Here is a 55,521-nt window from a genome sequence, read left to right as displayed (position 1 = left end):
AGCTGGGTCAGCGGATCGTGCAGTGCCGCCTGGATCAGCTTGTCATTGGCGTGCGCCAGGGAATCAGCCAGAAGACCCGTGCGCACGCGCATCTGGCGGTCGAACAGCGAGGCAACCAGGGCGATGCCCAGCGTGGCGAGGGTGGTCACGATCACCAGCACTGCCAGCCAGCGGGGATCGATGCCGCCGCTACCGACCGCGCCGCAGACGCTGCCTGCCGGGAAACGCGCGGCGGCCATGCCGGTGTAGTGCATGCCGACGATGGCCAGGCCCATCACCAGCGACGCCAGTACCCGCAGGCGCACCGTGTTGCGTTGCTCTACACGTAGCCGGAAGGCGATCCACAGTGCTGCACCGGCGGCGCCGATGGCCACCGCGATCGACGCGGCAAACCAGCCGGGGTGGTAATCGATGCCGGGCTGCATCCGCATCGCGGCCATGCCCAGGTAGTGCATCGCCGCGATACCCAGTCCCATCAGCACCGCACCGGCGGCCAGCCGCTGCACCGGCAGGCTGGGCCGCGACACCAGCCACAGCGCATAGGCCGACGCGCCGATCGACACGGCCAGCGAATACAGGGTGATCGCCAGGTCGAATCCGACTGGAATCGGCAGCTCGAACGCCAGCATCGCGATGAAGTGCATCGACCAGATGCCCAGGCCCATCGCGGCGGCACCGCCGGCCAGCCACCAGCGGGCGACCCGGCCCTCGGCCGTGGCCAGGCGGCCGGCCATGTCAAGTGCGGTATACGACGCCAGCATGGCCACCAGCAGCGAGATGGCGACCAGGCCCTGACTGTAACTACCAGTCATGTTGAATCCAGAGGAAAAGGGAGGGGCGCCCGCAAGGCGCACGCCCGCCACCGCTATCGGCACCGGCGGGTGGGACTTGAGTGGTCGCAGCAGCTGCGACCCGGCTCGGCTATCCTGCCACGCTCGTTGCCCCTGCAGGAAATTCCCGATGGCCAAAGCCCGCACCGCGTATGTCTGCAATGAATGCGGCGCCGAATACAGCAAGTGGCAAGGCCAGTGCACCGAGTGCAATGCCTGGAACGCGCTGTCGGAAATCGTCCTTGAGAGTGCTGCGGCGGCCAAGGCGCCCGCCTCGCGCCGTGCAGGCTGGGCCGGCAAGATCGACCCGCCGAAGATCACCGCGCTGAAAGACGTGGCGCAGACCGAGCACAACCGGGTCAGCACCGGCATCGGTGAATTCGACCGCGTGCTCGGTGGCGGCCTGGTCGAGGGCGCGGTGGTGCTGGTCGGTGGCGACCCGGGCATCGGCAAGTCCACCCTGCTGCTGCAGGCCGTGGCCAAGATGGCCGCGGTGCTGCCGGTGCTCTATGTCACCGGTGAAGAATCACTGGCCCAGGTTGCCGGTCGTGCGCACCGGCTGGAGCTGCCGCTGGAGGGCGTCAACGCGCTGGCCGAGACCGGTGTCGAGTCCATCCTGCAGCACGCCACCAAGAGTGGGCCGCGGCTGATCGTGGCCGACTCGGTACAGACGCTCTGGACCGAGACGCTGACTGCCGCGCCCGGTTCGGTCAGCCAGGTGCGCGAGAGCGCTGCGCGGCTGGTGCGCTTCGCCAAGGAAACCGGAACCGCGGTGTTCCTGGTCGGTCATGTGACCAAGGAAGGCGGCATCGCCGGCCCGCGCGTGCTGGAACACATGGTCGATGCCGTGCTGTATTTCGAAGGCGAGAGCGGCAGCCGCTTCCGCCTGCTGCGCGCCTTCAAGAACCGCTTCGGTGCGGTCAACGAGCTGGGCGTGTTCGCGATGGGCGACAAAGGCCTGAAGGAGGTCTCCAATCCGTCGGCGATCTTCCTGTCCGGTGCCAGCACGCACCAGCCGGGCAGCTGCGTGATGGTCACCCGCGAGGGTACCCGGCCGCTGCTGGTGGAAGTGCAGGCGCTGGTCGACGCCTCGCCGCTGTCCAATCCGCGCCGCGTGGCGGTGGGGCTGGAGCAGAACCGTCTGGCCATGCTGCTGGCGGTGCTGCATCGGCATGGAGGCGTAATGGTGGGCGACCAGGACGTATTCGTGAACGTCGTCGGTGGCATCCGCGTGCAGGAGACCGCTGCCGACCTGCCGGTGCTGCTGGCGGTGCTGTCCTCGCTGCAGGACCGTCCGCTGGCCGAGAAGACCATCGCGTTCGGCGAAGTCGGCCTGTCCGGTGAGATCCGGCCGGTACCCAACGGCGAGGATCGCCTGCGCGAGGCCGCGACCCACGGCTTCAAGCGCGCGATCGTGCCCAAGGCCAATGCACCCAAGGGCGGCTCGGTGAAGGGGATGGAAGTGATCGCGGTCGAACGCCTGTCCGAGGCCATCGACGCGGCGTGATGCCGGTACTGTAGAGCCGAGCCCATGCTCCGCTGCTTTTCCGGCAAAGGGCAGCCGAGCGTGGGCTCGGCTCTACAAACGTCACATACGGCAACGGTCAGTCTGCTTGTGCTAGTTTTCCCAGCTCGACGAAGGCGCCCCCTGGCGCCTTTCCGTGGCAAGGAGTAATCGATTACATGCAGGACCCGATGTTCAGCACCCCCGCCGCCGAAATCCGCCGCGCCGGGGTCGATCTCAATGGACTGATGACGGTGCTGGGCAAGCACCTGTATTCCACCCCGATGGTGGCGCTGCGTGAGCTGGTGCAGAACGCGCACGATTCGATCATCCGTCGCCGTATCGAGCAGCCCGGCATCCAGAGTGTGTCGCGCATCGACGTGCAGGTCGATGTCGCCGCGGGCGTGCTGCGCATCACCGACACCGGTGCCGGCCTGACCCGGCAGGAAATCCACGATTACCTGGCCACGGTCGGTGTCGGTTACACCCGCGGCCTGCGCCAGGACGGCGAGGACAACGATGGCCTGATCGGCATGTTCGGCCTGGGCTTCCTGTCGGCCTTCGTGCTGGCGCGCCGTGTCAGCGTGCGTACCACCTCCTACCAGGCACCCGAGCTGGGCCACCTGTACGTGTCCAGCAATGCCGAGCAGTACACCGTCAGCGAAGTGCCGGCACGCGCGATCGGCACCGAGGTCGAGCTGGAGCTGCATCCGGACTTCCTGCCGCTGGCCAACGAAGCGCGCCTGCACGAGGTGCTGGGCCGCTACTGCGCGCTGCTGTCCGAGCCGATCTTCATCGGTGCGGCGACCGCCGCGATCAATCCCGAACCGCCGCCTTGGCGCGGGCAGGGTGACGTCGTGCTGCATCCGGTGCAGGCACGCCGCCAGGCGCAGCAGTTCGCTGCCCGCTTCGAACATGATTTCGAGCCCATCGTGACGATGCCGCTGCAGTCCGATGGCAGCAGTGATGCCGTCGGCATGCTCTGGGTGCAGGACGGTGCCACCTATGGCACCAGCGACAACCGCAACCTGTCGGTGTTCGTGCGCGGCATGCTGCTGGACGACGATGCGCGCGACCTGCTGCCGCCGTGGGCCGGTTTCATCGGCGGGGTGATCGAATCGTCGAAGCTGACCCCGACCGCCAGCCGCGAGGACCTGCAGCGCGATGACCACTATCGCGCCGTACAGCACGCTCTGCTGGAAGCGCTGATCGATGGCCTGGCCGACGTCGCGCGTCAGCAGCCCGAAGCCTGGCGACGCGTGCTCAGCCGCCACAACGAAGCCCTGCTGGGCGCGGCGCTGTGCGATGAGCGCCTGTTCGACCTGCTGCTGGAACACGTGCGCGTGCCGACCTCGCAGGGTGACCTGCCGGCCAGCGCGTTGCCGGCACGTGGCGCGGTGCATGTGATCCTCGACAACGGTGGCGGCTTCGAGGAAATGCTGTTCCGTGCGATGGGCGTGCCGGTCGCGCATGGCCATCGCTATGCGGTGGTGCCTTTCCTGCGCCGCTGGGCCCAGGCCAAGGGCCTGCGCCTGGTCGAACTCGGTACCGAACAGGGCAATCGCGCACTGTTCCGCACCGACGACAGCCTTGACGATACGCAGTTGGCTTGGCTTCGCGAACACCTGGGCGATGGCGAGCAGCTGCTGCCGGCGCGGTTCAGCCCCGAGGCGCTGCCGGTGGTGGTGGTGCCCGACCGCGAAGCCGAACTGAAACAGCGCCTGGAAGACGACGAGAACGACAAGCGCGTATCGATGGCCGCATTGCGACTGGCGCGCCAGTTCACCGCGCGCATCGAGGCGCGTGCACCGTCGCGGCTCTACCTCAACCTGGACAATCCAGCGGTGCAGGCCTTGCTGCAGGCCCAGCGCGATGGCCACCCGCAGGCGTCGTCGGCCGCCCGCCTGCTGCGCTCGCTGAAGATCATCGTGTCCGCGCAGGGCAGGCCGTTGCAGCGGAGTGCGGCGACGCCGGGCCCCGATCTCAATAGTGCATTTACCGATATTGCCGGTGCCCTGCAGCAGATGCTGCGCTGAGCACCGCCCCCTCTCATCCAGCCTTCGCTAGACAGGAGCATTACCCCCATGGATATCTGGAACTGGGTCGAAAAACTGCAGGAAGACCTGCGCCAGGCCGGGCAGGCACAGAACGCCCACCTGCTGACCCGCCTTGCCGATGAAGTCAGTGAACTGCAGGTCGACCGCGTCGATGCACTGCTGCCCGAAGCACGCGCGTTGGGCAAGGCGCTGGACAACCCCTGGGTCGACGTCTATGTCGGCCATTGGGCGCTGCGCAACCGCGTCGGCAACCGCGTCGAAGGTGAAAGTGCGCTGGGCGAGTCGGTGGCGCTGTTCGAGCGCGCACACCGTGCCGATACCCTGGACTGCCCGCAGTCGATCTGCGTCACCCAGGATCTTGCCGCCTGCTACGGCAACATCGATGGTCCGGGCTGGGTGCCCGAGCGCATCGAGGTCTGCGACGAGACGCTGGGCCGCATCGACCCGAGCTGGGCCTGTTTCCAGTGCCTGAGCTGCGAGAAGGCCGACGCGCTGCTGGACGACGGCCGCGGCCAGGACGCGCTGGATTACCTGCAGGCGCAGGCGGCGGCGATCCAGGCGCGCGGCAAGGAAGTGTTCGACAGCTTCCCGGAAATGCAGATCAAGATCCTGCTGGCCAGCGGCCGTGCGGCGGAGGCGCTGGCACTGATCGAGCAGCGCGAGGCCGAAGTGGCCGCTGCAGGCGAATACGAGCCGGCCAACTGCACGGTGCCGCGTCGGCTGTCCAAGGCCTGGGCGCTGGCCCAGCTGGGGCGTGATGAAGAGGCGCTGCAGCAGCTGGTGCCCTGGAGCGAGCTGACGCCGAACCACTGGCGGCTGTGGGCCAATACGGCTTCGACGCTGTGCAGTCGTGATGGCGAACGCAACACCTGGGATCTCGGCACGCGCTTCAACACCATCATCGAGCACTTCGCCACTGTTGGCGCGCATCGCCTGGTGATCGAGATCGCTGCGTTGAGCCTGGAACTGGCCCTGCAGCGCGGTGCGCGCTGGGTGGCGCAGCGCCAGCTCGGCCTGGCCCGCACCCATCTGGCGCAGCTGCGGCAGGACCGTGGCGCTGCCGCGCTGGTGGCTGGCTTGGCGGCACGGATCGAGGCGCTGCCGGAAATGGCACCGCTGCCGGTGCCTGCCGATGAACTGCTGGCGTGGCTGCAAGCGCAGGGCGAACAGAACCAGTCACGCGATCCCGAGCGTGAAGCGCAGTGGCTGCTGCAGGCGCACGCCGAGCGGCCGGACGACGGCGCGCTGGCAGAGGTGGCCGCTTCGGCGCTGCATGCCTGTGGCGCGAAGACCGAAGCGCAGGCACTGCTGTGGGACTTCGTGCGCGGCCACGCGCAGGAAGATGGTGCAGCGGCTTACACGCTGATGCGTTGGCTGGCCGAGCAGGGCGATGATGACGGCCTGCGCAGGCTGGCCGCGACCTACCGCGACAGCGTGCCGGTGTTCGCGCACTGGTGCGAGGTGCAGCGCGCACGGCGCGCGTCCGACTGGCCGGCACTGGAACAGGCCGCGCAGGCGTTGCTGGCGTTGTCGCCGGGCTCGAACGGCGCACGCGGGACGCTTGCCCGCATGTACATGGAGACCGGCCGCTTCAGCGAGGCGCAGGCCTGCTATGCGCAGCTGGTGGAACTGCTGGAAGAGTCCAACGCCGCGCACTGGGATCACATGAGTGCGGCCAGCGCGGCGCGCGACTGGGATGCGGTGCGCCGCTCGGCAGCAGCGATCGGCATGGAACTGTCCAGCCAGCAGGGCGTGGTCGAAGAGCCCTGGGGCTGGGTGATCATCCGCAGCGAAGAAGGCGGCGAGCCGATGGAGTACTACGCCCGCCGCAGCGGCCCGGTGACCGCGCGCATCGTCGAGAACGCACCGGCCAACCGTGCGCAGCAGGTGGGTGACTGGGTGGTGTTCGACGCCGGCCTGGTGCACCCCGCGCCAGAGGACGAAGCGGAGCGCGAGCACTTCATTCCGACCTATGCGCAGGTGCATGTGCTGGAGCGGGGTGGTTTCGCACGCAGCTGGCTGATCGACGGCGCGCACCCCGGTGAAGATGCATGGAACGCTTTCGTGGAAGCGGCCGAGGCACAGGGCTGGCAGGTCTGGTCGCACAGCCGTGCGGACTACACCGTGACCGATCCGGACGCGGAAGACGGCACGCTGCCGGGTCTGTTGTTCACTGTCGCCCAGCCGCAGGATCACGCGCCGCTGGCGCTGCACCGCTTCCTGCAGCAGGCGACGGCGGATTGGGCGCACCCGCACTGCTGGCTGCGCCTGGCCGAGGCCTGCGACCAGGATCGCCAGCCGCACCTGGACGTGATCGAGCGGTACGGGCTGTAATCCCTGCCGCGCTGCGGGCTCGCCGGGCAATGCCCGGCGCGACCCATGCGTGTTGCCGGTAGTGCCGGCCGCTGGCCGGCAACCCCATGGGATCCTGTGTTGCCGGCCAGCGGCCGGCACTACCAAGGAACTGGATATGCGAAAGACAGGGATGTTGGTGATCGCCGGCCTGCTGTTGGCCTCCACCGCACAAGCCGCGCCGGCCTGCCAGCAACCGGCCGAGGTGGCACGTGCCTTCTTCGAAGCGACCATCGGCAAGGGCGACCTGCTGCAGCCGCCGCAGGCACTGGTCAGCGCGGCATTTGCCAAGGCGCTGCACGCCGAGCGTGCCTGCCAGGTGCGCGAAGAGGGCATCTGCACGCTCGATTCCGATCCGTGGCTGGACGCGCAGGACGGGGACATCGACGGCGCCGTGCGCTACAGCTGGAAGCAGGCTTCCGCCACGGCGGGCCAGGTCGAGATGGGCTATGCGGTATGGAACAAGGCCTACGTGACGCGGTTGCCGATGGTACGCAAGGGCGAGGGCTGCTGGCAGGTCGATGACATCCTCACCAACAGCGGCCGCTCGGTGCGCAGGATCCTGGCCCAGCCAGTGCCTTGAGCATCCGGGGCATCCACGCATGGCGTGGATCTACTGGCTCCGATTGCCGACCGTTGGTCGGCACGCCTCTATCGCGAATGCCCGAACACCAGTTCGATCACGAACTGGCTGCCGAAGAACGCCAGCAGCAGCAACAGCATCGCCGTCAGCGTCCAGTGCACCGCCTTCGTGCCGCGCCAGCCATAGCGACGGCGGCCGATCAGCAGTACGCCGAACACGATCCACGACAGCACGCTCAGCACCGTCTTGTGCACCAGTTTCTGCGCCAGCAGGTCGTCGACGAACAACACACCGGTGACCAGGGTCAGGGTCAGCAGGGCGAAGCCGACGGTGATCACCCGGAACAGCAGCGATTCCAGGTCGGCCATCGGCGGCAGCGCACGCAGCCACGGACGGAACTCGCGGCGGCGCAGCGCACGCTCCTGCAGCCACAGCATGATCGCCAGCAGCGCTGCGATGCTCAACGTGGCGTAGGCCAGCAGGGCCAGCCAGGCGTGGCTGGCCAGGCGCCAACCCAGCAGCTTGCTCGGTTCGTGGCCGTAGCCGTGGTAAACCACCAGCAGCAGCGCGGCCAGCGGGAACACCACCACGCCCAGGGTGGACATGCGCCCGCGCGCGCCCACCAGCGAGGTCAGCCAGGCCATGCCCAGGCCCACCAGCGACAGCGCGGCGAAGAAGTGCATGTCCGGTCCGCCGGTCGTGCGCATCGCCACCAGCACGTGGTAGCCGCCATGCAGCAGCATCGCCGGCAGCGCAGGCCACAGCCAGGCCGGCGAGGTCACCCCGTCGTCGCGACCAAGGGCGCGCACCAGCAGGGCGCTGGCGGCCAGGTAGAGCAGGACGGCGATGAGAACGATTGTCATCGTTGAAGTTTCGCATACCCCCGGGGTGCTGGCGACGGGCCTGGCGTCGCAGTCCGGGGAGCGCGGTGGACCCGTTATACTGTGGGCCTTATTGTCCCCCGCTTTCAGACAGGTTGCGCCGCATGTTCGAGTCCCTGACCCAGCGCCTTTCCGGCACCATCGAGCGCCTGCGCGGCCGTGGCCGCCTGACCGAAGAGAACATCCGCGAGGCGACCCGCGAGGTCCGCATCGCGCTGCTCGAAGCCGACGTCGCGCTGCCGGTGGTGCAGGCCCTGATCGAGCGCATCAAGGTGCGTGCGGTCGGCCAGGAAGTGCTGAAGTCGCTGACCCCGGGCCAGGCCCTGATCAAGGTCGTGCGCGACGAGCTGACCGCGGTGATGGGCGCCGAAGCCAGCGACCTGAACCTCAACGTTCCCGCTCCGGCCATCATCCTGATGGCGGGCCTGCAGGGCGCCGGCAAGACCACCACGGTCGGCAAGCTGGCCAAGCACCTGAAGGAAAAGCGCAAGAAGAAGGTGATGGTGGTCTCGGCCGACGTCTACCGTCCGGCGGCGATCGAGCAGCTGAAGACGCTGGCCGAGCAGGTGGGCGTGCTGTTCTTCCCGTCCAGCGCCGAGCAGAAGCCGGAGGCCATCGTCCGCGCCGCCATCGACGATGCACGCAAGTCGTTCGTCGACGTGCTGCTGGTCGATACCGCCGGCCGCCTCGCCATCGACGAAGCGATGATGGCCGAGATCAAGGCCCTGCACGCCGCGGTCAACCCGGCGGAAACCCTGTTCGTGGTCGACGCCATGACCGGCCAGGACGCGGCCAACACCGCCAAGGCCTTCGGCGATGCATTGCCGCTGACCGGCGTGGTGCTGACCAAGACCGATGGTGACGCCCGTGGCGGCGCCGCGCTGAGCGTGCGCTACATCACCGGCAAGCCGATCAAGTTCGTCGGTGTCAGCGAAAAGCCGGAAGGCCTGGACGTGTTCCACCCGGACCGTATCGCCAGCCGCATCCTCGACATGGGCGACGTGCTGTCGCTGGTCGAGCAGGTCGAGCAGCAGGTCGACAAGGACAAGGCGCAGAAGCTGGCCGAGAAGGTCGCCAAGGGCAAGAAGTTCGATCTGAACGACATGCGCGACCAGCTTGAGCAGATGCAGAACATGGGCGGCATCGGCGGCCTGATGGACAAGCTGCCGGGCCTGGGCCAGATTCCCGAGCATCTCAAGCAGCAGGTCAGCCAGGGCAAGGAAGTGCCGCGCATGATCGCCATCATCGGCTCGATGACCAAGAAGGAACGGCGCAACCCGAACCTGCTCAATGGCTCGCGTCGCGCCCGCATCGCCAAGGGCTCGGGCGTGACCCCGGCCGACGTCAACAAGCTCATGAAGCAGTACATGCAGATGGAAAAGATGATGAGCAAGATGGCCGGTGGCGGCATGAAGGGCATGATGCGCAGCATGAAGGGCATGATGGGCGCCATGGGCGGCCGTGGCATGCCGTTCCGCTGAGCCCACGCTGCACCGAACGCTTGAACAACCCGCGGAATCAATCAAAGGAATGTGCATGAACAAGTCGATCGTGGTGATGGCGCTGGCCCTGGGCCTGGTTGCCTGCAAGGACGACACCTCCGTGTCGCAGAAGGCCGGCAGCGCCATCAGCGGCACCGCTGCCGATTTCGTCGCTGGGCTGGGCGAGGGCGTGGACAAGAAGATGAACGTGACGCTGCAGGCCGATCCGGGCCTGGCCGCGCAGGGCCTTACCGTCACCCTCGGCAAGAGTCGTGGCATGGGCTCCAAGGACGCGGCGGTCTACGTGGTGGCCGACAAGGGCTTCAAGGGCAAGCTGGTGGCGCGTGCACTGGATGCCGAGGGCACCGAGATCGGACGCGCCAGCGCCGAGGAAGAGTTCGCCGCTGATGACGCGCGCTATGTCACGTTCAAGTTCAACGAAGAAATGGACAGCCAGCTGGTCCGCACCTACGCGGTGTCTGCACGCTGAGCAACGCGGGAGCGGATCGCCCGATGCGACGCTCCCGTCCACAATGTCTGGCGTATGCTGGCAGCGACTCCTCCCACAGGTGCGTCGCGTGAGCCTTTCGCCGATTCTCGAACGCGCCGACGATTTCTGTCGGCGTTTTTCATTGCAGCTGCCGATCCTGTTGGCACCGATGGCCGGCGCCTGTCCGGTTCCGCTTTCGGCCACGCTGGCCAACGCCGGCAGCATGGGTGCGATGGGCGCCGTGTTGTCGCCCGCGGCGGATATCGGCCGCTGGATGCAGGACTTCCGGGCCGCGTCCAGCGGGCCGGCGCAGGTGAACCTGTGGTTGCCCGATCCCGCACCGGTGCGCGATGTGGCCGCCGAGGCCGCCACGCGTGCATTCCTGGGCCAGTGGGGGCCGGAGGTTGCGGCCAGCGCAGCGGATGCCACGCCTGCCGATTTCGAGGAGCAGTTCAGTGCGCTGCTGGCGGCACGGCCGGCGGTGGCCTCGACCATCATGGGCGTGCTGTCGCCGCATCATGTGCAGCAGTTGAAGGATGCGGGCATCGCCTGGATCGCCTGCGCTACGACGCTGGCCGAAGCGCGCGCTGCGCAGGATGCGGGGGCTGACGCGGTGGTCGCCCAAGGCGCCGAAGCCGGTGGCCATCGCGGCGCCTTCGATCCGATACGTGCAGAACAGCAGCTGGTCGGCCTGTTCGCACTGCTGCCGCGGCTGGCGGACAACCTGAAGATTCCGGTGATCGCTGCGGGCGGCATCGGCGATGGTCGTGGCATTGCTGCTGCCTTGATGCTCGGGGCCAGCGCGGTGCAGATCGGCACGGCCTTCCTGCGCACACCAGAAGCAGCGGTGGCACCGGCATGGGCCGATGCGTTGGCCCGCAGCGAACCCGAAGACACCTGGCCGACCCGTGCGTTCAGTGGGCGCCTGGGCCGTGGCCTGGCGGCCGCCTACGTGCGTGCAGCCGCCGCCGAGGGCGCACCCGCGCCGCGCCCATATCCGGTGCAGCGTGGCCTGACCGGACCGATGCGCAAGCAGGCCACGCAGGAAAACCGGCTTGCCGCGATGCAGGCCTGGGCCGGGCAGTCGGCGTGGATGGCACCGGCCGCACCGGCCGCCGACGTGCTGCGTGGCATGTGGCAGCAGGCGCAGGCATTGCTGCGATGACGGTGACCTGCAACGGCGCCACGGCGCGGGCCGAAGACCTGTTGCCGGCGCTGACCAACTACGGCCACTTCACCTCGCTGCAGGTGCGCGGCCAAGCGGCGCAGGGCCTCGATCTGCATCTGCAGCGGCTTGCCCAGGCAACGCAGGAGCTGTTCGGCAGCGCGCTCGATATCGCACAGGTGCAGGCGTGGATGGCGCAGGCGCTGCAGCAGGCCGGCCAGGTCGACGCATCGATGCGGGTCACCGTGTTCTCGCGCCGTTTCGATTTCCGCGATCCGTTGGCCAGCGTGCCGGTGGATGTACTGGTTGCCGTGTCCGCACCAGTCGCGCTGACCGCTCCCAAGCGCGTACGCAGCGTGACCTGGCAGCGCGAGCTGCCGCAGATCAAGCACGTCGGCACGTTCGGCCTGTTCGCCCAGCGCCGTGCCGCGCTGGCAGCGGGTTTCGACGATGCGCTGCTGGTGGCTGCCGATGGGCAGATAAGTGAGGGCACGACCTGGAATCTGGCCGTGCATGACGGCGAACAGCTGATCTGGCCGCACGCGCCTGCGCTGCGGGGAACCGCTGAGACGCTGCTTCAGGCGGGCTGGGTGGGCGAACAGCAGATCCGCCCGCTGCAACTGAATGAGCTGGCCGGCATGCAGGCCGCCTTCGCCTGCAACGCCAGCGGGCTGTGCGCGCTGGACGCCATCGACGGTCACGTGCTGCCGGGTTCGCAGGCCCTGGCCGAACAGGGCAGGGCGGTGCTGGCCCGAGTGCCCTGGCAGGCGCTTTCCTGAACGAGGTGCGTGGCGGATGCTCGCCGGGCGTGCCTCGGCGCTAGCGTGAATACCCAGGGTGGGTAGCGCCGGGCCATGCCCGGCGGATGCTTTCGCAGCACAGCACAGTTCAGGAGTTCCAATCAGATATGGGCACAGTCACCGAGCAGCATCGCGCGGTAGCGATGCACGCGATGAAGATCATGGGCGGCGACGCACGGCCCAAGGTCCAGGCCTTTCACGATGACCGTCGCCAGCGTTCGGTCGACATCCTGACGACACTCAACGCTCCGGAAGCGGGCCTGAAGTCGATTTCGTCCATCGGACTATCTGATTTCGCTCTACGCCATTCAAATGGTCGTGAACTGGAAACGCGCGTCGAGCTTTGCGCATGTGTACCTGAGGAGAGACTGCACTGGGACAACGTCGTTGCCTCCACTGCATTTGCGATCATGCGTGATCGTGCGGCGGTGCTACCGGGCAGCGTGATTCCAGACATCCTGCTGGACTACTTCCCGTCGTCGACGATGCCGCATATTTGTCTGGTGCCTGCCTTCTTCTGGCGTGAGGGAAGGTTTGCGGGGCTGCCGCTGCCACCTCTCGCGATCAACTGGCTCCAGTGCATCGCCATCCATGAATCTGAGCGGCGTCTGATCGAGCAGATTGGCGCGGACGCGTTTGATGATCTGCCGCAACGTCACGAGGTCGACGTGTTCGATATGGATCGTGTCGCCCTGCCGGCGTTGGGCGTCGCGTGACGCCTTTGGCATTGGTTGGACGCGGGATCAGTCGCTGAATCCATCACTTTGCTGAATGAAAGCCGCCGGGCATGGCCCGGCGCTACCGGGCAGGTCCGTTTTTCCGCGGGGTTGGCTCGGCCGGAATCTGCCGCTATAATCGCCCGCTTACCGCGCCATCCTGGCGACTGGGCAATAGGAAAAAACCACCATGGTCAAGATTCGACTGACCCGCGGCGGCGCCAAGAAGCGTCCGTTCTACCACATCATCGTCACCGACGTCCGCAGCGCCCGCGACGGCCGCAACATCGAGCGCGTTGGCTTCTACAACCCGGTTGCACAGGGCGGCGAGAAGCGCATCGAGCTGGACCTGGCCCGCGTTGACCATTGGGTCAAGAACGGCGCCCAGCCGACCGAGAAAGTTCGCAACCTGATCAAGGAAGCGAGCAAGTCCCAGGCCGCTGCGGCCTGATCCTGACGGGCCGCGCCCTGGTGCGGCCCATCTGATTGAACGCAGATGAAAGATAACGAGCGCCGCATCCTGCTTGGCAGGATTGTCGGCGCTTTTGGTGTGCGCGGCGAAATAAAGCTCGAGTCCTGGACCGAGCCGCGTTCCGCTATTTTCCGTTACCAACCGTGGATCCTGCGCAGCCCCAACGGGCAGGAATCGACGCTTGAAGGCGCCCGTGGCCGGGATACCGGCAAGCACCTGGTGGCCCGTTTCCCGGGCATCGAGGATCGCGACACGGTCGAGGCGATGCATGGCACCGAGGTCTTCGTGGCCCGCAGTGCGCTGCCGCCGCCGAGTGCCGACGAGTATTACTGGGTCGATCTGGAAGGCCTGGATGTGAAGACCGTCGAAGGCGTTGCCCTCGGCCAGGTCTCGCACCTGTTCAGTACCGGCGCCAACGATGTGGTGGTCGTACGCGGTGACCGCGAGCGGATGATTCCGTTCGTCGTGCCGGAGTTCGTCAAATCCGTCGACTTCGAGGCCAATCTGGTCGTGGTCGACTGGGACCCCGAGTTCTGAGTGTGAGCATGCGTTTCGACGTCATCACCCTGTTCCCCGATTTCCTCGCCCAGTCCGCTGGGCTGGGCGTGGTCGGCCGTGCGCAGGAAAAGGGATTGTTCAGCCTGCATGGCTGGAATCCCCGTGATTACGCCGAGGGCAACTACCGCCGGGTGGACGACCGTCCGTTCGGCGGTGGCCCGGGCATGGTGATGCTGATCGAACCGCTGCAGGCCTGCCTGCAGGCGATCCGTGAGGCCGATCCGACGCCTGCGCGGGTGATCCATCTCAGCCCGCAGGGCGCACCGCTGACCCAGGCCAAGGTGCGGGAACTGGCGGCATTGCCGCGCATGGTCCTGCTCTGCGGCCGCTATGAGGGCATCGACGAGCGTTTCCTGGCCGCCAATGTCGATGAGGAGATCTCCCTCGGCGACTATGTGCTGTCCGGCGGCGAGCTGGGGGCTGCGGTCATCATCGACGCGGTGGCCCGGCTGCAGGAGGGCGCCTTGAATGACGCCGAATCGGCCGCCCAGGACAGTTTCGAAGGTGACCTCGGCCTGCTCGACTGCCCACATTACAGCCAGCCGGCCCAGCATCCGCTGGGTGACGTGCCGGACGTGCTGCGTTCGGGCAACCATGCCGCCATCGCCGCCTGGCGCCGGCAGCAGTCGTTGATCCGTACCGCGCAGCGGCGCCCGGACCTGCTGGATGAACAGGCGCTGGGCAAGGCCGACCGCAAGTTGCTGGCCCTGGCCCGCCAGGCCCCCGCAGAAAAGGGCAGGCCCTAGCGCCAGCCCCGCTTTATCGGCTATGATGGTCAATTACCGCCAGCCTCGGCCGGCGCGCAGTACACAAAACAAACGTGCAGCACAGTCCGGTGACTGCATGAGCCTACGCTGTCGAATGACACGCCCACCCGAACAATGAATCGGTGTAACCCATGAGCAAGCTGAACAAGTCCATCGTCGCGGAATTCGAATCCGCCCAGATCACCCGTGAACTGCCGCAGTTCAGCCAGGGCGACACCGTTGTCGTCAACGTGAAGGTGAAGGAAGGTGCCCGCGAGCGCGTGCAGGCCTATGAAGGCGTTGTCATCGCGACCAAGAACGGCGGCCTGAACTCCTCGTTCACCGTGCGCAAGATCTCGCACGGCTACGGCGTCGAGCGCGTGTTCCAGACCCACAGCGCCATCATCGACTCGGTCGAAGTGAAGCGTCGTGGTAAGGTCCGCGCCGGCAAGCTGTACTACCTGCGTGGCCTGGAAGGCAAGGCTGCCCGCATCAAGGAAGATCTGGCTGCTGCTGCTGCCGCCAAGGCTGCCCGTTTGGCAACCAAGGGCTGATAAACAACTTCGGTTGTTGCCGCGACGGCCGCCTTCGGGCGGCCGTTTGCGTTTGCGGGATCGTCTCGTTAGTTTCAGTGGATGAATGAGACCGACCATCGATATCCGGCGGACATCCAGCTGGCATTGCGCTTCCTGGACAGTTCCGGCGTACCGCGGCGGGAAGCGGCCCCGTTGCTGCATCGCATGCTGTGGCGGTTGGGTATCGCGCTGCCGCCGCCGATACTCGCCGGTTTCCTGACCAATACGCTGCTGCAGGGCCTGCTGTTCGGCGTGTTCTGGACGGTACTGATGTGGCTGCTGCTGTGGCAGGGCAGGGCTCCGGCGCTGGAACTGCTGCTGTTTGCCGGGGTGGCAGCTGGCGTGATGTTCGGCCTGGTGATGGCCACCCTGATGCGGTTCCTGCGCGGCGCCCGCAAGCTACCCACCTGGCAGCAGTTCCGCCGCAGCCTCTGAGGCCATGGCGCAGTGCGCCATGACCGCTGCCGGGCCGCGGCGTAGGCTCGGGCCTTCGAACCCCATGGCCCCTGCGATGCCCGCCAAGCAACCTGCCAACAGTGCTTCGCCCAAGCTGCTGTCCGGCGGTAATCCGCAGATCGCCAAGGGTGAGGGCGATGCACCCGTGCAGGCCTATATCGCCGCCATGCCGGACTGGAAACGGGCCGTTGGAGCACGTCTGGACGCACTGATCGAACAGGCCGTGCCCGGCGTGCACAAGGCAGTGAAATGGAACTCGCCGATGTACGGTGTCGCTGCCGGTGAGGGCTGGTTCCTCAGTTTCCATTGCTTCACCCGCTACATCAAGGTCGCGTTCTTCCGCGGTGCGCTGTTGCAGCCCGTTCCGCCTGAACCGTCCAAGAGCGCCGACACCCGCTATCTGCACATCCTTGAGGATGGGGTACTGGACGAGGCGCGGTTCCTCGACTGGGTACGGCAGGCCAGCGCTCTGCCCGGCGAACGCATGTAGTTCCCCAGGATCTTCCCCCGTACGAGACCACGAGATGGCCACGCAGAAGACCGATCCCGCCGCCGCGCTCCCTGCTGCCGCCCTGATCGACGCCCGCATTGCCGAGCTCGGTGATTGGCGCGGCGACATCCTCGCCCGCGTGCGGGCGCTGATCCACGAGGCGCTGCCGGACGTTGAGGAAACCTGGAAGTGGCGCGGCACACCGGTGTGGGAACACAACGGCATCCTGTGCACCGGCGAAACCTACAAGCAGGCGGTGAAGCTGACCTTCGCCCACGGCGCCGCGTTGCCGGATCCGAAGGGCCTGTTCAATGCCAGCCTGGAAGGCGGCACGCGCCGCGCGATCGACATCCACGAAGGCGAAATGCCCAACGCCGCGGCGTTCAAAGCCCTGATGCGTGCGGCCGCAAAGCACAACGCCACGAAGAAAAAGCGGTAGTGCCGGGCCATGCCCGGCGGATTTCTGGCAACCGCTGCGCTCGCCGGGCGTGGCCCGGCGCTACCGGGTCACAGCATCCGGGTCGGCCACCGGCGACGGCGGGCAAGCCGGAATCTCCGATGGCGTGGCCAGTTCCTCCGCGTGCACCGGCTTGCTGATCATCCGCGCCTTGCGCCAGCCACCCCAGCGGTAATAGGCCAGTGACAGCAGCATCGATACCAGCGAGCCCGCCGGGAAGCTCCACCAGATCGCGTCGGCCCCCCAGTACGGCTGCAGGAATTCGGCGAACGGCACGCGCACGCCCCACAGCGACGCTGCCAGGATCAGCAGCGGTGGCAGCACCGCGCCGGTGGAGCGCACCACGCCGGAGATCACGAAGCTGACGCCGAAGAACAGGAACGAACCGATCACGATGTGGTTCAGGTGCCGCGCGATCTGCAGCGACTCGCTGCCCTGCGGCAGGAACAAGGCCAGCGAATACTGGTCCAGCAGTACCAGCGGCAGGATCAACGCGCCGGTCAGCAGGAAGTTGAACGCGATGCCCTGGCGTGCGGTACCGCGCACGCGGTCCCAGCGCTGCGCACCGACATTCTGCGCGGCCATCGACGAACACGCCGCACCGATCGCCATCGCCGGCATCTGCACGTAGTTCCACAGCTGCAGCGACGCACCGTAGGCCGCGCCGGTGTCGGTGCCGTACTGGTTGACCATCGTCATCAGCATGATCACCGACAGCGAGATCAGCACCATCTGCAGGCCCATCGGCACGCCCTTGACCACCAGCGCACGCAGGATGGTCATGTCCAGCTTGAACAGGTGCATGTCGGCGCGGCCCAGCCACAGCGTGTGCCGCTTGTGCCGCATGTACAGCAGCAGGCCGGCCAGCGACAGCGTCTGCGATACCAGCGTGGCCCAGGCCGAGCCGGCGATGCCCAGTTCCGGGAACGGCCCCATGCCGAAGATCAGCACCGGGTTCAGGGCGATGTCCAGCACCACCGAGACCAGCAGGAAACGGAACGGCGTGCGCGAGTCGCCGGCACCGCGCAGCGCCGCACTGAGGAAGGCGAAGGCGTACAGCGTCGGCATCGCCAGGAAGATGATGCGCAGGTAGGCCTCGGCCAAGGGCAGCGAGGCGGCAGGCGTGCCCATCGCCGCCAGCAGCGGGTGGGCCAGGAACCAGCCGGCGATGGCGATGATCACCGACAGGCCGATGAAGAACGTGGCGCTGGTGCCGACCACGCGCCGTGCTTGGGCGATGTCACGTGCACCGATGGCCTGGCCGATCAGGATGGTCGAGGCCATGCCGAAGCCGAACACCGAACCGATCAGGAAGAACATGATGTTGTTGGCGTTTGCGGTCGCGGTCAGTGCCGCTTCGCCAAGGAAGCGCCCCACCCATACCGCATTCACCGAGCCGTTCAGCGACTGCGCGATGTTGCCTGCCAGGATCGGCAGCGCGAACAGCAGCAGGTTGCGGCCGATCGGGCCGGAGGTCAGGTCAAGCGGCGCTTTGGCCATGGAGTGGTGATCGATTCCCGGGAGGCGCACACTAGCATCAAGCCGGTTTGCAGGATGTGGCAATGCATCAACGACAACAGATGACGCGGATCATCGTGGTGGCCTTGATCGCAGCGGCACTGGCCGCATGTTCGTCAGGTGACCGGCTGGGCGATACCCAGGTGCGGCCGACCGACCGCCCCGAGTGCCTGGTCGGCAGCCAGCGCCAGGATCTGGCGGCCGGAACGCCGGCATTGATCGGGGGCACGGGTTGCCGTACCGACCCCGACAATCCGCGCCCCCTGAACAAGCGAACGGAGTAGTCCCCACCGATGTCCGAGCTTTCCCCGTTGGCGCCCAGCGTCCGTCTGGACATCTGGCTGTGGGCGGCCCGCTTCTTCAAGACCCGTAGTCTGGCCAAACAGGCGATCGAGACCGGCAAGGTATCCGTGGCCGGGCAGCGCCCGAAATCCTCGCGCGCGGTGCGTGTGGGAGAGCAGCTGCTGGTCGATCGCGGTGAAGAACACTTCGAGATCCAGGTGCTGGGCCTGAGCGACCAACGCGGACCGGCGCCGGTGGCGCAGCAGCTGTATGCCGAGAGCGAGGCCTCCAAAGCGCGTCGCGCCGAACTGCGTGCACTGCGCATTGCCGCGCGTGATGGTTACCAGGCACCGGAGCACAAACCGGACAAGCGCGCACGCCGGTTGATCCGCGCTCTGGGTGATCTTGACGCGTTGTGACGCAGTGGCCGGACTGAACCGGCAAGCGCTCTGGTAGCAGCCCACCTTGGTAGGCGCTGTGCCCTGTGCCGACCCAGGTCGGCAGCTACCGTGTCATGGGCCCGGCCCGCGCTTTGGTAGCCGCTCACCTTGGTGGGCGCTGTGCCCTGTGCCGCCCAAGGTCGGCACCTACCGTGTCATGGGTCCGGCTCGCGCTCTGGTAGCCGCCCACCTTGGTGGGCGCTGTGCCGCCTGCGCTCAGCCACCGTTCGGCTTGCGCCCCGCACGTTGGATGGTCATCTTCATGGAAGCCCACCATGTTCCTGCGCCGCAGCCTGCTGTGCCTGGCCCTGTCCGCCGCCGTCCCGGTGTTCGCCGCCGACATCACCTTCTGGGATACCCCGCAGCGCGGTGGCAACAGCTTCAATGAAGCGCCGCCGGACCGCGCCTACTTCCAGGCCCTGCGTGACACCGACGCCACCTGGGTGCGACTGACCCCGGACAAGTGGCGCAGTGCCGGCGGCCGCGATTTCCTGATGGGCGATGCCGACCATTATCAAGGACTGGTCGAGGCCGACGTGGCCACGCTGCGCCGCGCGCTGGATGACGCCAATGCCGTGGGATTGAAGGTGGTGCTGGTACCGCTGTCACTGCCGCTGCTGCGCTGGAAACAGAAGAACGGCGACGTGGTCGATCAGCGCCTGTGGCAGTCCTTCGACAACCACGCACCTGCGCAGCGCTTCTGGCGTGATCTGGCCGCCGCGCTGAAGGGGCATCCGGCGCTGGCCGGCTACAACCTGATCAATGAGCCGGCACCGGAATACGGCACCACGCTGGCCGAACACGCCTCCCGCGAGGACATGCTGAAGTGGTATGCGGGCGTGCAGGGTGGACCGCGCGATCTGCGCCAGCTGTACATGGAACTGGTGGCCAGCGTGCGTGAAGTCGATGCAGAGATACCGTTGATACTTGATGCCGGCTGGTATGCCGCGGCCGATGCGTTCGACTACTGGCCTGCGCCGCTGCAGGACACGAAGCTGCTGTACAGCGTGCACATGTATGAGCCGTACGCGGCCACCAGTGCGCCGAACCAGAAGCGCAGCAAACCTTACCGCTATCCCGCCGAAGTGCCGTTCGGCGACCGCAGCGAGCGCTGGGACGCCGCACGCGTGCGCAGCTACCTGCAGCAGCCGATGGACTGGGCGAAGACCCATGGCATCGGCGCCAACCGCATGGTGATCGGTGAGTTCGGTTGCATGCGACGTTGGCCGGACTGCGGCCGCTACCTGCGCGATGTACTGGACGTGGCCGAGCAGCAGAAGGTGCACTGGGCGTTCTACGCATTCCGCGAAGACGGCTGGGACGGCATGGATTACGAGCTGGGCGACAAGCCGCTGCCGGGATCGTACTGGCAGGCGGTCGAGAAGGGTGAAGCCGTGCAGCCGCCGCGTTCGATGCAGGCGCCGTTGTTTGCCCCGATCCTGCAGCGGTTGAAGGACGGAGCGCGTTGAAACCGCCGCGGCTGCGCCGCATGCCAACCAAGGTTGGCATCTACCGGGTCATGGCCGCCGTGGGATCGCTCTGGTAGTCGCCCACCTTGGTGGGCGTTGTGCCGTGTGCCAACCAAGGTTGGCATCTACCAGGGCAGGGTGCGAACGCTTTGGTAGTCGCCCACCTTGGTGGGCGTTGTGCCGTGTGCCAACCAAGGTTGGCATCTACCAGGCCATGGTGCGAATGCTTTGGTAGTCGCCCACCTTGGTGGGCGTTGTGCCGTGTGCCAACCAAGGTTGGCGTCTACCAGGCCATGGTGCGAATGCTTTGGTAGTCGCCCACCTTGGTGGGCGTTGTGCCGTGTGCCAACCAAGGTTGGCGTCTACCAGGCCATGGTGCGAGTGCTTTGGTAGTCGCCCACCTTGGTGGGCGTTGTGCCGTGTGCCAACCAAGGTTGGCATCTACCAGGGCATGTCAGGCGTGCAGGTCGTAGCGGTCCAGTTCCATCACCCGCGTCCAGGCGGCGATGAAATCCTGCACGAACTTCTTCTCGCCATCGGCACTGGCGTACACCTCGGCCAATGCGCGCAGCACGGCGTTGGAACCGAACACGAGATCCGCACGGGTGCCCGTCCAGCGTGCAGCGCCATCGTTGCGGCCGCGGCCTTCATAGCTTTCGCGGCCGGTCGCCTTCCAGGTCGTACCCATGTCCAGCAGGTTGACGAAGAAGTCGTTGCTCAACGTGCCGGGTCGGTTGGTGAACACGCCGTGCTTGCCGCCATCGACGTTGGTGCCGAGCACGCGCAGGCCACCGACCAGCGCGGTCATTTCCGGTGCGGTGAGGGTCAGCAGCTGCGCCTTGTCGATCAGCAGCGCCTCACCCGGCACGCTGTAAGCGCCCTTGAGGTAGTTGCGGAAACCATCGGCAGCCGGTTCCAGCACCGCGAACGATTCGATGTCGGTCTGCTCCTGGCTGGCATCGGTGCGGCCCGGGGTGAACGGCACGCTCAGGTCGTGGCCGCCGGCCTTTGCCGCTTGCTCGATGCCGACGCCACCGGCCAGCACGATCAGGTCGGCCAGCGACACCTGCTTGCTGCCCGAGTCGTTGAACTCGGCCTGGACCTTTTCCAGCGCGGCCAACACCTTGGCCAGCTGCTGCGGCTGGTTCACCGCCCAGTCCTTCTGCGGTGCCAGGCGCACACGCGCGCCGTTGGCACCACCGCGCTTGTCCGAGCCGCGGAAGGTCGACGCCGAGGCCCATGCCGTGGACACCAGCTCAGCCACGCTCAGGCCGGTCGCCGCAATCTTCTGCTTCAGCGCGGCGATGTCCTTGGCGTCGATCAGCGGGTGCTTCGCTTCCGGCACCGGGTCCTGCCAGATGAATTCCTCGGCCGGAACTTCCGGGCCCAGGTAGCGCGCACGCGGGCCCATGTCGCGATGGGTCAGCTTGAACCAGGCGCGGGCGAACGCATCGGCGAAGGCTTGCGGATCCGCAAGGAATTTCCGTGAGATCTTTTCGTAGGCCGGATCCATGCGCAGCGACAGGTCGGTGGTCAGCATCGTCGGGCGGTGCTTCTTTGACGGATCGTGCGCATCGGGAATCACCGCATCCGCGTTCTTGGCGACCCACTGGTGGGCACCGGCCGGGCTCTTGCTCAGTTCCCATTCGTGGCCGAACAGGATCTCGAAGAAGTCGTGGCTCCATTGCGCGGGGGTGCGGGTCCAGGTCACTTCCAGGCCGCTGGTGATGGTGTCGCCACCCTTGCCGCTGCCGAAGCTGTTGGCCCAGCCCAGGCCCTGGCTTTCCAGGCCCGCCGCTTCCGGTTCCTTGCCGACGTTGTCGGCCGGGCCGGCACCGTGGGTCTTGCCGAAGCTGTGGCCACCGGCGATCAGGGCGACGGTTTCTTCATCGTCCATCGCCATGCGGCCGAAGGTGTCACGGATGTCATGCGCGGCCAGCACCGGATTGGGATTGCCGTCCGGGCCTTCCGGGTTCACGTAGATCAGGCCCATCTGCACTGCGGCCAGCGGGTTTTCCAGTTTGCGCGAATGCACGTCGCCATCAGCGTCGTCATCGGACACCAGCACGCCGTGGTTCTCTTCCACGCCCTCCGAGCCGTGCTTGTAACGCACGTCGCCGCCGAGCCAGGTGGTCTCGCGGCCCCAGTACACGTCCTGGTCCGGCTCCCAGGTATCGGGACGGCCGCCGGCAAAGCCGAGCGTCTTGAAGCCCATCGATTCCAGTGCGACGTTGCCGGTCAGGATCAGCAGGTCGGCCCAGGAAATGGCCTGGCCATACTTCTGCTTGATCGGCCACAGCAGGCGTCGCGCCTTGTCCAGGCTGACGTTGTCCGGCCAGCTGTTGAGCGGCGCGAAGCGCTGCTGGCCGCGACCACCGCCGCCACGGCCATCGTCGATGCGGTAGGTACCGGCGCTGTGCCACGCCATGCGGATGAACAGGCCGCCGTAGTGACCGAAGTCGGCCGGCCACCAGTCCTGCGAGTCGGTCATCAACGCCTTCAGGTCGGCCTTCAGCGCGCTGTAGTCCAGCCCGTTGAAGGCCGTGGCGTAGTCGAAGCCCGCATCGAGGGGGTTGGAGCGCGTGGAGTGCTGGTTGAGCAGGTCCACGCGCAGCTGGTTCGGCCACCAGTCGCGGTTGGTCGTCGCATCACCGACGACGGCATGGTTGAACGGGCACTTCGCTTCGCTTTTCATGGGTCTCTACCTGTGGACTGGCGAATGAGGGAATCAGATCGCTTACCCACCATAGGCATCGCCTAACGATGGGTAAATTCGATTGATTCAACCGCTGCGATAGTGGCTACCTATGGTCGGCAGCGCTTGGATCGTTGTGCGCTATCAGCGCTTGAGCAGGCCGGCGCCGAGCTTGAGCAGATCGCTGGCGCCGAACTGGCCATCACCGTCCTGGTCGAGCGCACCGCCGAGCAGGCTGCCGATGCCGCCGCCGGACTGCTGTGCTTCCTGGCCCAGGGCCTGGCTGAGCTGGCCGGCGTTGCCGCTCTGGGCAAACCGCTGGGCCAGGAACGACATGACGATGGGGGCGAGGATCGCCAGCAGCTGACTGGACTTGCCGCTGTCCAGGCCGGTCTTCTGGCCCAGCGCTTCGGCCGCCTGCGAGGTCTGCCCGCCGAATACGTGGCCGAGGATGCCGGCGCCGTTGGTGGCGTTGCCGCCGCCGCCGCCCATCACCGCGCCGAGGATGCTGCTGAGATCGAAACCGCCACCGCCGCCGCCGGCCGAGCCGAGGTGGTCGCGCTGCAGGGCATTGAGCAGGGACTGCGCACCCTGCGGCTCACTGGCATTCTGGCCCATCGCGCCGAGCAGCAGGGGCAGGGCGCTGCCGACGGCCTGGGTGGCCTGGCTGCTGTCCAGGCCGAGCTGCTGCGACACCTGCTGCAGGCCTTGGCCCTGCTGCAGCTGCTGGAAGAGGGATGCAGCGAGGGATTCGGTGTTCATGGCGGTCTCCGGTCTGTGAAGGACGAACCGCCCGAGCATAACGCCGTGTACACGACGGAAGTGCGAAGGGCAGCCAAGCGTGGGCTCGGCTCTACAACCGTAGCGCCGGGCCATGCCCGGCGGCCGGGATTACAGCAGCGCCTTCAACCGGTACAGCGCTTCCAATGCCTGCTTCGGGGTCAGCTCGTCCGGGTCGATCGCGGCCAGCGCCTCCTGCGCCTTGTTCGGCGGTGCGGAGAACAGTCCGAACTGCTGCGGTGCATCCAGCGCCTGCGGGGCGAGTTCGGCAGCATGGCTTTCGCCGCCGCGCTGCTCCAGCTCGGCCAGGCGTCGACGCGCCTGTGCCACGGTGGCACGCGGCAGGCCGGCAAGGGCAGCCACCTGCAGGCCGAAGCTGCGGTTGGCCGGGCCGTCCTTCACTGCATGCATGAACACCAGCGCTTCGCCGTGCTCGACGGCATCCAGGTGCACGTTGGCGATGCCGCTGCGGCCGCCCTCGTGCTGTTCGTCGGCCAGCGCGGTCAGTTCGAAGTAATGGGTGGCAAACAGCGTGTAGCAGCGGTTCTCGTAGGCGAGATGGCGCGCCACCGCGTCGGCCAGGGCCAGGCCGTCGTAGGTGGAGGTGCCGCGGCCGATCTCGTCCATCAGCACCAGCGAATGCGCGGTGGCGTGATGCAGGATGTAGCTGGTTTCAGCCATCTCGACCATGAAGGTCGACTGCCCGCGGGCAAGGTCGTCGCCGGCGCCGATGCGGGTCAGGATGCGGTCGATCGGGCCGATCAACGCGCGGCTGGCCGGCACGAAGCTGCCGATGTGGGCCAGCAGCACGATCAGCGCGTTCTGCCGCATGTAGGTCGATTTACCGCCCATGTTCGGGCCGGTGATGACCAGCATGCGACGGTCCGGGTGCAGGTCCAGATCGTTGGGCTCAAATGGCTGGTCGCGCACCGCTTCCACCACCGGATGGCGGCCGCGTTCGATCTTCAGGCACGGCTCGGCCTGCAGTTCCGGACGCGCCCAGTCCAGCGCCTGCGCACGCTCGGCGAAGGCGGCCAGCACATCCAGTTCGCTGAGCGCGGCGGCGCACTGCTTGAGCGGCTCCAGCTGGGTGCCCAGCGTGTCCAGCAGCTGCTCGTACAGATACTTCTCGCGCGACAGCGAACGGTCACGCGCGGACAGCACCTTGTCCTCGAATGCCTTCAGTTCTTCGGTGATGTAGCGCTCGGCGTTGGTCAGTGTCTGCCGGCGGGTGTAGTGCACCGGCGCGCGCTCGGACTGGCCCTTGCTGATTTCGATGTAATAGCCGTGCACACGGTTGTAGCCGACCTTCAGGGTGGCGATGCCGCTGCTCTCGCGCTCGCGCTGTTCCAGATCGACCAGGAACTGGTCGGCGTGGGTCGACAGGCGACGCAGTTCATCCAGCTCGGCGTCGAAGCCATCTGCCAGCACGCCACCATCGCTGAGCTTGAGCGGCGGCATTTCGGCAATGGCGCTGGCCAGCAGGTGCGCGCACTCGTCGTGCTCGCCGAGCGCCGCGTGCAGGGTCTGCAGTCGCGGTGAATCCAATGGTGCCAGCACCTCGCGGACGGCCGGCAGCAGGCCGAGGCCATCGCGCAGGGTGGAGAAGTCGCGCGGCCGCGCCGAACGCAGGGCGACGCGGGTGAGGATGCGTTCGAGGTCGCCGAGGCGGCGGAACTGTTCGCGGATATCCGCTTCCGCGCCGCGGTCGATCAGTGTTTCCACCGCGTGGTGGCGCTGCACCAGCACCTCGCGCAGGCGCAGCGGCCGATGCAGCCAGCGGCGCAGCAGGCGGCCACCCATCGGTGTCACCGTGCTGTCGAGCACGCCGAGCAGAGTATTGCGGGTATCGCCGTCGACGCGGGTGTCCAGCTCCAGATGGCGACGCGTTGCCGCGTTCATCGCGATCGCTTCGCTGGCGGTCTCCATCGAGATGGACGTCAGGTGCGGCAGGCGCTGCTTCTGGGTTTCCTCGACATAACCGAGCAGGGCGCCGGCAGCGGCCGTGGCGCGCGGCTTGTCGTCGATGCCGAAGCCGCTGAGGTCGTGCAGCTTGAAGAAGTTCAGCAGCTGGCGGCGACCGCTGTCGGCGTCGAACAGCCACGGCGCGCGGCGACGCACGCCGCTGCGCTGGCGCAGGAACTCGGGCCAGTTCTCTTCATCCGGCACCAGCAGTTCGGCCGGTTCCAGACGCGCCAGTTCGGCTTCCAGTGCATCGTCAGTGTCGACTTCGTTGACCAGGAAGCGGCCGCCGGCCAGGTCGGCCCAGGCCAGCCCATAGCCACTCTTGTTGCGCGACAGGGCCATCAGCAGGGTGTCGCGGCGCTCGTCCAGCAGTGCTTCGTCGGTAACGGTGCCCGGGGTGACGATGCGCACCACCTTGCGTTCGACCAGCCCCTTGGCCAGTGCCGGGTCGCCGATCTGTTCGCAGATCGCCACCGACTCGCCCAGCGCCACCAGCCGTGCCAGATAGCCCTCGTAGGCGTGCACCGGCACACCGGCCATCGGAATCGGTGCGCCACCGGAGCTGCCGCGCTGGGTCAGGGTGATGTCGAGCAGGCGCGCGGCCTTGCGCGCGTCGTCGTAGAACAGCTCGTAGAAGTCGCCCATGCGGAAGAACAGCAGCAGGTCCGGATAGTCGGACTTGGCTGCGAAGAACTGCTTCATGAGTGGCGTATGCTCTGACGAGACCGTTGATTTTTTGGATTGTTCTTTTTTATCAGTCATTTAGAGCGTATTTTCACAAAGCGGAAGTGGTGGTGAGTAGGTGCTAGTGGAAGGGTTTGGAGACCATTGTAGTAGCCAAGGGTAGCCAAATCCCTGCAGGGGCCGATTCATGCCAGAATTTGGCTACCCGGCACCGGGCAGCGTGCCGCGACATTCATCCAAAGGACAGTGGTCGCCATGGCATTCCGACTGAAGCTCACCCCTGAACAGCTGAGACAGCTTCGCAGCACCCTGCGCCCGAAGCTAGACAAGAGCGGTGCGGTCGTCACCAACGCCAAGGGGTATGCGGTGCTCGAACCCAACCCCGACGGCAAGCAATGGCGGTTCCTCGATGGATCCCCAGGCGCGCCCATTGGGTTTGGGGTGTTCGTGGGCAAGCTCAAATCCACTTATGAAGTTCAGCGCAAGATCGGTGGCAAGGTCATGCGAATCAGCGTGGGGGACACCAGCGAACTGGCCCTCAAGGACGCCCACGACCTGGCCGGGGTGAAGGTGGCCGGGGCCAAGAAGGAGGGGCAGCACCCCAAGGCACTGGCGGAGAAGGAACTGTCGATCCAAGCCACCAAGGCGCTGACCGTTAACCAAGCGATCCAGCTCTACCACGACATGCTGGCCCGTCGGACCCGTCCGGCGACCGCGGGCACCCTCAAGACGTTGACCAATTCCATGGCCCGCTTGGAGCGGCCGGAGGTGGGCATCGGCCACACCCCGATCATGGAACTGGACGAAGACAAGGTCAGTAAAGCCTTCGAGGCCACCCGCCTGTCGGCCGCCTTGCATTCCAACCGGTTGTCCCAGGCCATCAAGGACGTCATGGCGCGGACGGGGCGGGTGGAGCTCACCGACGAAGAGCTGGCCAAGGTGGGCGTTGACAGTGAGGCCATGCGCACCCGCATCCGGGCGGCGGGGGTGTCGGCGGCCGAACAGACCTTCTCCACCGCGTTTCGGGCGATTAACTACGCGGTGGACAAAGAGGCCCGCGCTGCCAAGAAGGCCGAGCGCAAGGCGGTGCTGTTCGGAAACGACTTTGGCGTGCTGTGGGAGGAGGGGCGGATGCGCGACGCCGCGGGCCTTCACGTCTACTACGAGAAGGCCCGCGTCCGAAACCCGCTGGGGAGCGAAGACAACACGCTGGGTCGGGCCATCGACTACCTGTGGAGCCGGCGAGAAGCCCAGCGGGGGCAGAACGAAAGCGGGGTTTACTACCTGCTCACCACCTTGTTCCTGGGCGCGCGGCGCAACGAGACGGCAAAGCTGGCGTGGTTCGACCGGCTCACCCCGGTCGAGCGGGAAACCCAGTCCTGGGTGTGGCTGGATGAGATGGACCCCAAGGCCCGGCGAGAGGGGCGCGTGTCGGTGAACCCGCTCACCAAGAAGCCTGGCCCGCAGGTTTATTTTGCAAAAACGAAGAACAAGCGCGACCACAGCATGCCGTTGGGCCCGTTCTCGCTCCAGCTCATCAAGCGTCGGTTTGATCAACGCCTGCCGGTGGACGAACCCCGGGGGCGGTGGGTGTATCCGGCGCGCAGCTCGCGGGCGGCAGAAGGGCACTACAAAGACAGCAAGGCCATCATGAAAGGCTTGGGGGAAAAGCTGTCGGTGGAATTTGGGCCCACCCCGCACGACCTGCGGCGGACCTTGGGGCGCTATGCAACGCGCGTTGGGATCTCCAACCGCATCACCAGCCGGCTGTTCAATCACCTTCCGCAAAAGAAGGACGGCGAGGACGAGGGTTCCAAGTCCTCGGTGCGCTACCAGGAACCGGAATGGTTTGAACTCCAGGATGCACTGCAGCGGGTGGAGCAGTTGATGGCGTCGAGTTCGCCCGCGTTCTACAACATGCTCAAACCGGTGGACTGGCCGCTGCTCCCTCCGCGCAACGACACGGCTACTCCGCAACAATAGCCACCGATAGAATGGGGCCATGGATGGCTCTTTCCCCTTACAACGTGATCCCGATCTCGCCTCGCCGGTCACCGACGCCAATAAATGGCGCCAGGAGATTGCCGAGGCCAAACAAGGGTTGCGAGCCAAGATCAGCACCAAAGCGGCTGCGCACTACGTCGGCGTGCACCACACAACCTTGAGGGAGTGGGTGCGCGAAGGCCAAGGGCCCCAGCCCATGCAGAACCCGGCAAAGGCCGGCACGATGGCTCGAAACCAGCACCTGGGTTTCAGCTTGGACGCGCTGGACGCGTTCTTGGCCAGCCGCAGCGGTGAACCCATCACGCGCGGCAAACGCACCGACGCGGACGACGTGGTCCGCAAAGCCGAACGCATCGAAGCCTTGATCGCGCTGAAAGAGGCTGAGGACCGGTTGGCCAAGGCCCGGGCCCGGGCGCGGCGGTTGGGCGTGGTGGCTTACGCCTCGCTGGCCGACGTGCTGGAGATCCAGCCTTGGGTCACCCTGGGTGGGCGCATCGCAGGCCACGCATGGGCGGTGGACGACACCACGTTCAACGCCGCCGATGAGGACCAGTGGGAAGGAACCTTGGAAGAAGCGTTGGCCCAGCCTTGGACAAGCACGGAGGCACGTGAGGTTTACCAGAACGCCTTCGTGGCCGTGCTCACCAGCACACAGCACCTGATCAATGCGGCACGGTCGCGGCAGCTTGCCAGTGATCTGGAAGAACGGTGGGACAGTGCCACCCACGAGGCAAAGCCAGTGCGGCCGTTCGATAAAGGAAGTGGAAGGCTATGAGCCCGCGTGATCCAGACATTCTGGGAGGGCGTCCTGGCCGGCCATCGAAGGATCCCAAGCCCCTGGCGTTGACAGCGGCTGAAGAGGACGAGTTTTCCAAAGCAAGGTCAGGCAAGCTGGAATGGGTCGGCCCTGGGGTGGCCGCCTACGTGTTGGGCATTTCAAAAGACGCGCTGAAGAAGCGCCGGCAACGAAACGAAGGGCTGATCCCGGAATACAGGCCCGTCAAAAGCAACCGCCAAGGGGCGCAATACCGGTGGTCATCGGTGGAGCGTTGCGGCGGTGCCGAACGCATGACCCGGTCCACGTTGCCGCTGGTTCAAGCCGTGGAGCCTTACGCCGGTGCCGAATGCATTCCGCCCAACGTCTTGGCGCAACGCCTCGACGACGTCGTGGCCTTGCTGAAGAAGCTCGGCGTTGAAGGCCTGAAAAAGGACCTTGCCTGGGCTTACAACGACGCCGATCGCCTGGTGGGGTTTGCTTCGCTTCATCCACAACTGCCCGCGCGTGCGCTCACGCTGCTTGAAGCGCTGGACGCCCCGTGGGTGAGCAGCGAAGCGCGTCAGCCCTTCCACGACTGGGCCATGGGCGTGCTCCACTCCGCCGCCGAGAGCGCCGCGAAAGCCGCCGACTAAACCCCATTCCCGACTTTTTGTCGGGAAACGCATGAGTAAGGCGCACCAACGCTTCTAGGCCGTTGTCGGGACAGTTGTCCCGATAAAGCGGCGTTTTCGCATGGGTGGCCTACAGGGCCAGAACTGCAATCTCGTGTCCGTTCCGATTGGGAACGACATGCGGGATCGACATGCAGTCCAACGTTCTTCAATTCAAACTGGCCACCCGACCCAAGCGCCTGTCGGTGTCTAAGCCCACCCGGCTCACCTCCGTTTGCTACAAGGCAAGCGACAAAGCCCACACGAGCGTGGATTGGTATACCCCGCCTGCCATTGTCAAGGCGCTGGGGGGCAAGCGCGGCTTTGACCTCGATCCTTGCACGCCCGAAGATCCGTCGCGGCTGCCGGCGCCCACGGCCCGCCGAATGATCCCGCCGAGTCAGGATGGCCTGCTCACGCCGTGGCCCTCGCAAGCGTTCGTGTGGATGAACCCGCCCTACGGAAAAGGGATGGAGAAGTGGCTGAGCAAGCTGGCAAACCACCCCGGCGGAGGGGCTAACTTGCTGATTGTATTGGTCGAGGCGAAAATGGCGAAGGGGATGAGTTGCGACCTTTCGGAGGCGCAACGGCTGTGCGGCGGCGCAGCCCATGAGACGGAGTTCGGGTATGTTCCGAAGCGTCGTCCTAGGGCTTTTTCAGCGCATAGGCTTCCCATGGCCCTAAGGCCATTTTTGCGGCTGGTCCGCGATCGAAGAACACAAGGTAATCAGATGAAATACGAAGAGCTGTCCAGGGCAGCGCTCATCAAGCTGCTGCAAGAGCACGATGCCGAACGCGCTGAAGCAGGGAGAGATGGCATCGTCTTGAACTACAGTGGGCGCACAGCTCCTTGGCAGATCGTTCGTCAGGTCAAGCCTCGGATGTTTGACTTCAACAAGCGCGCTTCCGTGGGCAGCGCTGAGGAGGAGTGCGTTAACGAACTCTGGGATGGCGAGAATCTCGCCACCATGGTCACGCTTTACAAGTATCGTGGCCAAGTAGATCTGGTGCTGACGGACCCGCCATACAACACCGGCGAGGACTTCCGTTACAACGACAAGTGGGACAAAGATCCCAACGACCCGGATATGGGCGATTTGGTGGCCAAAGACGATGGTTCGCGCCACAGCAAGTGGCTGCGATTCATGACGCCTCGTCTTTGGATGATGCGAGAAATGCTCAAGCCTGGTGGCGTCATCGCCATCTGTATCGATCATCGAGAACTCTACAGGCTGGGGATGCTGATGGATGAGATTTTCCACGAGGAGAATCGCATTGGCATCATCAATTGGCAGAAGAGCTACTCTCCAAAGAATAATGTTGGCAAGAAGTCCCATGTGTCCACTTCCACAGAGTATGTGTTGGTGTATGCCAAGGATATTGATCGCGCCAAGACCACCTTGATGGAGCGCAGCGAATCAATGAACTCGCGCTATGGTTCCCCCGACGGGGACCCCGAGTTGTGGACACCTGGTGACCTGACGGGGCGTGGAGCGGACACTCACTGGGGGCAGGTGTATGCAGTTCAATCGCCTTTTACAGGCGAATTGATGTCTCCATCGGAGGGGCGGTGCTGGGCGCTCGAAAGGTCGAAGCTTAAGGCGCTGCTTGAGCAATGGGGTTGTGAATACCGGAACGAGGACCAACACGATGGCCGAGCTCCAGCTCTGGTCATCAAGGGGTCTTTGAGCGCAGCAAAGAAAGCCGCTGAAAAAGTGCTCAAGGCTGGGAACTGGCCCCGCGGATATTGGCGCGACCAAGGAAAGGGCCATTTCCGTGCGAAGGTCTACCTCAATGAGGTCAAGAAGGGCGTTGTGCCAATGACCTACTGGGCAGATGAGTCATTCGACGCCATCGATGATCTGGGTAGCACGTCTTGGGACCATGAGCAGAGCGGGCATAGCCAGAGCGGGCTGAAGGAGCTCGGTGCTGTCGTTGGGAAAGATCACGGATTCACGACCGTAAAGCCGCTCAAACTGTTCAAAAAAATTATTCAAATCTGGTGTCGAAAGGATGGAATCGTATTGGATCCGTTCGCTGGGTCCGGGACAACGGGGCACGCGGTTTTGGAGCTGAATAAAGAGGTGGCTGCCACTCGTCGCTTCATCATGATTGAGCAGGGGAACGACGAGAAAGGGGATCACTACGCCAAGACCTTGACGGCTGACCGCATTAAGCGCGCCATCACGGGGAAGTGGAAGTCAGGTGAGCGGGAGGGCTTGGGCGGAGGCTTTCGATACTTCTCTCTCAAACGAGAGAAAGTGGATGCCAACGCAGTGAATGCTCTCGCTCGCGAAGAGATGATGGACCTGCTGTTGGTCAGCTACTGGGATCGCAATGACAAGGCCAAGTCCTATCTTCGGAGATTGGCTGCCGGGGATCATAAGCACCTGTTTGCTGTGAACAGCCGCAACGAGGGCTTCTTCTTGGTGTGGAGCGCTCCTGACCAACCTTCGGCGCTGACGCGGGCCGTATTCAAGGAAATCGCGCAGGAAGCAAAGGGAGCTGGCTTGGCGGGGCGTTATCACGTCTACGCTGCACTGGCGCCTTACACCGGCAGCGACATTGAGTTCTATCAAATTCCGGACAAGGTGTTGGAGCACATTGGCTTCAACGCCCGTGCAGACGCTTACAACAACGATGGTGGCATGGATGCAGATTGAGCTCAAACCCTTCCAGGTGCGTGCAGCCCAGCAGATCGCTGGGCGATACGCTTTTTTTGCTGGACACCCCTACAGGCCGACCTACAAGGGCAAGCTCCCGCGTCCGTTTTATCAGGCGCTGTCCGCCATCACGGGCGCCGGTAAGACACCGGTGCTGGCCGAGGCCGTCACGTTGATGCGCATGCACATGGGCGTTGAGCCCATCGTGTTCTGGATGAGCAAAGCCAAGTCGGTTGTCCAGCAGACCTATACAAATTTTTCCGGTGGCGGAAAGTATGCCGAGATCGTTGACGATTTCCGTGTCATCCGGGCGGCACAGCTGGAACCCAACCTGATCTCGGATGGGAGTTCTCCCCTCATCGTGATGGCCACGACCGGGCTGTTCAACAACAAAGAGCAGGCCGATGGCGCGCTGAACATCTACAAGAAGGATCAAGACCTGTTCGGTGACCAATCGCCCTGGGAGCGATTGATCGCCCGTGATGCCGGTGGGGTTCGGCGGCCGTTGATCATCGTCTACGATGAAGGTCACAATCTGTCCGAACAGCAGACCCAGATCTTGGCCGAACTGGAGCCGGAGGCCTACCTCTTGGCCAGCGCGACGCTCAAGCTGCCCTTGAACTTTGCTAAAACCGTGCTGGCTCCCCAGGAAAGCTGGGTCGATGAGGCGGGCGAGGATGAAGCCAGTCTTGAGCGTTTTGCGCTGTTGGCAGCGGTTGACGGGAAGGGCGCTGCCGACGCCACTGCATTTGCCATCACCGCGGTGGACAGCAACGCGGTCATCAAGGCTGAGCTGATCAAGACTTCCATTCAGTTCGACGGCACCACCGCGCCGATGGAACGTTGCTTGGACGATCTCCATGATCGGCTCCAACTGATTGAGCAGGAAATTCAGGGTCGGGCGCTGGGGTTCACACCGAAGGCCATCTATGTGTGCAAGACCAACATCACCGACGACGGTGATAAGGACGATCACACCAAGCCCTTTGAACACCGCAATGCTCCGCCGATCCGCATCTGGCGCTATCTGGTTGAGCAGAAGAAGGTGGACCCGGCCAAGGTGGCCATTTACGCCGACCTGAAATTCGCCGATGGCAACAAGCCCGACGCAGTGAATTTGTTCTCGAAGGGCGAGAGCGATTTTGACGAATTTCAGGCCGGCGACTTTCAGCACATCATTTTCAACCAAGGTTTGCAGGAAGGTTGGGACGATCCTGCTTGCTACCTTGGCTACATCGATAAGTCGATGGGTTCTCAGATCAAGGTTGAGCAGATCATTGGCCGCGTTCTGCGCCAATTCGACGCCAAGCATTACGATTCACCGTTGCTCAACAGCGCCCATTTCTTCTTGCGTGTGGACAAGAAGAACGTGTTCACCGAATCGATCGAGGCCGTGCGGGCCAAGCTCCAAGAATCTGGAGCAGCCATTGAGATCGTTCATACCTATGGCGGTGGGGAGGGCGGTTCAGAAGATCTCGGCCCCAAAGAGGGGGTTTCAGTGCTCCTTCATCAGGTCCATGCGGACGCCGACGACGCAGTGGGTGCCATTGCCCAGTTGGTAGCGCAGTTCCCCACCTTTAAGGAAGGAGAGATCGATACTCAGGGCGACGCACACAGCAAGACCGAGACGGTGGACATCTCTGACTTGGCCAAGGAGATCGGCCACGACTGGACGGCCAGTGGGCACGCGAACCGGGTGCGCCTGCGTTGGCTGGTGAGCAACGCCATCCGTGGGCGCTCTAGGGCCGCATTGGCCGTGGTAGACCTAAAGGCTTCCAAGTTTGACGTGAGGGTGGAAGCCGGTAGCAACGCCGCAGCTGCAGCTGACACCCTGGCTAGGGAGATCGTGTCCACCTACTACCAGCTGACCTCGCTGGTGTATGAATCTGAGCTGGAGTTCACGTTCTCGACCATGCGCGTGCCGAAGAAGGCGCAGGCCTTCGAGAACGGCCTCTATCCGCGATACGCAGGCCTCAACAAGTTTGAAGCCCCGTTCGCCGCCGCCTTGGACAAGGCCGGACACACATGGCACCGGAACCCGAGCAATGGGGGCTTCCGTATTCCGCTGTTGTCGGAGGGGGACAGTGCCTCCTTCTCACCGGACTTCCTAGTCTGGAAGGGCAAGTATGTGTTCTGCCTGGACACCAAGGGCTCGCACCTGCTCACCGATGCCGTGGCTCGCAAGCTGTTCGATATCCAAGATGAGGGGGCGACCAAACTGTTGACCCGCTTTATTTCCGAGGGCAAGCAAACCGCGATCGGTGGCAAGGCAACAAAGGATGGCTACACCGTATGGAAGATGAAGAACGGGTCGCCCACTCCGATCCATGTGTCTAATCTCGATCAAGCCGTGAAGGAATGTTTGAAGGCTTGACAGACTGACTCTAGACATCTCCCGTGGCTAGGGAATGCTGTCTCACATTGGAGAATGCTGGATGAGTGAAGCGGATCTCGTATGCGAAAGCGTCGAGTGGGTGAGGTGCGAACTGCGTGACCTCATGGGTAAGCAAAAGAAGGAACGTCCGTGGCTAAAGTGCCCCAATGAGCGGGAGTGGGCCATTGCCAAGCTCTGGGACCCGGACATGTCTGACACGGAGTGGGCATACGTTCTTAAGCTCCTGCGCCCGATCATTGCCGAACGACAGCGCCGGCGCATCTTGGAGGTGATCGGCGGTGCCGCAGCGAATCCAAAAAAGAAGCCTCGTCGGAAAATGTAGACCCTGCATGCGGCCGTTGTTTCCTGCTCCGGCGATCTGAAAGATGAAGATGGCAGCCAAATTCAACCAAATTCTCATCGTGGATTCCCTCCCGGAAGGCCAACTCAACACCGCAGCCCGCCTGTTCGCGGATGCCCAAGACTGGGCGCGGGTGATCGGCGACGTTCCTCACATCGCCAGCGTTCGTGTTCCTTCCAGCGGGGCTTTTCTCGATCTGTTGGCCCAGCTTGCTCAGCAAGCATCCAGGGAGCCCTACGTGCCGTTGCTTCACATCGAGTGCCACGGTGGAGAGGGCGGGCTGGAGTTCGCTGACGGGTCTTGGTTGACGTGGGATGACATGAAGCCGGCGTTCGTAAACCTCAACGTGGCCACGCGCTTGAACCTCATCACGGTGGTGGCCGCATGCCATGGGGGCGCCATCGCCAATTTTGTTCGTGCTGAGCATCGGGCGCCGTTCTGGGCATTCTTGGCCCCCAAACGGCAGCTATCGGCAGGAGATCTGGAAACAGCGCTGTCTGCGTTCTATCAAGCCCTGCTGATGACCCGGTCCTCGGAGCGGGCCATGAGTGCCCTTCGGGCAACGCAAGCTGGCGACGAGTTCTGGCAGTTGAGCGCGCAGACCATCTACCGCTTGATTGTCGAAGGCTACGCGGAACACCACCTTACGGACGAGGCCGTGGGACAGCAGGCCGAGCGTCTCCGGGCCCACGCTGCGGAACATGGCGCTGTTTGGACGCAGGCGCAAATCGAGGCCATGATCCGTGACCCAGGAATCTTTGAAGGGTTCCGCCGGGAGTTCTTCATGATCGACCTGTATCCGGAACACGAAGAGCGTTTTCCGCCCGTCGCGCTCTAGTCACCCCCTCGATTCTCCAGTGTCTACGTCCGTCCCCCGGAGGCGGCATATCCCTTCACGGGCCCAATCCCGACCTGAGCGTCCCATGGTTCAGCAGGCGAAGCAGGCACTCGGCCACGTCCAGTGCGGCGGCGGCCCACTCGTCATCATCGCCCAAATGCGGCTCTTCCTTCCCCCCGTGGAAGAGGTTGTTGCGCACGCGGCGTGCCGCTTCGAGCAATGCACCGGCATTGGATTGCTGAAGGGGCAGGCGCTGGAAGACAGCGTGGTTGAGGCCGTTGATCACCGCCACCTCCTGGACCATCGGGCGATCACGTGGAGGTGTGAGGATTTGCTCGTGCGTGCTGTCCGACACCCGATCGAAGAAGAGTGAATCGTCCAGCCGTGACACCGCTTCATCCACCGCGGGCCAGTTCACCTGGGCCATTCGGTAGGGACCGGCGCGAAGAAAGCCTGGATCGTTCTTGAGGCGAAACTCCAACTGCGCGAACGCCCGCAGCAGGTCGAACGCGAGGGGATCAGAGACGGGCATGGGCGCCTTCAAGGTCGGTGGAGGACGTGGGCTTTTGAATCTGTCGGCCAGAGGCCGCAGATTCTGAGTTTAGCCGTCCCGAAGCACTGGACACCGCGCCGCTCTCTGTTTGCATGGGGGAGAAGGAATACAAACGTATTCCATGGGAGATGGGTATGGGATTCGAAGGAAGCGGGCTTCTTTCTCGAAAGGACGTCCTCCTCTACACCCTAACGGCCCCTATCTGGCTTCCTCGAAATTGGGTTGTGGGCAAGGTCCGGCGATGGCGGGACGACTTGCGGACGCCGCCGATCATTAGGTTGCTTGAAAGCTGGGAACGCGAACCTGCTCTGGATGCCTTGAGGCATTTGATCGCAGAAGGCGCCGACGTGAACGCTCGGCGCAAGGAAGATCAGGAGACTCCGCTGCTCATGGCTGCGAGGCGTGGATGGGTCGAGGCCTGCCGCGTGCTGTGTGCAGCGGGGGCTGATCCGAATTCTCAACGGCACGATGGGTGGGTGGCTCTCTACTCGGCTGATCTCTACAGACATGTTCCATTGCTCACTGTGTTGCTCGAAGCTGGGGCAGACCCGGATGCCTTGGCAAGCACTGGGTCGCCAGAGATCAGAAATGGCATCGACGAATGGAAGGCGAAGCGGGCCGCCGCACATTTGAAAGTATCCCTCCCTGGCACTGAGGAGCCCGTTCGGACGAGCAAGCCGCGGCTATGAGGCTGATCCCATGAACCTGCAACTCACATGCATCTGCCGGGAGGACGTGTTCGCCGATGGGTTTTCCTTCGCAGAACTGCTGGACGCGCCCTTGGCTGCGTTGCGCTGGGGTGGTGCGTGGTTGACCCAGTTGAAGCCCGGTGGGCCGGTGACCGAGGACGCCATGCGGCGCTTTGCTATGGGCCAGGAGCTCGATGGGCAACAGCGGTTGTGGGAAGGCGAAGACCACCACACCTGTGCGGCGGGCTACCGAGTCTCGTTGCGCCTGCCCAAAGGGTTCGCGGCGTTACTGGACACCGACAGCGAGGAGAGGGCACGACTACAGGCTGCCCACCGCCACGCCGTTGACCATGCGCTGTCGTCCCTGCCGTTCCAGCGTGATCACCGGGTGCTCTTCGTTGCATCCGATCGGTTGGAGGATGACTGGACGCACCACTGGTTGTTCGCCATCGCATGCGCACCGAACGGAAAGTGGGAACGGCTTGCGCTGAGCTCGCGGTTGGCGGCCAGCGAGGACGCTTACACCCACGCCATGGGTGCCTTCATGGAAGCGTTGCTGGAGACCAAACGATTGGAGCGCTTCTTCCGCCCAGCCCCCGTGGGCCGACCGAGGCAGAGGCTGTGACGCTGACGTCCAAGCCTCCCTTGACGGCCGTGCTGCCGAAAGTGTCCCTTTCTTCAACCTTGCGCCAGGCATTGGCCGCACGCGCTAGAGCAGCCGGGGTGAGCGAGAGCGAAGCCGTGCGCCAATGGCTCACCGCCTACCTGGCGCGCCCCCAGCTGCTGCGCTCTCCCGTTGCCGGCCCCAGGGACGACCGCCTGCCGCCTATCCGGGCTTCCCGAGACCTGGCCGACCGCGTCCGCCGCGAGGCGCAGCGGCAGCACGTGAGCGTGGCGGAACTCATCCGTCGGGTGGTTGCGTTCCACGCGTTCTGAGGCGCAACTTGGCCACGCTCGGCGGGTGCCACTTGCCCTTCGCCAAGCGTTTCTGCACGAACGCGCGGTAAGCCTCGGGGGAGGGCGGCGATTTGCGTTTGTGCCGGCGTGTGTTGCAGAGCCAGCAGGCGGCAGCGATGTTGCCTACCACGTCCTTGCCGCCTTCTTGTTGGGCGACCAGGTGCTCGGCGGTGCAACGGAGCGGCGTGGCCGTTTTGGCGCGCAGGCCGAACGGCTTTAGTTCATCGGGAGAGGCGTTCCACATCGGCACGCTGCAATAGCAGCACCGGCCCTTCTGGGCGAGGAAAGCCTCGGTTCTCAACCGTTGGAGTTTGGGCATACTTAGATCTCAAAAGACAGGAAAAACCATCCCGTCGTCGCTTGTGCGATCGAATCGGGAACCTGTTGCCTTGAGCTAAGCAGGCAATACGCCGGGGGCATTTCCCCTCGCGGCAAGGGAGTTATCGCGCCCCAGGGCGGTGGGTGTCAAGATGGGCCATGACCACCTTTGACCAAACCAATGATCTGCTCGACGCCTCGGTAACGTTGTGTCCGGTTCCGGCCAGCGGGGAGGAGACCGATGCCTGAGGGCGGAGCAGCACCGGACGCATGGCCCGTTTGGTTGAAAGAGCCGCGCGTGCAGCGGGCAATGGAGTGGGCCGACCACGTGCGGCGTTGGAACGAGGAGCAACTCTATGGATTGGTCCTACATGGGCCGGAGCCAGACCACATGGCGGTCGTGGCTTTCGCGGTGGTGCACGAGCACCAATCGTCAGCCATGCTCCTGGTCAAACATGGGCTGTTGGGCTCTGCGACGGCATTGATGCGGCCTGCCTTTGAGGCGTTCGTGCGCGGGCTGTGGCTGCAATGGGCCGATGACCAAGAGCTGGCGCGGTTCCAGAAGGGCCATGACACTGCAACCCCAGAGAAGATGATCCGCAGGGTGGCCCAGCGTTCCGGTGAAAAGCGTTACGCGGATTTGTTGGATACCTGGGAGCAGTCTCAAAAGACGATGCACGGCTACGTCCACCATGGCTACCAGTCCCTGATCCGTCGTTCCGGCGTCATCGACACGTCCCCTGACGAGGTGGTGGACCTGTTGGGATTCAGCGCGTCCATGGCGCTCCATGCTTCTCTCGAAACCGTGGAACTCGCCGGAAAGCGGGTGCCAGAGGAAGAAGTGGCTACCCGGCCGCAGTGGGTTGCGGAGAAGCAACTCGAGATCGTCACCATGCTGCGCGACATGGGCCTGGTTCAGGTGTTGGGTGACGCGGCGCCTGCCCCACCGACCTTTGACTGTGGCGGGAAGGCGTAGGGCAGGAGTGTTCAGCGCGCAAAAACTTGCGGGAATTCGTCGCAGTTTTTGAGTGGAGAAGTGGGGTTCCCCTTTACAGGCCCCGAAAACGTGGTTTCCTAAAACTGTAGCGCTTGTCCATGAATGGGGTGGTGCTGCACAAGGAAGGCCGGCAAAGCCGGCCTAGTGGATTAAACCTTCATGAATTTGTGAGTAAATCGTGAAGGAGCTTGATTTCTCGGATCGTTTTCTTGATCCCGAAGCATCTTTGCTGCAAGAGCGGCAACTCATGTAGCAGCCAACGGAAGCTTCAACGCTGTGAGAGGTGAAACTCTCACAGCGTTTTCATTTGCAGAGAAGGGCTGGCCCGGCGCCCGGTCGGGTGGTCATGCGAGGGGCGATGGGCTATAACCGTTGGATTCCCGAACGGAGCGCTCCTTTGGCCCTGACCACCCTGAAATCCCTCAACGCCGAAATCAAACAGCTCGAAGCCCAGAAGAAGCTGGTCGAGAAGCGCGACGGTGAGGTTCCCAAAGCCCTGGCGGTCCTCCAGAAGTATGCGAAGGTCTTGAGTCTGGCCCAGCGGCGGCAGGTGGCCAAGCTCATCGGAGAAACGATCGACGCCAAGCCGGCGCGTGCCGCCAAGGCTGCCGCAGGTCCCCTCAAGGGGCGCAAGCTTGGCAAGGTGGCGCCGAAGTATCGCCTCCCAACCGGTGAGACGTGGGCTGGTCGGGGTTTGGCCCCCAAGGCCTTCACCGCATGGGCCAAGTCCGCCGAGGGCAAGGCGTGGGCTCAGGCCAACCCCGGAGCGAAGTTCCCCCCGGCTGGTGGCACGGTGAGGAAGGCACGCGCTAAGGTTGCCAAGAAGGCGGGCAAGCCGGTGACGAAGGTCGCCCAGAAGGCCGTCAAGAAACTTGCGAAGAAAGCCGTCGTCAAGAAGGGCAGCAAGAAGGCCTGATCATGCGCGGCCTGTTCCCCAAGAAGAAGAGCCGGCTCTCGCCCCAAGGCAAGGCCATTGCGGCCGCCCACGCACTCCTGGACACCATGGAGGGTCGTCTTGACGAAAAGGCGGCCGGGCGCTGGTTGCGAGACGAGGTCGGGCTTCAGTGGTCAATGCTGACCTGCGTGCAATACCTCTCGGGAAAGGAAGCCCTCGGGGCGCTAAAGGCGCTGCCGAACGACTGGTCGGAGCGCGGTCGCACCAAGCAGCACCTCCAAGCCGCTTCCATCCTGGCCGCCCATGCCGTCGCAAACATGAGGCAAGACGGGAGAATGCTGTGCGCCAGCGACTTTGCTCACGAATTCAAAGGAAAGTCAGTCGAGCAGTGGTTGGCTGCAGCTTCCAACAGTGCGGAGAGCGGCGCGGGTCCAAGCGTCTGACAAATTGGCATCGGACCGCTTGCAGCGGATCCGTCAGCTCAATCTCCGTCCGTGATCGGAGGCGCCACCACCCCTTGCGCCTCTAGGCATGCTTTGACCTCGATGGCGCCCTTGGTCGCCAATTTTGGATAGAGTGTGTTTGGCGCCCGATGCTTTGTCTTGTTGGTATTCCTGGGGTCGGCAATGCCGTGTTCGAGAAGCCCTCTATTTTCAGATCGTTAGCTCCTTCGATCGAGGCCGCGCTCCACCCGGTGGTTCCAAGAATCGGGATCTCAAGCTGGGCGCTTGTCGGCCGCTAACCTCACGGACGACCAGGCTTGTGGTGCCAGTTGCGCAAGGGGGCGGGGGCACAAACTATGTTCTCCACTTTCTCAATCCGTGCGACGAGATTTGGTTCCACTGGCGTCCCAACCAACACAAGGAGCTTCAAGATGGCATTGGATATTTCGGCCGCCCAGGCGCGCGACAACATGGCCGCGGTGCGCGAACAGTGGGTGACGGCACACTTGGAGCAGATCACTGCGGTGATTTCGGCCGCCTCCGATAGCGGCGAGATGGCAGCTTCGTATGAGCTCCAGGTGGGCGTGAGCGAGGAGGCTGGGCTTGAGCGAGTCATGGAAGCCTTGACGGTCCAAGGATTCTCTGTAGTTCGGCGTGGTAAGCGCACTGTTGTTAAGAAGTCGGCTGTGCGACGCAGCCTTGCTGACCTCGCTGCCGGCAATCCGGCGCCGGAGGGCGAGACGGGTCACAAGGAAGATGTGGTGTTGGATATCAGCTGGGCTGAGGGAGTAGAAGAATCCGAGGAGGCGAGTGGCATCAGCCTGCCGCTAACCCCTGCGCCCTTGATCTGATCACCTCACCAAGCGAAAGGAGCTCGTTTTGAACACGATTGTTTCGGCAGCAGATCTTCGCCGGACGGCGCAGCAGCGTTCCGATGCCTGGGCGAACAAGGTTCTGTCCACGTTGACCACCCACATCGATGCAGCGTCCCGCGGCGGGCATGGCGCGCTGCGCTTTGTGATGGATACCCAAGCGATCGCTGGCGGGCTGGAGCGGGTGTTGAAATCACTCGATGCTCAGGGTTTTGTGGTCACCAACGTCGCGGGGGAGGGTGAATCCCCGATTCTGATGATCCGTTGGGATGAGACTGCTGCGTCCGTGGTCATGGGCACGGTGGCGTTGTCCGATCCGCCCGGTATCGGCAACCTCTATGAAATGCTGTCAACGTCGGCGGTAGCCGTCGCCTTGGAAAGGACCCAGATCAACAAGTTCCACACGAAAGGTGGAACGGGCTTCGCCGCCGAAGAGGCAAACGCGTTTGCCGACACCCTTGCTGGCCGTAAGGTTGAGCAGGTTGGCGCGGACAATTCGCTCAATGGCCCCGATCGAATCGTCGATGGCGTTCGGATTCAGACCAAGTATTTCGCGACGGCGAGAGAAACGGTTGGATCGGCGTTTGGAACGGATGGGTATCGATACGAAGGGCAGTTGCTCGAAGTGCCCTCCGATCAGTATGAGGACGCAATCGAGCTGATGCGCAAGCGCATCAGCAGCGGTCAGGTGCCGGGTGTCAGCGATCCGGCGGAAGCCGAGCGCATCATCAAGAAAGGCAGCACGACTTACCGCCAGGCGAGGAACATCGCCCGAGCCGGCAACATCGATAGCCTGACTTACGACATGAAGACGCAGAGCATCGCCTCCAGCTATGCGTTTGCGATCTCCTTCTCCATCAACTTCGCTCGGCAAAAGTGGGATGGGCGAACCAACATGGAGGCGCTCAATGGTGCGCTGACCATGGCACTGGAATCCGGTGCAACTTCCTTTGTTTCTGGGATTGCCACCGCCCAGATCCTGCGAACCAAGGCCGCGGCCATCGGAGTGGTGGCGGCCCGTGATGGGGTCAAGTTCGTGTCCCAGAGCGCCCTTGGCCGCAGTGCAATTCAGAAGGTCGCTCAGGTGTCCTTGGGCAAGGCTGTCTACGGGGCCGCTGCGGTCAACCACGTCGCCAAGCTGTTGCGGACCAACGCCGTCACAGGGGCTGTGACCACTGCCGTGATTTCTGGCCCAGACTTCTACCGGGCTGCGTTCAGTCGCAACATTTCTTGGGCGCAGTTCGGTAAGAACCTGGCGGTCAACGGCGCAAGCGTAGCCGGTGGTGCTGGCGGCTGGATGGCTGGCGCTGCGGGTGGGGCTGCCGTTGGTTCGGTGGTTCCGGTCATTGGCACCGCTGCTGGTGGGGTGATCGGTGGCATTCTGGGAGCGCTGGCGGGTGGCACTGCTTCCAGTGTGGCGTCCAAATACCTGCTTGATGGGCTGGTGGAGGACGACGCCAAGGAGATGCTACGCCTGCTTCCTGGCTATGTAGAAGCCGTGGCGAACGACTACTTGCTGTCCGAATCGGAGACCAACGCGTTGGTTGAGATCATCAAGTCTCGGCTCAATGCGGCATTCTTGAGGGACATGTATGCGAGCAAGGACAGGGCTCGGTTTGTCTACCAAGCCTTCGAACCGGATTGCGAGAAGATGGCCAAGGCCCGCCCAACGATCACGCTGCCGAAGGAGACCGTCGTTCAGGCTTCCCTCGACGAGATCGAGGAAGAGGTGCTGAACCAGGTTGAGTGACGCGGCTGGCCGTGGCCCGGTGAGTTGTTGCCGGGCCACTAGGTTGGGATTGCTGAAAGTCTCATCGAGAGTCCCCTAAGAAAAGACCCAGCGCCTGATCAGGCGCTGGGTCTCCTTTTGCTCCGTTGGCATCTCTGTGTCGCGATGTCAGTCCTGGTGCTTCTGGCCGCTGTTCTCCACCTTGGTCACTTTGACGATGGTCGCATTGTCGATGTCAAAGTCTCCGGTGATGGCGCAAATGTCGTCGATCTTGCAAGCAGCAAAGATCTTGGGTGCAACGTTCTTGTCTTCCATCTCGAAATCGAAGGTGCCTGCATCCGGCGTTTCAAAGTTGCAGATCATCGTCCCGCATCCATAGTGGCCGACGATGCGCTCACCCTTCAGGATTTCCGCATGGGCAAGCGCTGGCAGGGCCAGGGCGGCGGCGAGAGCGAGGGTGGAGGTGCGATAAGAGAGCTTCATCCCGAGTCCTTGAGAAGTTGTCAGTTCGCTTGGGGTCCAAGCATTTACGAGCCAATTGTCTGGCACTTTGGTTTATCGGAAGGACATCGGGAATCTTTAGATTCCACGTTTTTAGTTCGCCAAACGAGCCCGACAGCGGTCGCCATGTTCCTTCAGATGTGCAGGGTTAGGTCGATTCGTGGCCAGCTGGGGGAGCCGCAAGGGAACGCCCTGCAGGTGGGCGTAGTCCGTCTGCAACAGCGATGGAGCCAAAGCAACGGTTTGTTCCTCGGTAACCCAAAGCAACCCGCAATCGAATAGCGTGTGAAGGTCTGCACGCAGCAGTAAGCCGTTGTCGATTCGGTCAGTGTGGTCACCGCGATAGGGCAGCACATGGGCTGCTTCCAACACCTCCACGGCCGAGCAGCCAGTGATGGCGCAACGGCTTCCGTAGGCATCGAGCAGTCGGGCGCGGAAAAGCGGCTGGCCGCGACGCTGGGCCACGGCCCTCATGCTCCAGACGCGTGCATCGTGTTCTGAGTCAAGGGGGGGCTGATGTTCAAAGGCTTCTTGTAGCGCCTGCGCCTCGACCATCAACTCGGGAGTCGATGCAATCTTGACCGCAACCCATGTGCCGTCACCGTTCTGCTGCAGGCTCCAATGACCATGCACGTTGGCGTTGAAGGGTTCATACGTCACCTCACGTAACCGTCCTTGGCGGAACACCAGATCCTGGGGATGGCTTGAAGTGGAGCGCCAGTCTGTTCGAGCCTTGTTGTGATGCCTGCGATTGGCATCGTTCACCGTCAGTAGCGTGAGGTTATCGCCGGCGTCAGAGTGGTTTTCGGCGGGGTAGCGCTCTTTCAACCAAGCGCGGATGTCCGCGATCGAGGACGGGCCTCCAAGCGCTGTGACGGCCTCGGCCACGTGCCAGTATTTGACCGGTGCTCGGTCACTTCTTTTTCCGTCGCTATTGGGCGCCACGCCCACCCGGTCGAACGTCAATTCAAATCCGTCGGAGTTTAGTGAGGCCACCTGGCCTACCAAGCTGAAGTCGGGCTCAAAATCGTTGCGCACACGCGCTGCATTGCCCGCGGTGACTTCATCGGGCCTTTCAGACGTGGCCACCACGACGCGGATGGGCAGCCCCTCATCCAGGGCTTGTTGGAGATGGCGTCGGAAGAAATGCTTTCCCTGCCCCTTCCACTGAGATGTATCACCAACGTAGCGCGATCGGTCCGGCTGGAAGTTGTGCGCCCAGAGGCTTACCACCACTTGGCGTGGATCACCCCCAACGGCAGAAGAAGTGAACTGAGGGTTCTTCAGTTCCACGCCATACTGGCGGAAGGCCTCCGTGATTCGCATGCTGAGTTCCTTAGATTCGTTGCCAAGAGGATGTAGGGTCTAGGGCTGCGAGGTAGTGGCCTGCGGACAGCTTTTCGATCGAAGTCAGAAAGTGCCGGCGCAGAACGGGGTCCGTCGCGAGCTGACCATGGATTGCAGAAAGGAATGCTTCGCGGTCCTCCCTCAGCCCGTCAAACAACCGCTGGATCGCGGCTTCAAAGTCTTCTTCTGGATGCTGCTGGCTGCGGGAGAACGTTGGTAGCGGGGTTTCCACCCGCGGCTGCGCGTCCTCGGGCTCGTGGCGGTTTGCTTCCAGTGCTTCGGACAGCGATTCGTAGGCTTCCTTGAAGCGAAGGTCTTTCAGTTTTTCTTCCAACGAGATTTCGGATCTCGCCAGTTCCAATGCACTTTCTATCGTGCTTCTTTCAACGAAGATCCGGTGCTTCAAGTCGGACGTCGCGCTTTGCACAGCGCTGGCGCGGGAAACGTTGCGGTTGATCTCTGCCAGCCCATTGTTGAAGGATTCGAGCACGGAGAAAAGCGTTCGCCTGGGAGATGCAGGCTGGGGAACGGAGGAGGGCCGGACGGGCTGGCTCGGAGGCACCACCGACGCGCGATTGGGGGGCGACGGTGGAGTCGTGGGGAGGGAGCGTGCTGTGCCGCGCCGCCTCGGCTTGTAGCTGCAAACGGGGAAGTTGGAACAGGCGCTAAACTCGCCGTAAGGGCCCGTGCGCACCACCAAAACTCCTTGCTTGCAGGCCGGGCAGGGCGTTTCCTCGACGGCCTCGCCATCGGTGTTGGTGAGCACCACGGCCCCGTCTTCTTCCAGTTCGCGAAGGAACGTCGAGCATTGCCCCTGGGCGGTGAACATGGCCACGGTGCGCCGAGCCCGGGTCAGGGCCACGTAGAACAGGCGGCGCTCTTCGCCCAGCGGGAACGTGTCTCCTTCGGGCATGGCCAAGGCCAACACTGGATCATCGGTGCGGGTGTTGGGGAAACTGCGCCGACGCGGGGCGCTGATCATTTCCGGAAGGATGACGTAGTCTGCCTCGCTGCCTTTGGAGCGGTGGATGGTCAGGAACGACACCTCCACCCAGCGGTTGAACCGGCTCTGCTTCGTGGGCACATACTGCCGATCAGCGTTGTAGCGGCCCAAGACGTAAACCGACACCCTGCCGTTGCGCCCCGGTGGGATCGTGCCATCGCGCACGCCTTCGGCCAGCTTCACCACGAATTGGTCGATTGCATCGGCCAGTTTGTCCTTGCTGTCCACCTGGAACGCTTGGAGCACTGGGCCGTGGGCGGGGGTGGCCGAATGCACGCGCTTGGCGATCTGCCCCGGGTTCTTGGAGACAAACGCACTGGAGACGTCGCACAGCGCCTGGGGGCAGCGGAACGTTTGCTCCAGCTTGAGCACCTGGCCGTGGCCAAACCACTGGCGAAAGCCGGTCATCACCGAGACGTCCGCGCCGGCAAAGCGGTTGATCGACTGCCAATCGTCGCCCACGGCGAAGAAGAAACGGCCCTTTTCTTGGACCAGGGCGCGGCACAACCGGGCCCGGGCGCGCGAGGCGTCCTGGAACTCGTCGGCCATCACTAGGTTGTAAGGCGATTCCACGCGTCCGCTTTCCAGGTGGCCAGCGGCGAGGTTGAGCATGTCCTCAAAGTCGATGCCATCCTCTGCTGCCAAGGCTTCGTCCCACGCCGCCATCACCGGAGCCGCAATGTCCAGGAACATCTGGTAGCGCAGCTTGAAGGTGTCGGCCGGCATCGCGGCCAGCCGCTGCTGCAGATCCGACGTGCTCAAGCCGTTGCTCTTGGCGTGGCTCATGAACGTGCGCAACAGCCCAATGAGCTCGACCGAGGCCATCGGCTGCTGGCCGTCCTTCGGAATCTTCCGGTCAGGGTTGGGATCGAGCACCAACCCACGGGCGGTCAGTTCGCGCTCTAGCCGATCAAAATCGTCGCTGTGGCGCAACCCGTGGCTGGTGGTTTCAAACAGCTCGGTGCCTTTCTCTGCGTGAAGCTGTCGCTTCCAGATCACGCCTTCCAAGTAACCTTCGAAGTGCGCTGGTGGCACGCCGTTGGCGTCGAGTGCGAAGTGCTCGTGGAACAGGTTCAAGTCGGGGTAGTAGAAATCGGGCTTGTATTGCCGGTGCGTTTCGTCGGCGGTTCGGTGGGGGTAGGGGGCCTCGTAGCGGTAGTTGACCCCGTTCAAGAAGAGCAAGTTGGCGATCATCGCCTCTTCCACGCTCTTCACCCGCTCGCCGCGGTTGGTGACCAGCGCGCCCTTGCCCTGGGCGTCCCACACGTCCGACGGCTCCGGTGCACCAAACGCCGGAAGGTCCTTGCCAAAGACGAAGCGGAACAGGTCCCACTGGCGGCGGAACGCGGGCGACCGGTCTTTGAGCTGGTCCACGATGTCGGTGAGCTTTCGCACCCCTCCGGCCGCGTCGGTGGCCCAATCGGGAATGTCTGGCTTTTCCCCGGTGGCCTTGCCGATAAGGCGCAAACCCAGTGCGTGGAAGGTGGACGCCTCCACGGTCACCTCCGGCATACCCAAGCGCTCAAACGCCAAGGCCGCGCGCTCCTTGAGCTCTTCGGCGGCCTGTTTGTTGAACGCCAGCAGGACGATCCGTTTGGGATCCACGAACCCGCGTCGGATGGCGTAGGCCGCCTTGGCCACCATCGTGGAAGTCTTGCCCGAGCCGGCCGAGGCCACCACCTGCACGCGGTTGTCGAAGCACACCACGGCCCTTGCCTGTTCCGGGGTGAGCGGTTTGCTCTCCACCCGGTCCAGCAAGTCTTTGCAGGCCACCAGCTCGCGTTCCACGTGGGCGGCGTTGAGCGCGGCCCAAGCAGGGCGGTGGTCGGCTTCCCAAGCGGCCAGCGAGCGCTCGATCGCATGGGCAGCCGGTCCCAACCGGATCGCCACGCCTGGTTTCTTCAGGCGCGATCGGAGGGCGTCCGGGTCAACCGTGGGGCGGGCCGCCAAGACATCTTCCTGCTGCTCGTGGGTGAACCAGCGGCGCTGCTCGAAGCAGGTCCGCTCTTGTTCTGCCTTGTGGTCCAGCCAGGAGTCGATCGTGCCCTGCTGGTCCTTGAGGAATGCCACCTCCTCGCGCAGGCGCTTTTCCTTCAATGCGACGTTCAACGCTTGAATCAAATCGGCGCCTTGGACGTTGGGCAACCCGTCGGCCGTCACTTCCCGGTGCTGCCCCGGGTGGAACGTAATGTCGGTCCAAAAGGTGCCGGCGTTGACGCGGTAAGCCGCCTCGTCTTCGACGTTGACCCGATGGGTGCGCCCGTCCAGCGTCAAGGCGAGCTCCAGGCCGTCCAAGCGCAAGCGCCAATCCGATGATCCTGTGAGGCGCTGGCCCATCCACGACGGGGTCCATTCCTTCGCCATCCTTTTGCTGTCCATGCCCCGCGATCATCCAACGCTAAAGTGAGAAGCCGATCACGTCATGATAAAGCGTGAATGCCTGTGCGGGCGGCCACCTTGGCTAACCCCGGGTGCCAAGTCCCCTTGGCCATGCGCTGCTGGACGCGGGCGCGATATGCACCGGGTGAGGGAGCTGGGGTGGGGCGCTTGTGGCGCCGCAGGTTGCACAGGTGGCACGCGGCAACGACATTGCCCGCCACGTCCTTCCCGCCGTCCTGACGGGCCAGCAGGTGTTCGGCCGTGCATTGGAAGGGCGCTGCCGAACGGCGGCTCAGGCCCAACTCGTCGGGCGAGCACAGCCACATCGGGCCGCTGCAGTAGTAGCAACGGCCTTGTTGGGCGTGAAAAGAACGGGTGCGCAGGGTTTTGAGGGTCTTCGTGCTCAACGGTGGGCTCCGGAATCGAAAAGGATTCCCGCGCCCCCATTGGGTGGACCTCGGGCACCCGGCCCCTAAGGCGGCCGAGCACAGCACCGACGCTTCAAGCGACCGGCACGGTGGTTATACGACGCGTTGTGGGTCCTTTGCAACGGACCGGGTCACTCCACCCTTGGGATGCGAGCGCTTGGACCGTCTTCCACCAAGCCCACGAGGGGAGGGCGTTCTGAAACCGGGCCACTTCTCCATTGGGCGCGGTTGCCGGGTGCGAAACCTTGGGCCCACGCGTCCGAGCGCAAGTGCGTTGCACTCCTCCACGGTGTTTCGGCCTCTCTGGCTTCCTGCGCTGCCGCTTCGTCGCTGCCGAGGTGCTGCACGGCCTTTCGTCTCCCCGGATCGGTTCGCGAGCAATCCGCTCGAACCCAACGGAGCAACACCATGGCCAAGAAGAACCCTCAGCCCGCCACCGACCGCCTCGACGCCTTTCTGGTGGAGGAATACGAAGTCCAGGGCGAGAAGCGCAGCAACTGGTCGAAGATCGGCGCTGCCTGGCCGCACCAGGACGGCAAGGGTTACCGCCTCGTCCTCAACGCGGTGCCGGTGAACGGTGTGGTGGTCCTGCGTCTGCCCGAGCCGAAGGAAGATTGAGCCCACGGGGCCCTTCGGGGCCCCTTTCATTTCCTCAGGGAGAACACCCATGACGACCATCAACGCCCAGTGGTGCACCGCCTTCAACGCCGCTCTGCAAGCGCACTTCGCCCTCACCATCCAAGACGCCGGGTTGACCGATACCGAGCTGGCCCGCTACGCCGACTTGGGGCCCAAAGAGGCTGCCCTCACGTTCGGCGAAGACCACGATCTGGACCGCGTCGATCGCGGGTGGTTCACCTGAAGGGGCATTGAGCCCCTTCGTTTCACTCCCTCAAAACCGGGCTTTTCTCCCGGTTCTTCTCTTTAGTCAAAGCGATCCCCTTGCGGGTTTTTCGTGCAGGTGTATCCCAAACGTATGACGTTCGCGATGCGTGCGTCTGACACCGACCAACGAAATACAAAGGGGGAGAGATGTTCATTGGATTCAGACTGACGAAGCGGCTTGTCGTCAACGTCGTGGTTGCCCTGGTGCTGGCGCGATTGCTTTTCATGGGCATGGACGGCTTGGACCGGTTTTCCGATACGTGGAACCGCACCTTTGGGGCGAGCATGCCCAACGCCAGCGGGTTGCGCGGCGCCGTCAACGGCGCACGCCAAGTGTTCCCGTCTGGGCTGGACGAGTATGCGCGCCAAGCCGAACGGGACGCGGCCCAAAGCACCTCGCTCAAGGACGTGTTTGCCAGCGTGTTCGGACGCGTGAAAAACGAGGAGGTCATGTTGCCCTCCGCCATCAATTCCGCTGGAGGGGAGGGCTCGATCTATGATCGCTACGACCATTGACTTTGAGTGGCTGTCCATTCTCTCCGGGTGGTCCTTGCTCAACGACAGTGCGGCGCTGCTGCGCACCCCGGGCCAGCGCTGGGCGGGCTTGGAGGGATTGCTCGTCGGCTACGGCCTCATCGCTGGACAGTGGTTCGTCCTGGCCACCATGGCCGGAGCGCTGGCATGACCACCGTGGGCGCGGTGCTGGCCGCCATGCTGGCTGCAGCGTTCCTGGCCACCGTGTTGGGCCTGGCTGGCATCTTCTGGGTCAATGCACGGCACGCAAGCGGGGCGCTTCGTGTGCGTTACCGTTTGCGTGCCCAAATCCTGGCCGGTTTGGCGTTGGCGTGGGTGCTCACCCTGGCGAGGCTGTCCACGTGAGCCGGCCACCTTACGTGCAGATGGCCGTTCGCGTGCCACAGGAGCTGAAAGACCTGTTGGAGCAGGTGGCTGACCGGGAGGGGGTTCACGTCAGCGAGTTGGTGCGGCTGTTGCTGCGAGAAGGTCTGGACCAGCCACGGGCGACCTCTGCTGGCAGCCGGTAGGGAAAGCGAGCACCATTCTCGGGTGTCTGACAAAGGCGGGGTGGGGCATGGTCCGACGTTATCCCTATGAACGCCTGGGAGATCAGGTCTTTTCCGACGGCATGATCGGTTGCCGGTTTCAGCGTGTGGACCTCAACGCACGTTTTGGGATCAGCGACGAGCTGAGGCAGTTTTTTACCCAGCATGGGCGATGCGCACGCTGCAACGGAACGCTGGAGGATTGGAGCATTCACGAGGCGTGCAAAGCAGGTGCTCGCCGTTTCTTCCAGTCCTCCGATCTGGAGGTGCTCTTGCCCTTGGATACCTTTCATGCACATTGGAAAGTCCGCGTCCGAGAGACACGTCGACGAACATCGTTTCACCGGGCCCTGAAGTCGAAGGCGGCGCCGGGCTCGCGCACCGCTGAGCAGATTAGGACGCTGCTGGCACTCCAGGAGCGTCGCTGCTACTACTGCTACAGATCCCTCGAGGGACCGGGTGGTGCTGTAAACGGCCCAGGCGAGCCCACCAGTTGCCACGAGGATCACTACGTGTCTTTGCATCACGGGGGGAGCCACTTCATCTCCAACATCGTGTTGGCATGTGTGAGTTGCAACTCGCGCAAATCGGATCTGCATGGGGACGATTTCGTTCGGGAGGCGCTCGAGCAAGCAACGCTGGCGAGACGCCGTCAATTGTTGCGTATCCACCGGAACCGAGCAGCGCACGCTTTTCGCTTGGTGGTTGAGGTAGTGGTGGATGCTGGCGACGATTGACCCTTGGTTGCTGTTCCCCTGCCGGCGTTGATGTATTGATGCCAATGCCTTTCGGATCAGCGTCTCATCTGGCGAGACAGGTTCTGACTAAAGTAGTTCCATGGAGAAAACCGTCCTTTACGTGCCAGCTGCGAAGCGATCCCACGATTTGGTCTGGGATCGGGACGGCGGCGAGTGCTTGACGTTGGAGGCCTTCATGGAAGGCCGGGATTACGGAGAGGTCGTCCGGGATGGGCGGCTGGCGGCCGAACTGGAGGTGCTCGACGGCGCACCTCGGTTCAAGTGCCCCTATTGCAAGGACGCCATGGGCGTGAGGTCCAAAGCCATCCGCGCCCGAACCGAGTTCCGCTTCTACTTCGATCACCTCACGGCTCGCCACCGCGAAACCTGCACAGGGCGCAAGGGACATTCGCCCCAAGCCATCCTGGCGCGTCGGTTTGGGCTGTGTAAGGAGGGCGCGCTCCACAAGGCGTTCAAGGGGTGGGTGAGGGACAGCCTGGACGCTGATCCGTCTTTCCAGGAGACCAAGCTGGAAGAACGGTGGTGGGACATCGAGGGCGTGAAGTGGCGCCAGCCCGACGTGCAGACGCAGCGGAACGGCCAGCGGTGGGCCATCGAGATCCAACTCTCCACTACCTTCGTTCACGTCATCGCCGAACGGATGCGGCATTACCGAAAGAACGGGGGGCGCATGCTGTGGCTCTTCAAGGAGCTGGATCTGGATCAGTTCCGACTGTCCGAAGACGACCTGTTTTTCGCCAACAACCGCAACGCGTTTCGCGTCACCCCCGCCACCGTGGCCCGCTCCCAGCGCGAGGGCCGCTTCTGCTTGGAAGGCGTTTGGCTGGAGCCGCGCCGGGAGGGCGGCACGATCCGCGACGTAGAGGTGCGGCGGGAGGTTTGCTTCGACGATCTCACGTTCGACACGTGTAGCCGGGGCATCCCTCGGGCCTACGCCTTCGACTATGAAGGGCACAAAGCCCAAGCAGAAAAGGACCGAATGGCTTGGCAGGAGGAGCAGGTCTGGAGCCATCGGCGAGAGGCTTTCGAAACCTTCTACGTGGCCCTGCTGCGGGGAGAGATCACCGACTACAAGGAGCGCGATCGCCGTTGGGAAGACTTGCGCCGCTTGTTCTCCCCGGTGGGGATCACGCTGCCGGCCTATGCCAAGGAAGCCCCCGATTTGGACCGACTGCTGGTGATTGGCTATTCGATCAAGCACGGCGAAGGGCGCCCGATGGGCATCGGCTTTGAAACGCTGGCCGAGCTGGGCCACCACGCCCACAAAATCTGGCCCAAGAGCTTGTGGTTCTACCGTTGCATGCTCCGTGCACACCACCAATTGAAGACGGTCGTGTCCCAAGATCGCACCGGAAAGCTCCAGGCAAAGATGAAAGGGGTGCTCACCAGTTTGGCCCGGGGGGAGACCACCTTTGCGCCGCACCGGTCCTGGGATCCCCTCATGCTCCGACTGTTCCCCGAGGTGGCGCCTTTGTGGTTGGCGGATCTCAGGCACGTGGCGACAGATGCCTTGAAGCCGCATCAGCAGGCAAAGAAACCCCAAGAGGTGGTGGCATGAAGGAAGACCGGTTGAGCCACGGGATCCAATCGGCGCTGGACGCTCGTGCTGCCAAGCGCCAGCCCACGGCGTTGGACATCGCACAGGAGGCCAGAGAGGCCAAGGCCAGCCTGGAATCGAACATGTCCTGCATGGCCCGCATCACTGTCCCCGCCGGCAGTGAGCGCCACCGGGTGACCTTCCAGCTGTTGAGGGCATCGATGGACTACGGCCGTGCGTTGCTGTTCCTCCTGGAGACCCATCCCATTGATCTTCCAGCGGTGGCCTTGGCGATGCACCGCTCCCAGATTGAGCAATTCCTGCGGGCGGTGTTTGTCCAGTTCCTTGCCGACGACGAACAGCTGGAGGACTTTCTCCAGGAAGATCGCGGCCCCCGAAAGAAGAACGAGAAAGGAAAGTGGGTGGCTATTGCCCTCAAAGACCTGGCCGCGGACGTGGAGCAGGCCATTGCACGCATCGGGCAGGACGATGAGCCTCAGAAGCTGGCTCGGACGGTGACCAATTCGTGGGACCCTCTGTGCGGACTGGTCCATGGCGGGAAGGCCATTCGGGTGATGTATCAAGATCCCAATGGGCAGATCGGGGCGCACGTGCCGGCAGCCATTCTTTTTCAGACCACCGTCAACGCGGTGGCCACCACCAACTTGTGCGTCATTGCAGCACTGACGGCGGTTGGGGTTGGGGCCTTTGAGGAAAGCCCCGTTGTTGAGCAGTGCGCCAGCGGGATGTTGCACTACATGCAACGGAGGAAAGCCCGCATGGAAGAGCTGGCCTGGCCGCCTTAAAGGACAGGACGCGTATTGTCGCGCCGCTCTGTATCCCCACCAACGATCGCTGGCGGGGAGAGTTGCAATCGGAGGTCTGCGAATCCTCGGTTTAGGCGGCGTGCCTTCTGGCCAAGGGATTCCCAGGTTGAGTCTGCGGCATCGGATGGAGGCTTTTCGTTGAGGACAAGCTGGGCCGATGCCTTGAATCTCTCAAGAAGTGCTGCTTCATGCCCCGGTGGGTCCAGTTCAACGCGGTTGCGGGCCTCCGCTGCGTTGAGCTCCAGCATGTTCAGTTCGATCAGCGTCGTCATGGCAACAGGGGACCGGGTGGGCTCCATCCGCTTGCCGCGCCAAAGGTTGGTGATCCATGTCCACATGGGGTCGATTCGTCCTTGTTCGCCGATGTCCTAGTCCTTGGTGGGCGACAACACTTTTTCGATGAGTGCGTTGCGCTTCTTCGCCGACAGCTCACCCAAAGCGCCCAGCAGTTCGGCAAAACGTTCCTGCTGAGCCGCGCTCTGCTCGCCCAAAGCCAAGATCGCATCGGCCATCGCTGGGCTGGTCGCCAAAAGATAGGCTGGGGGCACCTCCAAGGCTTGGGCCAGCTCGAAGAGGGCTTCCAAGCTGATCGACATGCCCTCTGATTCATACCGAGAGATTCGGGCCGACGCCGTGTCCTTGTCCATCCCCATCCGCACTCCGACTTCGCGCTGGCTCAAGCCCCGCAGGACGCGGGCTTGGCGCAGACGCGCGGCCACCACGGCTCGGGGAGCGGGCGGGGCGGCGGTCACGGGCTGAACGGATGCAATGCAGGCATGCGGACAGGATGACCCAGAGGCTACGCCCCGGGTAGACTCTACGTGTCGCGTAAGTTGGCTGCAAGATCCCAAATCCATTGGTGGGAACAGGGGGTTCCATGAAGGGAGTTAGAAGGGCCGTGCTGACCGGGGCGTTTGCCCTGACTGCGGCGGCTGGAGCGCAGGCGCAATCGGGGGCTGGATCGGATCTGCTTCGCCAGATCGGCCGAGCCATCCAAGGCACGCCCAAGGTGGTCAGCGATAGGTCGCGGAGCCCTTACCTTGAGCCGGCAGGGACCTATTGGGACCTGGATCAGGACGTCTTGGAAGGGGCTCAGCACCTGCGGGCCGGGGTGACGGCTGTGGGTGGTGGCGGCGTGGACACTTGCGACATGCAGCTGCTCGCCATGGCCCATTCGACCTATCGCATCGACGCCGACAAACGCCAATGGTGCCTGAGGCAGTGGTGG

The 55,521-nt window shown here is 64.0% G+C and carries 54 protein-coding genes and 1 pseudogene (2 of these 55 only partly in view); 41 read left to right on the top strand and 14 right to left on the bottom strand.

Features of this window, described 5'->3' with window-relative positions; translation table 11 throughout:
* On the bottom strand, window positions 1–812 hold the start of the coding sequence (locus GIW57_RS03500; RefSeq protein WP_236509166.1) for a bifunctional diguanylate cyclase/phosphodiesterase. It extends 1,246 nt beyond the left edge of the window; 812 of the gene's 2,058 nt are visible here — the first part of the coding sequence; the start codon lies at window positions 810–812; the stop codon falls past the left edge of the window.
* 148 nt (window positions 813–960) lie between these two features.
* Here GIW57_RS03500 and radA point away from each other — a divergent pair, with 148 nt between their 5' ends.
* From radA to GIW57_RS03480, 4 genes are all read left to right on the top strand, one after another.
* Window positions 961–2,337 carry a DNA repair protein RadA gene (gene radA / locus GIW57_RS03495; protein WP_089239626.1) on the top strand — a complete coding sequence of 459 codons (1,377 nt, stop codon included), beginning with the start codon at window positions 961–963 and terminating at the stop codon, window positions 2,335–2,337.
* Window positions 2,338–2,513: 176 nt separating this feature from the next.
* Window positions 2,514–4,370 carry an ATP-binding protein gene (locus GIW57_RS03490; protein WP_236509165.1) on the top strand — a complete coding sequence of 619 codons (1,857 nt, stop codon included), beginning with the start codon at window positions 2,514–2,516 and terminating at the stop codon, window positions 4,368–4,370.
* 48 nt (window positions 4,371–4,418) lie between these two features.
* Window positions 4,419–6,725: a tetratricopeptide repeat protein gene (locus tag GIW57_RS03485; RefSeq protein ID WP_236509164.1), complete on the top strand. Its 2,307-nt coding sequence runs from the start codon at window positions 4,419–4,421 to the stop codon at window positions 6,723–6,725.
* Between the two features lie 136 nt (window positions 6,726–6,861).
* Entirely contained in the window at window positions 6,862–7,326 is a 465-nt protein-coding gene (locus GIW57_RS03480; RefSeq protein ID WP_236509163.1) for a YbjP/YqhG family protein, read from the top strand.
* 68 nt (window positions 7,327–7,394) lie between these two features.
* Here GIW57_RS03480 and ccsA read toward each other — a convergent pair whose 3' ends face one another.
* A complete protein-coding gene (gene ccsA / locus GIW57_RS03475; protein ID WP_100463993.1) occupies window positions 7,395–8,189 on the bottom strand; it encodes a cytochrome c biogenesis protein CcsA in 795 nt (264 codons plus the stop codon).
* A 122-nt stretch (window positions 8,190–8,311) separates the two neighbouring features.
* Here ccsA and ffh point away from each other — a divergent pair, with 122 nt between their 5' ends.
* The 12 genes from ffh (at window position 8,312) to GIW57_RS03415 (ending at window position 16,595) form a co-directional block, all read left to right on the top strand.
* Window positions 8,312–9,688: a signal recognition particle protein gene (gene ffh, locus GIW57_RS03470; protein ID WP_099821058.1), complete on the top strand. Its 1,377-nt coding sequence runs from the start codon at window positions 8,312–8,314 to the stop codon at window positions 9,686–9,688.
* A gap of 55 nt (window positions 9,689–9,743) precedes the next feature.
* Window positions 9,744–10,178, top strand: a complete 435-nt coding sequence (locus GIW57_RS03465) for a hypothetical protein (protein ID WP_236509162.1) — start codon at window positions 9,744–9,746, stop codon at window positions 10,176–10,178.
* 88 nt (window positions 10,179–10,266) lie between these two features.
* Window positions 10,267–11,343 (top strand): nitronate monooxygenase, encoded by a 1,077-nt coding sequence (locus GIW57_RS03460; protein WP_236509161.1) that lies wholly within the window; start codon window positions 10,267–10,269, stop codon window positions 11,341–11,343.
* The gene (locus GIW57_RS03455) at window positions 11,340–12,122 is read left to right on the top strand and encodes an aminotransferase class IV family protein (protein WP_236509160.1); all 783 of its coding nucleotides are present in this window, start codon (window positions 11,340–11,342) and stop codon (window positions 12,120–12,122) included. Before GIW57_RS03460 ends, GIW57_RS03455 begins: the two co-directional genes overlap by 4 nt.
* 128 nt (window positions 12,123–12,250) lie before the next feature.
* Entirely contained in the window at window positions 12,251–12,859 is a 609-nt protein-coding gene (locus GIW57_RS03450) for a suppressor of fused domain protein (RefSeq protein WP_236509159.1), read from the top strand.
* Between the two features lie 190 nt (window positions 12,860–13,049).
* The gene (rpsP, locus tag GIW57_RS03445) at window positions 13,050–13,310 is read left to right on the top strand and encodes a 30S ribosomal protein S16 (RefSeq protein WP_025873821.1); all 261 of its coding nucleotides are present in this window, start codon (window positions 13,050–13,052) and stop codon (window positions 13,308–13,310) included.
* Window positions 13,311–13,355: 45 nt separating this feature from the next.
* Window positions 13,356–13,868 carry a ribosome maturation factor RimM gene (gene rimM / locus GIW57_RS03440; protein ID WP_236509158.1) on the top strand — a complete coding sequence of 171 codons (513 nt, stop codon included), beginning with the start codon at window positions 13,356–13,358 and terminating at the stop codon, window positions 13,866–13,868.
* An 8-nt stretch (window positions 13,869–13,876) separates the two neighbouring features.
* Window positions 13,877–14,635, top strand: a complete 759-nt coding sequence (gene trmD / locus GIW57_RS03435; protein ID WP_236509157.1) for a tRNA (guanosine(37)-N1)-methyltransferase TrmD — start codon at window positions 13,877–13,879, stop codon at window positions 14,633–14,635.
* A gap of 152 nt (window positions 14,636–14,787) precedes the next feature.
* Window positions 14,788–15,189 carry a 50S ribosomal protein L19 gene (rplS, locus tag GIW57_RS03430; RefSeq protein ID WP_089239648.1) on the top strand — a complete coding sequence of 134 codons (402 nt, stop codon included), beginning with the start codon at window positions 14,788–14,790 and terminating at the stop codon, window positions 15,187–15,189.
* Window positions 15,190–15,270: 81 nt separating this feature from the next.
* A complete protein-coding gene (locus GIW57_RS03425) occupies window positions 15,271–15,645 on the top strand; it encodes a DUF6404 family protein (RefSeq protein ID WP_100464006.1) in 375 nt (124 codons plus the stop codon).
* A 76-nt stretch (window positions 15,646–15,721) separates the two neighbouring features.
* On the top strand, window positions 15,722–16,156 hold the full coding sequence (locus GIW57_RS03420; protein ID WP_100464010.1) for a DUF1801 domain-containing protein: 435 nt from the start codon (window positions 15,722–15,724) through the stop codon (window positions 16,154–16,156).
* A 34-nt stretch (window positions 16,157–16,190) separates the two neighbouring features.
* A complete protein-coding gene (locus GIW57_RS03415; RefSeq protein ID WP_236509156.1) occupies window positions 16,191–16,595 on the top strand; it encodes a DUF1801 domain-containing protein in 405 nt (134 codons plus the stop codon).
* 60 nt (window positions 16,596–16,655) lie between these two features.
* On the opposite strand, the gene GIW57_RS03410 is transcribed toward GIW57_RS03415, so the two are convergent.
* On the bottom strand, window positions 16,656–18,113 hold the full coding sequence (locus GIW57_RS03410) for an MATE family efflux transporter (protein ID WP_164281011.1): 1,458 nt from the start codon (window positions 18,111–18,113) through the stop codon (window positions 16,656–16,658).
* 62 nt (window positions 18,114–18,175) lie between these two features.
* Here GIW57_RS03410 and GIW57_RS03405 point away from each other — a divergent pair, with 62 nt between their 5' ends.
* The 3 genes from GIW57_RS03405 (at window position 18,176) to GIW57_RS03395 (ending at window position 20,322) form a co-directional block, all read left to right on the top strand.
* On the top strand, window positions 18,176–18,415 hold the full coding sequence (locus tag GIW57_RS03405) for a hypothetical protein (protein ID WP_099821067.1): 240 nt from the start codon (window positions 18,176–18,178) through the stop codon (window positions 18,413–18,415).
* Between the two features lie 9 nt (window positions 18,416–18,424).
* The gene (locus tag GIW57_RS03400; RefSeq protein ID WP_089239660.1) at window positions 18,425–18,832 is read left to right on the top strand and encodes an RNA-binding S4 domain-containing protein; all 408 of its coding nucleotides are present in this window, start codon (window positions 18,425–18,427) and stop codon (window positions 18,830–18,832) included.
* Between the two features lie 296 nt (window positions 18,833–19,128).
* A complete protein-coding gene (locus GIW57_RS03395; protein WP_236509155.1) occupies window positions 19,129–20,322 on the top strand; it encodes a cellulase family glycosylhydrolase in 1,194 nt (397 codons plus the stop codon).
* A gap of 454 nt (window positions 20,323–20,776) precedes the next feature.
* Here the strand turns inward: GIW57_RS03395 and katG are convergent, their stop codons facing one another.
* The 3 genes from katG to mutS all read right to left on the bottom strand — a co-directional run bounded on the left by katG (window position 20,777) and on the right by mutS (window position 26,524).
* Window positions 20,777–23,017 carry a catalase/peroxidase HPI gene (gene katG / locus GIW57_RS03390; protein ID WP_236509154.1) on the bottom strand — a complete coding sequence of 747 codons (2,241 nt, stop codon included), beginning with the start codon at window positions 23,015–23,017 and terminating at the stop codon, window positions 20,777–20,779.
* A gap of 144 nt (window positions 23,018–23,161) precedes the next feature.
* Window positions 23,162–23,779, bottom strand: coding sequence for a DUF937 domain-containing protein (locus GIW57_RS03385; protein ID WP_100464025.1), 618 nt, complete (start codon window positions 23,777–23,779; stop codon window positions 23,162–23,164).
* Window positions 23,780–23,908: 129 nt separating this feature from the next.
* On the bottom strand, window positions 23,909–26,524 hold the full coding sequence (gene mutS / locus GIW57_RS03380) for a DNA mismatch repair protein MutS (protein ID WP_236509153.1): 2,616 nt from the start codon (window positions 26,522–26,524) through the stop codon (window positions 23,909–23,911).
* Window positions 26,525–26,701: 177 nt separating this feature from the next.
* Here mutS and GIW57_RS03375 point away from each other — a divergent pair, with 177 nt between their 5' ends.
* The 7 genes from GIW57_RS03375 (at window position 26,702) to GIW57_RS03345 (ending at window position 36,114) form a co-directional block, all read left to right on the top strand.
* Complete coding sequence (locus tag GIW57_RS03375; RefSeq protein ID WP_024956739.1) at window positions 26,702–28,429, top strand: tyrosine-type recombinase/integrase; 1,728 nt, start codon at window positions 26,702–26,704, stop codon at window positions 28,427–28,429.
* Window positions 28,430–28,448: 19 nt separating this feature from the next.
* Complete coding sequence (locus tag GIW57_RS03370; RefSeq protein WP_024956738.1) at window positions 28,449–29,225, top strand: helix-turn-helix domain-containing protein; 777 nt, start codon at window positions 28,449–28,451, stop codon at window positions 29,223–29,225.
* A complete protein-coding gene (locus tag GIW57_RS03365; protein WP_236509152.1) occupies window positions 29,222–29,860 on the top strand; it encodes a hypothetical protein in 639 nt (212 codons plus the stop codon). The genes GIW57_RS03370 and GIW57_RS03365 overlap by 4 nt, the downstream gene beginning before the upstream one ends.
* Window positions 29,861–30,030: 170 nt before the next feature.
* Window positions 30,031–32,541, top strand: coding sequence for a DNA N-6-adenine-methyltransferase (locus GIW57_RS03360; RefSeq protein WP_236509151.1), 2,511 nt, complete (start codon window positions 30,031–30,033; stop codon window positions 32,539–32,541).
* Window positions 32,531–34,915: a DEAD/DEAH box helicase family protein gene (locus GIW57_RS03355; protein ID WP_180854964.1), complete on the top strand. Its 2,385-nt coding sequence runs from the start codon at window positions 32,531–32,533 to the stop codon at window positions 34,913–34,915. The genes GIW57_RS03360 and GIW57_RS03355 overlap by 11 nt, the downstream gene beginning before the upstream one ends.
* Window positions 34,916–34,976: 61 nt before the next feature.
* Window positions 34,977–35,258 (top strand): hypothetical protein, encoded by a 282-nt coding sequence (locus tag GIW57_RS03350; RefSeq protein WP_180854965.1) that lies wholly within the window; start codon window positions 34,977–34,979, stop codon window positions 35,256–35,258.
* 49 nt (window positions 35,259–35,307) lie between these two features.
* A complete protein-coding gene (locus GIW57_RS03345) occupies window positions 35,308–36,114 on the top strand; it encodes a hypothetical protein (RefSeq protein ID WP_180854966.1) in 807 nt (268 codons plus the stop codon).
* 55 nt (window positions 36,115–36,169) lie between these two features.
* On the opposite strand, the gene GIW57_RS03340 is transcribed toward GIW57_RS03345, so the two are convergent.
* Entirely contained in the window at window positions 36,170–36,646 is a 477-nt protein-coding gene (locus GIW57_RS03340) for a hypothetical protein (RefSeq protein ID WP_180854967.1), read from the bottom strand.
* A gap of 720 nt (window positions 36,647–37,366) precedes the next feature.
* Here GIW57_RS03340 and GIW57_RS03335 point away from each other — a divergent pair.
* Window positions 37,367–37,981: a relaxase domain-containing protein gene (locus tag GIW57_RS03335; RefSeq protein WP_236509150.1), complete on the top strand. Its 615-nt coding sequence runs from the start codon at window positions 37,367–37,369 to the stop codon at window positions 37,979–37,981.
* A gap of 276 nt (window positions 37,982–38,257) precedes the next feature.
* On the opposite strand, the gene GIW57_RS03330 is transcribed toward GIW57_RS03335, so the two are convergent.
* Window positions 38,258–38,632, bottom strand: a complete 375-nt coding sequence (locus GIW57_RS03330; RefSeq protein WP_099490556.1) for an HNH endonuclease — start codon at window positions 38,630–38,632, stop codon at window positions 38,258–38,260.
* 390 nt (window positions 38,633–39,022) lie between these two features.
* Between GIW57_RS03330 and GIW57_RS03325 the strand changes: the two genes are divergently transcribed.
* The 5 genes from GIW57_RS03325 (at window position 39,023) to GIW57_RS03305 (ending at window position 43,588) form a co-directional block, all read left to right on the top strand.
* Window positions 39,023–39,607: a hypothetical protein gene (locus tag GIW57_RS03325; RefSeq protein WP_180854970.1), complete on the top strand. Its 585-nt coding sequence runs from the start codon at window positions 39,023–39,025 to the stop codon at window positions 39,605–39,607.
* Window positions 39,608–40,025: 418 nt separating this feature from the next.
* Window positions 40,026–40,544, top strand: a complete 519-nt coding sequence (locus GIW57_RS03320; protein WP_180854971.1) for an H-NS family nucleoid-associated regulatory protein — start codon at window positions 40,026–40,028, stop codon at window positions 40,542–40,544.
* Window positions 40,545–40,546: 2 nt separating this feature from the next.
* The gene (locus GIW57_RS03315) at window positions 40,547–40,966 is read left to right on the top strand and encodes a hypothetical protein (RefSeq protein WP_197581400.1); all 420 of its coding nucleotides are present in this window, start codon (window positions 40,547–40,549) and stop codon (window positions 40,964–40,966) included.
* A gap of 431 nt (window positions 40,967–41,397) precedes the next feature.
* The gene (locus GIW57_RS03310) at window positions 41,398–41,817 is read left to right on the top strand and encodes a hypothetical protein (RefSeq protein ID WP_197581402.1); all 420 of its coding nucleotides are present in this window, start codon (window positions 41,398–41,400) and stop codon (window positions 41,815–41,817) included.
* Between the two features lie 28 nt (window positions 41,818–41,845).
* Window positions 41,846–43,588, top strand: coding sequence for a hypothetical protein (locus GIW57_RS03305; protein WP_197581404.1), 1,743 nt, complete (start codon window positions 41,846–41,848; stop codon window positions 43,586–43,588).
* 147 nt (window positions 43,589–43,735) lie between these two features.
* Here the strand turns inward: GIW57_RS03305 and GIW57_RS03300 are convergent, their stop codons facing one another.
* The 4 genes and pseudogenes from GIW57_RS03300 to GIW57_RS03285 form a co-directional block, all read right to left on the bottom strand.
* Complete coding sequence (locus GIW57_RS03300) at window positions 43,736–44,050, bottom strand: hypothetical protein (RefSeq protein ID WP_099596956.1); 315 nt, start codon at window positions 44,048–44,050, stop codon at window positions 43,736–43,738.
* Window positions 44,051–44,161: 111 nt separating this feature from the next.
* Window positions 44,162–45,394: an HNH endonuclease gene (locus GIW57_RS03295; protein WP_197581406.1), complete on the bottom strand. Its 1,233-nt coding sequence runs from the start codon at window positions 45,392–45,394 to the stop codon at window positions 44,162–44,164.
* A 637-nt stretch (window positions 45,395–46,031) separates the two neighbouring features.
* Window positions 46,032–48,782: pseudogene (locus tag GIW57_RS03290) on the bottom strand (UvrD-helicase domain-containing protein); the annotation flags it as partial.
* Between the two features lie 56 nt (window positions 48,783–48,838).
* On the bottom strand, window positions 48,839–49,204 hold the full coding sequence (locus GIW57_RS03285) for an HNH endonuclease (protein ID WP_197581408.1): 366 nt from the start codon (window positions 49,202–49,204) through the stop codon (window positions 48,839–48,841).
* Window positions 49,205–49,633: 429 nt separating this feature from the next.
* Between GIW57_RS03285 and GIW57_RS03280 the strand changes: the two genes are divergently transcribed.
* From GIW57_RS03280 to GIW57_RS03245, 8 genes are all read left to right on the top strand, one after another.
* Window positions 49,634–49,843 carry a hypothetical protein gene (locus GIW57_RS03280; protein WP_054172074.1) on the top strand — a complete coding sequence of 70 codons (210 nt, stop codon included), beginning with the start codon at window positions 49,634–49,636 and terminating at the stop codon, window positions 49,841–49,843.
* 49 nt (window positions 49,844–49,892) lie between these two features.
* The gene (locus GIW57_RS03275; RefSeq protein WP_197581411.1) at window positions 49,893–50,087 is read left to right on the top strand and encodes a hypothetical protein; all 195 of its coding nucleotides are present in this window, start codon (window positions 49,893–49,895) and stop codon (window positions 50,085–50,087) included.
* Window positions 50,088–50,257: 170 nt separating this feature from the next.
* Window positions 50,258–50,626: a hypothetical protein gene (locus GIW57_RS03270; RefSeq protein WP_100551918.1), complete on the top strand. Its 369-nt coding sequence runs from the start codon at window positions 50,258–50,260 to the stop codon at window positions 50,624–50,626.
* A complete protein-coding gene (locus GIW57_RS03265) occupies window positions 50,607–50,795 on the top strand; it encodes a hypothetical protein (RefSeq protein WP_197581413.1) in 189 nt (62 codons plus the stop codon). The genes GIW57_RS03270 and GIW57_RS03265 overlap by 20 nt, the downstream gene beginning before the upstream one ends.
* Window positions 50,792–50,989, top strand: a complete 198-nt coding sequence (locus GIW57_RS03260; protein ID WP_024956700.1) for a hypothetical protein — start codon at window positions 50,792–50,794, stop codon at window positions 50,987–50,989. The genes GIW57_RS03265 and GIW57_RS03260 overlap by 4 nt, the downstream gene beginning before the upstream one ends.
* 211 nt (window positions 50,990–51,200) lie before the next feature.
* Window positions 51,201–51,908, top strand: a complete 708-nt coding sequence (locus GIW57_RS03255) for an HNH endonuclease signature motif containing protein (RefSeq protein ID WP_197581415.1) — start codon at window positions 51,201–51,203, stop codon at window positions 51,906–51,908.
* Window positions 51,909–52,008: 100 nt separating this feature from the next.
* Window positions 52,009–53,487, top strand: coding sequence for a hypothetical protein (locus tag GIW57_RS03250; protein ID WP_197581417.1), 1,479 nt, complete (start codon window positions 52,009–52,011; stop codon window positions 53,485–53,487).
* On the top strand, window positions 53,484–54,272 hold the full coding sequence (locus tag GIW57_RS03245) for a hypothetical protein (RefSeq protein ID WP_024956697.1): 789 nt from the start codon (window positions 53,484–53,486) through the stop codon (window positions 54,270–54,272). The genes GIW57_RS03250 and GIW57_RS03245 overlap by 4 nt, the downstream gene beginning before the upstream one ends.
* Here GIW57_RS03245 and GIW57_RS03240 read toward each other — a convergent pair.
* Window positions 54,269–54,631 (bottom strand): hypothetical protein, encoded by a 363-nt coding sequence (locus GIW57_RS03240; RefSeq protein WP_236509149.1) that lies wholly within the window; start codon window positions 54,629–54,631, stop codon window positions 54,269–54,271. The genes GIW57_RS03245 and GIW57_RS03240 overlap by 4 nt on opposite strands.
* A 30-nt stretch (window positions 54,632–54,661) precedes the next feature.
* Window positions 54,662–55,150, bottom strand: a complete 489-nt coding sequence (locus GIW57_RS03235; protein WP_323163030.1) for a helix-turn-helix transcriptional regulator — start codon at window positions 55,148–55,150, stop codon at window positions 54,662–54,664.
* Window positions 55,151–55,443: 293 nt separating this feature from the next.
* Between GIW57_RS03235 and GIW57_RS03230 the strand changes: the two genes are divergently transcribed.
* A protein-coding gene (locus GIW57_RS03230; RefSeq protein WP_236509148.1) for a hypothetical protein crosses the window boundary here: on the top strand, window positions 55,444–55,521 show its 5' end (the start). The gene runs 522 nt beyond the window's last position; 78 of the gene's 600 nt are visible here — the first part of the coding sequence; the start codon lies at window positions 55,444–55,446; its stop codon lies beyond the right edge, outside the window.

Origin of the sequence: Stenotrophomonas sp. PA-6-5C (assembly GCF_021605635.1) — a bacterium.
In the GTDB taxonomy this organism is placed as follows: Bacteria; Pseudomonadota; Gammaproteobacteria; order Xanthomonadales; family Xanthomonadaceae; genus Stenotrophomonas; species Stenotrophomonas lactitubi.
The sequence above is the reverse complement of the archived record's forward strand: the minus strand, read 5'-3'. Positions and strand labels throughout refer to the sequence as shown.

What these genes read in the sequence shown, in the direction of transcription:
- GIW57_RS03325 (WP_180854970.1), top strand. Translation starts at nt 39,023, where the DNA reads ATGGCGGTCGTGGCTTTCGCGGTGGTGCACGAGCACCAATCGTCAGCC.
- GIW57_RS03240 (WP_236509149.1), bottom strand. Translation starts at nt 54,631, where the DNA reads ATGTGGACATGGATCACCAACCTTTGGCGCGGCAAGCGGATGGAGCCC.
- GIW57_RS03415 (WP_236509156.1), top strand. Translation starts at nt 16,191, where the DNA reads ATGGCCACGCAGAAGACCGATCCCGCCGCCGCGCTCCCTGCTGCCGCC.
- GIW57_RS03480 (WP_236509163.1), top strand. Translation starts at nt 6,862, where the DNA reads ATGCGAAAGACAGGGATGTTGGTGATCGCCGGCCTGCTGTTGGCCTCC.
- GIW57_RS03295 (WP_197581406.1), bottom strand. Translation starts at nt 45,394, where the DNA reads ATGCGAATCACGGAGGCCTTCCGCCAGTATGGCGTGGAACTGAAGAAC.
- GIW57_RS03405 (WP_099821067.1), top strand. Translation starts at nt 18,176, where the DNA reads ATGCATCAACGACAACAGATGACGCGGATCATCGTGGTGGCCTTGATC.
- GIW57_RS03350 (WP_180854965.1), top strand. Translation starts at nt 34,977, where the DNA reads ATGAGTGAAGCGGATCTCGTATGCGAAAGCGTCGAGTGGGTGAGGTGC.
- GIW57_RS03365 (WP_236509152.1), top strand. Translation starts at nt 29,222, where the DNA reads ATGAGCCCGCGTGATCCAGACATTCTGGGAGGGCGTCCTGGCCGGCCA.
- rpsP (WP_025873821.1), top strand. Translation starts at nt 13,050, where the DNA reads ATGGTCAAGATTCGACTGACCCGCGGCGGCGCCAAGAAGCGTCCGTTC.
- GIW57_RS03335 (WP_236509150.1), top strand. Translation starts at nt 37,367, where the DNA reads ATGAACCTGCAACTCACATGCATCTGCCGGGAGGACGTGTTCGCCGAT.
- GIW57_RS03275 (WP_197581411.1), top strand. Translation starts at nt 49,893, where the DNA reads ATGACGACCATCAACGCCCAGTGGTGCACCGCCTTCAACGCCGCTCTG.
- mutS (WP_236509153.1), bottom strand. Translation starts at nt 26,524, where the DNA reads ATGACTGATAAAAAAGAACAATCCAAAAAATCAACGGTCTCGTCAGAG.
- GIW57_RS03455 (WP_236509160.1), top strand. Translation starts at nt 11,340, where the DNA reads ATGACGGTGACCTGCAACGGCGCCACGGCGCGGGCCGAAGACCTGTTG.
- GIW57_RS03425 (WP_100464006.1), top strand. Translation starts at nt 15,271, where the DNA reads ATGAATGAGACCGACCATCGATATCCGGCGGACATCCAGCTGGCATTG.
- ffh (WP_099821058.1), top strand. Translation starts at nt 8,312, where the DNA reads ATGTTCGAGTCCCTGACCCAGCGCCTTTCCGGCACCATCGAGCGCCTG.
- GIW57_RS03260 (WP_024956700.1), top strand. Translation starts at nt 50,792, where the DNA reads ATGACCACCGTGGGCGCGGTGCTGGCCGCCATGCTGGCTGCAGCGTTC.
- radA (WP_089239626.1), top strand. Translation starts at nt 961, where the DNA reads ATGGCCAAAGCCCGCACCGCGTATGTCTGCAATGAATGCGGCGCCGAA.
- GIW57_RS03250 (WP_197581417.1), top strand. Translation starts at nt 52,009, where the DNA reads ATGGAGAAAACCGTCCTTTACGTGCCAGCTGCGAAGCGATCCCACGAT.
- GIW57_RS03395 (WP_236509155.1), top strand. Translation starts at nt 19,129, where the DNA reads ATGTTCCTGCGCCGCAGCCTGCTGTGCCTGGCCCTGTCCGCCGCCGTC.
- GIW57_RS03375 (WP_024956739.1), top strand. Translation starts at nt 26,702, where the DNA reads ATGGCATTCCGACTGAAGCTCACCCCTGAACAGCTGAGACAGCTTCGC.
- GIW57_RS03315 (WP_197581400.1), top strand. Translation starts at nt 40,547, where the DNA reads ATGCGCGGCCTGTTCCCCAAGAAGAAGAGCCGGCTCTCGCCCCAAGGC.
- GIW57_RS03385 (WP_100464025.1), bottom strand. Translation starts at nt 23,779, where the DNA reads ATGAACACCGAATCCCTCGCTGCATCCCTCTTCCAGCAGCTGCAGCAG.
- GIW57_RS03465 (WP_236509162.1), top strand. Translation starts at nt 9,744, where the DNA reads ATGAACAAGTCGATCGTGGTGATGGCGCTGGCCCTGGGCCTGGTTGCC.
- GIW57_RS03340 (WP_180854967.1), bottom strand. Translation starts at nt 36,646, where the DNA reads ATGCCCGTCTCTGATCCCCTCGCGTTCGACCTGCTGCGGGCGTTCGCG.
- ccsA (WP_100463993.1), bottom strand. Translation starts at nt 8,189, where the DNA reads ATGACAATCGTTCTCATCGCCGTCCTGCTCTACCTGGCCGCCAGCGCC.
- GIW57_RS03410 (WP_164281011.1), bottom strand. Translation starts at nt 18,113, where the DNA reads ATGGCCAAAGCGCCGCTTGACCTGACCTCCGGCCCGATCGGCCGCAAC.
- GIW57_RS03310 (WP_197581402.1), top strand. Translation starts at nt 41,398, where the DNA reads ATGGCATTGGATATTTCGGCCGCCCAGGCGCGCGACAACATGGCCGCG.
- GIW57_RS03265 (WP_197581413.1), top strand. Translation starts at nt 50,607, where the DNA reads ATGATCGCTACGACCATTGACTTTGAGTGGCTGTCCATTCTCTCCGGG.
- GIW57_RS03345 (WP_180854966.1), top strand. Translation starts at nt 35,308, where the DNA reads ATGGCAGCCAAATTCAACCAAATTCTCATCGTGGATTCCCTCCCGGAA.
- GIW57_RS03330 (WP_099490556.1), bottom strand. Translation starts at nt 38,632, where the DNA reads ATGCCCAAACTCCAACGGTTGAGAACCGAGGCTTTCCTCGCCCAGAAG.
- rimM (WP_236509158.1), top strand. Translation starts at nt 13,356, where the DNA reads ATGAAAGATAACGAGCGCCGCATCCTGCTTGGCAGGATTGTCGGCGCT.
- GIW57_RS03400 (WP_089239660.1), top strand. Translation starts at nt 18,425, where the DNA reads ATGTCCGAGCTTTCCCCGTTGGCGCCCAGCGTCCGTCTGGACATCTGG.
- GIW57_RS03450 (WP_236509159.1), top strand. Translation starts at nt 12,251, where the DNA reads ATGGGCACAGTCACCGAGCAGCATCGCGCGGTAGCGATGCACGCGATG.
- rplS (WP_089239648.1), top strand. Translation starts at nt 14,788, where the DNA reads ATGAGCAAGCTGAACAAGTCCATCGTCGCGGAATTCGAATCCGCCCAG.
- GIW57_RS03360 (WP_236509151.1), top strand. Translation starts at nt 30,031, where the DNA reads ATGCAGTCCAACGTTCTTCAATTCAAACTGGCCACCCGACCCAAGCGC.
- GIW57_RS03420 (WP_100464010.1), top strand. Translation starts at nt 15,722, where the DNA reads ATGCCCGCCAAGCAACCTGCCAACAGTGCTTCGCCCAAGCTGCTGTCC.
- GIW57_RS03490 (WP_236509165.1), top strand. Translation starts at nt 2,514, where the DNA reads ATGCAGGACCCGATGTTCAGCACCCCCGCCGCCGAAATCCGCCGCGCC.
- GIW57_RS03485 (WP_236509164.1), top strand. Translation starts at nt 4,419, where the DNA reads ATGGATATCTGGAACTGGGTCGAAAAACTGCAGGAAGACCTGCGCCAG.
- GIW57_RS03255 (WP_197581415.1), top strand. Translation starts at nt 51,201, where the DNA reads ATGGTCCGACGTTATCCCTATGAACGCCTGGGAGATCAGGTCTTTTCC.
- GIW57_RS03355 (WP_180854964.1), top strand. Translation starts at nt 32,531, where the DNA reads ATGCAGATTGAGCTCAAACCCTTCCAGGTGCGTGCAGCCCAGCAGATC.
- GIW57_RS03280 (WP_054172074.1), top strand. Translation starts at nt 49,634, where the DNA reads ATGGCCAAGAAGAACCCTCAGCCCGCCACCGACCGCCTCGACGCCTTT.
- katG (WP_236509154.1), bottom strand. Translation starts at nt 23,017, where the DNA reads ATGAAAAGCGAAGCGAAGTGCCCGTTCAACCATGCCGTCGTCGGTGAT.
- GIW57_RS03370 (WP_024956738.1), top strand. Translation starts at nt 28,449, where the DNA reads ATGGATGGCTCTTTCCCCTTACAACGTGATCCCGATCTCGCCTCGCCG.
- GIW57_RS03270 (WP_100551918.1), top strand. Translation starts at nt 50,258, where the DNA reads ATGTTCATTGGATTCAGACTGACGAAGCGGCTTGTCGTCAACGTCGTG.
- trmD (WP_236509157.1), top strand. Translation starts at nt 13,877, where the DNA reads ATGCGTTTCGACGTCATCACCCTGTTCCCCGATTTCCTCGCCCAGTCC.
- GIW57_RS03300 (WP_099596956.1), bottom strand. Translation starts at nt 44,050, where the DNA reads ATGAAGCTCTCTTATCGCACCTCCACCCTCGCTCTCGCCGCCGCCCTG.
- GIW57_RS03245 (WP_024956697.1), top strand. Translation starts at nt 53,484, where the DNA reads ATGAAGGAAGACCGGTTGAGCCACGGGATCCAATCGGCGCTGGACGCT.
- GIW57_RS03235 (WP_323163030.1), bottom strand. Translation starts at nt 55,150, where the DNA reads ATGGATTTGGGATCTTGCAGCCAACTTACGCGACACGTAGAGTCTACC.